This is a genomic window from Frankia sp. CpI1-P (assembly GCF_001421075.1).
GTDB lineage: Bacteria > Actinomycetota > Actinomycetes > Frankiales > Frankiaceae > Frankia > Frankia torreyi.
In genome coordinates, this window is sequence record NZ_LJJX01000025.1 from 1 (window position 1) to 57,671 (window position 57,671).

The 57,671-nt window shown below is 74.1% G+C and carries 41 protein-coding genes and 35 pseudogenes (1 of these 76 running past the window's edge); 46 read left to right on the top strand and 30 right to left on the bottom strand.

The annotated features are described in order from the left end of the window. The 4 genes and pseudogenes from FF86_RS17165 to FF86_RS66800 form a co-directional block, all read right to left on the bottom strand. On the bottom strand, positions 1–196 hold a 196-nt coding region (locus tag FF86_RS17165; RefSeq protein WP_199865752.1), incomplete at its 3' end, for a transposase. 15 nt (positions 197–211) lie between these two features. Continuing rightward, positions 212–1,139, bottom strand: a pseudogene (locus FF86_RS66795) (chorismate-binding protein); the annotation flags it as partial. Position 1,140: 1 nt separating this feature from the next. Then, positions 1,141–1,755, bottom strand: a pseudogene (locus FF86_RS50775) (chorismate-binding protein); the annotation flags it as partial. A gap of 1 nt (position 1,756) precedes the next feature. Next, a pseudogene (locus FF86_RS66800) lies at positions 1,757–1,976 on the bottom strand (chorismate-binding protein); the annotation flags it as partial. A 336-nt stretch (positions 1,977–2,312) separates the two neighbouring features. On the opposite strand from FF86_RS66800, the gene FF86_RS17175 reads away from it, so the two are divergent. The 5 genes and pseudogenes from FF86_RS17175 to FF86_RS66810 all read left to right on the top strand — a co-directional run. Next, positions 2,313–3,238: LLM class flavin-dependent oxidoreductase (locus tag FF86_RS17175; RefSeq protein WP_255355828.1), on the top strand; the 926-nt coding region annotated here is incomplete at its 3' end. Positions 3,239–3,851: 613 nt separating this feature from the next. Then, positions 3,852–4,580 (top strand): bifunctional 2-polyprenyl-6-hydroxyphenol methylase/3-demethylubiquinol 3-O-methyltransferase UbiG, encoded by a 729-nt coding sequence (locus FF86_RS17180; RefSeq protein ID WP_044885757.1) that lies wholly within the window; start codon positions 3,852–3,854, stop codon positions 4,578–4,580. 210 nt (positions 4,581–4,790) lie between these two features. Further along, a complete protein-coding gene (locus FF86_RS17185; protein WP_052681141.1) occupies positions 4,791–5,324 on the top strand; it encodes an Rrf2 family transcriptional regulator in 534 nt (177 codons plus the stop codon). A gap of 23 nt (positions 5,325–5,347) precedes the next feature. Next, a partial coding sequence (locus FF86_RS66805) for an MFS transporter (protein WP_396229927.1) occupies positions 5,348–5,661 on the top strand: 314 nt, incomplete at its 3' end. A gap of 1 nt (position 5,662) precedes the next feature. After that, positions 5,663–6,490, top strand: a pseudogene (locus FF86_RS66810) (MFS transporter); the annotation flags it as partial. Positions 6,491–6,539: 49 nt separating this feature from the next. Here FF86_RS66810 and FF86_RS17195 read toward each other — a convergent pair. Further along, a partial coding sequence (locus FF86_RS17195) for a RidA family protein (RefSeq protein ID WP_242418935.1) occupies positions 6,540–6,857 on the bottom strand: 318 nt, incomplete at its 5' end. Position 6,858: 1 nt separating this feature from the next. After that, a pseudogene (locus tag FF86_RS64175) lies at positions 6,859–6,917 on the bottom strand (RidA family protein); the annotation flags it as partial. Between the two features lie 845 nt (positions 6,918–7,762). Here FF86_RS64175 and FF86_RS50780 point away from each other — a divergent pair. The 3 genes and pseudogenes from FF86_RS50780 to FF86_RS50790 form a co-directional block, all read left to right on the top strand. Next, positions 7,763–9,080: beta-ketoacyl synthase N-terminal-like domain-containing protein (locus FF86_RS50780; RefSeq protein WP_396229920.1), on the top strand; the 1,318-nt coding region annotated here is incomplete at its 3' end. A 1-nt stretch (position 9,081) separates the two neighbouring features. Beyond that, positions 9,082–10,118, top strand: a pseudogene (locus FF86_RS50785) (ketoacyl-synthetase C-terminal extension domain-containing protein); the annotation flags it as partial. Between the two features lies 1 nt (position 10,119). Further along, positions 10,120–13,933, top strand: a pseudogene (locus FF86_RS50790) (type I polyketide synthase); the annotation flags it as partial. Positions 13,934–14,032: 99 nt separating this feature from the next. Here FF86_RS50790 and FF86_RS62645 read toward each other — a convergent pair. The 4 genes and pseudogenes from FF86_RS62645 to FF86_RS50805 all read right to left on the bottom strand — a co-directional run. Next, positions 14,033–14,140, bottom strand: a 108-nt coding sequence (locus tag FF86_RS62645; RefSeq protein ID WP_255355830.1) for a hypothetical protein, incomplete at its 5' end; no start/stop codon positions are given. Position 14,141: 1 nt separating this feature from the next. Continuing rightward, positions 14,142–14,431: pseudogene (locus FF86_RS50795) on the bottom strand (glycerophosphodiester phosphodiesterase); the annotation flags it as partial. 1 nt (position 14,432) lies between these two features. Continuing rightward, positions 14,433–14,608, bottom strand: a pseudogene (locus FF86_RS50800) (glycerophosphodiester phosphodiesterase); the annotation flags it as partial. A 19-nt stretch (positions 14,609–14,627) separates the two neighbouring features. Continuing rightward, positions 14,628–15,208 (bottom strand): annotated as a pseudogene (locus FF86_RS50805) (glycerophosphodiester phosphodiesterase family protein); the annotation flags it as partial. Between the two features lie 394 nt (positions 15,209–15,602). Here FF86_RS50805 and FF86_RS50810 point away from each other — a divergent pair. The 8 genes and pseudogenes from FF86_RS50810 to FF86_RS17240 all read left to right on the top strand — a co-directional run. Beyond that, a pseudogene (locus FF86_RS50810) lies at positions 15,603–16,165 on the top strand (acyl-CoA desaturase); the annotation flags it as partial. A gap of 1 nt (position 16,166) precedes the next feature. Then, positions 16,167–16,553: pseudogene (locus FF86_RS50815) on the top strand (fatty acid desaturase); the annotation flags it as partial. A 39-nt stretch (positions 16,554–16,592) separates the two neighbouring features. Further along, positions 16,593–16,946, top strand: coding sequence for an acyl carrier protein (locus FF86_RS17215; protein ID WP_242418938.1), 354 nt, complete (start codon positions 16,593–16,595; stop codon positions 16,944–16,946). Beyond that, positions 16,943–17,869 carry a cyclopropane-fatty-acyl-phospholipid synthase family protein gene (locus tag FF86_RS17220; RefSeq protein ID WP_055407056.1) on the top strand — a complete coding sequence of 309 codons (927 nt, stop codon included), beginning with the start codon at positions 16,943–16,945 and terminating at the stop codon, positions 17,867–17,869. Before FF86_RS17215 ends, FF86_RS17220 begins: the two co-directional genes overlap by 4 nt. Before the next feature lie 80 nt (positions 17,870–17,949). After that, positions 17,950–19,296 (top strand): cytochrome P450, encoded by a 1,347-nt coding sequence (locus tag FF86_RS17225; protein WP_044885823.1) that lies wholly within the window; start codon positions 17,950–17,952, stop codon positions 19,294–19,296. Continuing rightward, positions 19,293–21,200, top strand: coding sequence for a fatty acyl-AMP ligase (locus FF86_RS17230; protein ID WP_082121940.1), 1,908 nt, complete (start codon positions 19,293–19,295; stop codon positions 21,198–21,200). The genes FF86_RS17225 and FF86_RS17230 overlap by 4 nt, the downstream gene beginning before the upstream one ends. 69 nt (positions 21,201–21,269) lie before the next feature. Beyond that, positions 21,270–21,794 carry a PaaI family thioesterase gene (locus tag FF86_RS17235; protein WP_082121941.1) on the top strand — a complete coding sequence of 175 codons (525 nt, stop codon included), beginning with the start codon at positions 21,270–21,272 and terminating at the stop codon, positions 21,792–21,794. 52 nt (positions 21,795–21,846) lie between these two features. Beyond that, positions 21,847–22,143, top strand: a complete 297-nt coding sequence (locus tag FF86_RS17240) for a nuclear transport factor 2 family protein (protein ID WP_242418939.1) — start codon at positions 21,847–21,849, stop codon at positions 22,141–22,143. 72 nt (positions 22,144–22,215) lie between these two features. On the opposite strand, the gene FF86_RS17245 is transcribed toward FF86_RS17240, so the two are convergent. The 5 genes and pseudogenes from FF86_RS17245 to FF86_RS50830 all read right to left on the bottom strand — a co-directional run. Further along, a complete protein-coding gene (locus FF86_RS17245) occupies positions 22,216–24,033 on the bottom strand; it encodes an FAD-dependent monooxygenase (RefSeq protein ID WP_052681143.1) in 1,818 nt (605 codons plus the stop codon). Between the two features lie 67 nt (positions 24,034–24,100). Then, positions 24,101–24,985 (bottom strand): PaaI family thioesterase, encoded by an 885-nt coding sequence (locus tag FF86_RS17250; RefSeq protein WP_055867519.1) that lies wholly within the window; start codon positions 24,983–24,985, stop codon positions 24,101–24,103. Further along, positions 24,982–25,092, bottom strand: a pseudogene (locus FF86_RS50820) (beta-ketoacyl-ACP reductase); the annotation flags it as partial. The gene FF86_RS17250 and the pseudogene FF86_RS50820, both read right to left, overlap by 4 nt. A gap of 1 nt (position 25,093) precedes the next feature. Continuing rightward, positions 25,094–25,264 (bottom strand): annotated as a pseudogene (locus tag FF86_RS50825) (SDR family oxidoreductase); the annotation flags it as partial. 2 nt (positions 25,265–25,266) lie between these two features. Then, positions 25,267–25,743 (bottom strand): annotated as a pseudogene (locus FF86_RS50830) (SDR family NAD(P)-dependent oxidoreductase); the annotation flags it as partial. A gap of 205 nt (positions 25,744–25,948) precedes the next feature. Here FF86_RS50830 and FF86_RS17260 point away from each other — a divergent pair. Beyond that, on the top strand, positions 25,949–26,740 hold the full coding sequence (locus tag FF86_RS17260; protein WP_044885766.1) for a FadR/GntR family transcriptional regulator: 792 nt from the start codon (positions 25,949–25,951) through the stop codon (positions 26,738–26,740). Positions 26,741–26,826: 86 nt separating this feature from the next. On the opposite strand, the gene FF86_RS17265 is transcribed toward FF86_RS17260, so the two are convergent. Then, positions 26,827–28,020, bottom strand: a complete 1,194-nt coding sequence (locus tag FF86_RS17265; protein WP_044885767.1) for an acyl-CoA dehydrogenase family protein — start codon at positions 28,018–28,020, stop codon at positions 26,827–26,829. 160 nt (positions 28,021–28,180) lie between these two features. Here FF86_RS17265 and FF86_RS17270 point away from each other — a divergent pair. Both FF86_RS17270 and FF86_RS62650 read left to right on the top strand, forming a co-directional pair. After that, on the top strand, positions 28,181–29,314 hold a 1,134-nt coding region (locus FF86_RS17270; protein ID WP_242418940.1), incomplete at its 3' end, for an acyl-CoA dehydrogenase family protein. 1 nt (position 29,315) lies between these two features. Continuing rightward, positions 29,316–29,407 (top strand): annotated as a pseudogene (locus FF86_RS62650) (acyl-CoA dehydrogenase); the annotation flags it as partial. Here FF86_RS62650 and FF86_RS17275 read toward each other — a convergent pair. Continuing rightward, positions 29,384–30,151 (bottom strand): FCD domain-containing protein, encoded by a 768-nt coding sequence (locus tag FF86_RS17275; RefSeq protein ID WP_055407087.1) that lies wholly within the window; start codon positions 30,149–30,151, stop codon positions 29,384–29,386. The pseudogene FF86_RS62650 and the gene FF86_RS17275 sit on opposite strands and share 24 nt — an antisense overlap. Positions 30,152–30,659: 508 nt before the next feature. Here FF86_RS17275 and FF86_RS50835 point away from each other — a divergent pair. The 7 genes and pseudogenes from FF86_RS50835 to FF86_RS17295 all read left to right on the top strand — a co-directional run. Further along, on the top strand, positions 30,660–31,449 hold a 790-nt coding region (locus FF86_RS50835), incomplete at its 3' end, for an ABC transporter substrate-binding protein (RefSeq protein ID WP_242418941.1). Between the two features lies 1 nt (position 31,450). After that, positions 31,451–31,692: pseudogene (locus tag FF86_RS50840) on the top strand (ABC transporter substrate-binding protein); the annotation flags it as partial. A gap of 1 nt (position 31,693) precedes the next feature. Further along, positions 31,694–31,858 (top strand): annotated as a pseudogene (locus tag FF86_RS50845) (branched-chain amino acid ABC transporter substrate-binding protein); the annotation flags it as partial. A 121-nt stretch (positions 31,859–31,979) separates the two neighbouring features. Further along, positions 31,980–32,520 (top strand): CoA transferase (locus FF86_RS50850; protein WP_242418942.1); only part of this gene is annotated, 541 nt, incomplete at its 3' end. Position 32,521: 1 nt separating this feature from the next. Continuing rightward, a pseudogene (locus FF86_RS50855) lies at positions 32,522–33,077 on the top strand (CoA transferase); the annotation flags it as partial. 138 nt (positions 33,078–33,215) lie between these two features. Next, entirely contained in the window at positions 33,216–33,407 is a 192-nt protein-coding gene (locus FF86_RS17290; protein ID WP_044885772.1) for a hypothetical protein, read from the top strand. A 140-nt stretch (positions 33,408–33,547) separates the two neighbouring features. Beyond that, positions 33,548–35,386, top strand: a complete 1,839-nt coding sequence (locus tag FF86_RS17295) for a phosphoenolpyruvate carboxykinase (GTP) (protein ID WP_044885827.1) — start codon at positions 33,548–33,550, stop codon at positions 35,384–35,386. Between the two features lie 60 nt (positions 35,387–35,446). Here the strand turns inward: FF86_RS17295 and FF86_RS62655 are convergent. The 7 genes and pseudogenes from FF86_RS62655 to FF86_RS66815 form a co-directional block, all read right to left on the bottom strand. Beyond that, a partial coding sequence (locus FF86_RS62655) for a hypothetical protein (RefSeq protein ID WP_255355831.1) occupies positions 35,447–35,543 on the bottom strand: 97 nt, incomplete at its 5' end. Between the two features lies 1 nt (position 35,544). Beyond that, positions 35,545–35,604: pseudogene (locus FF86_RS50860) on the bottom strand (hypothetical protein); the annotation flags it as partial. Between the two features lie 21 nt (positions 35,605–35,625). Further along, positions 35,626–36,168 (bottom strand): annotated as a pseudogene (locus FF86_RS50870) (phosphoketolase); the annotation flags it as partial. A 1-nt stretch (position 36,169) separates the two neighbouring features. Then, positions 36,170–36,956: pseudogene (locus tag FF86_RS50875) on the bottom strand (phosphoketolase); the annotation flags it as partial. Between the two features lies 1 nt (position 36,957). Next, a pseudogene (locus tag FF86_RS50880) lies at positions 36,958–37,034 on the bottom strand (hypothetical protein); the annotation flags it as partial. Between the two features lies 1 nt (position 37,035). Continuing rightward, positions 37,036–37,693: pseudogene (locus FF86_RS50885) on the bottom strand (phosphoketolase); the annotation flags it as partial. 1 nt (position 37,694) lies between these two features. Continuing rightward, positions 37,695–37,882: pseudogene (locus FF86_RS66815) on the bottom strand (hypothetical protein); the annotation flags it as partial. Positions 37,883–38,178: 296 nt separating this feature from the next. Here FF86_RS66815 and FF86_RS17305 point away from each other — a divergent pair. Then, a complete protein-coding gene (locus FF86_RS17305) occupies positions 38,179–39,462 on the top strand; it encodes an AAA family ATPase (RefSeq protein WP_052681144.1) in 1,284 nt (427 codons plus the stop codon). Between the two features lie 14 nt (positions 39,463–39,476). Here FF86_RS17305 and FF86_RS17310 read toward each other — a convergent pair whose 3' ends face one another. Further along, entirely contained in the window at positions 39,477–40,370 is an 894-nt protein-coding gene (locus tag FF86_RS17310) for a universal stress protein (RefSeq protein WP_044885774.1), read from the bottom strand. A 197-nt stretch (positions 40,371–40,567) separates the two neighbouring features. Here FF86_RS17310 and FF86_RS66820 point away from each other — a divergent pair. The 9 genes and pseudogenes from FF86_RS66820 to FF86_RS66830 all read left to right on the top strand — a co-directional run. Beyond that, positions 40,568–40,791, top strand: a pseudogene (locus FF86_RS66820) (hypothetical protein); the annotation flags it as partial. A 1-nt stretch (position 40,792) separates the two neighbouring features. Continuing rightward, positions 40,793–41,899, top strand: a pseudogene (locus FF86_RS66825) (4Fe-4S dicluster domain-containing protein); the annotation flags it as partial. Then, positions 41,886–42,240 (top strand): cyclic nucleotide-binding domain-containing protein (locus FF86_RS17320; RefSeq protein WP_242418943.1); only part of this gene is annotated, 355 nt, incomplete at its 3' end. The pseudogene FF86_RS66825 and the gene FF86_RS17320, both read left to right, overlap by 14 nt. 84 nt (positions 42,241–42,324) lie before the next feature. Next, a complete protein-coding gene (locus FF86_RS17325) occupies positions 42,325–43,251 on the top strand; it encodes an FAD/NAD(P)-binding protein (RefSeq protein WP_199865403.1) in 927 nt (308 codons plus the stop codon). Next, positions 43,251–43,569 (top strand): annotated as a pseudogene (locus FF86_RS50900) (oxidoreductase); the annotation flags it as partial. The gene FF86_RS17325 and the pseudogene FF86_RS50900, both read left to right, overlap by 1 nt. Before the next feature lies 1 nt (position 43,570). After that, positions 43,571–44,153 (top strand): annotated as a pseudogene (locus FF86_RS50905) (oxidoreductase); the annotation flags it as partial. After that, on the top strand, positions 44,140–45,376 hold a 1,237-nt coding region (locus FF86_RS17335), incomplete at its 3' end, for a Ni/Fe hydrogenase subunit alpha (RefSeq protein ID WP_242418944.1). The pseudogene FF86_RS50905 and the gene FF86_RS17335, both read left to right, overlap by 14 nt. A 1-nt stretch (position 45,377) precedes the next feature. Next, a pseudogene (locus FF86_RS50910) lies at positions 45,378–45,486 on the top strand (hypothetical protein); the annotation flags it as partial. Between the two features lie 43 nt (positions 45,487–45,529). Then, positions 45,530–45,977: pseudogene (locus FF86_RS66830) on the top strand (hydrogenase maturation protease); the annotation flags it as partial. Here FF86_RS66830 and FF86_RS17345 read toward each other — a convergent pair. Together FF86_RS17345 and FF86_RS50915 are read right to left on the bottom strand one after the other, a co-directional pair. Then, a partial coding sequence (locus FF86_RS17345; RefSeq protein ID WP_242418945.1) for a universal stress protein occupies positions 45,935–46,637 on the bottom strand: 703 nt, incomplete at its 5' end. The pseudogene FF86_RS66830 and the gene FF86_RS17345 sit on opposite strands and share 43 nt — an antisense overlap. Before the next feature lies 1 nt (position 46,638). Beyond that, positions 46,639–46,798 (bottom strand): annotated as a pseudogene (locus tag FF86_RS50915) (universal stress protein); the annotation flags it as partial. A 1,010-nt stretch (positions 46,799–47,808) separates the two neighbouring features. On the opposite strand from FF86_RS50915, the gene FF86_RS50920 reads away from it, so the two are divergent. From FF86_RS50920 to FF86_RS50945, 9 genes and pseudogenes are all read left to right on the top strand, one after another. After that, the gene (locus FF86_RS50920) at positions 47,809–48,633 is read left to right on the top strand and encodes an AAA family ATPase (RefSeq protein ID WP_242418960.1); all 825 of its coding nucleotides are present in this window, start codon (positions 47,809–47,811) and stop codon (positions 48,631–48,633) included. Positions 48,634–48,760: 127 nt separating this feature from the next. Further along, positions 48,761–49,340, top strand: a 580-nt coding sequence (locus FF86_RS50925; RefSeq protein WP_242418961.1) for a GAF domain-containing protein, incomplete at its 3' end; no start/stop codon positions are given. Between the two features lie 92 nt (positions 49,341–49,432). Beyond that, positions 49,433–49,733: GAF domain-containing protein (locus FF86_RS50930; protein ID WP_313954350.1), on the top strand; the 301-nt coding region annotated here is incomplete at its 3' end. Between the two features lies 1 nt (position 49,734). Next, positions 49,735–50,479: pseudogene (locus tag FF86_RS50935) on the top strand (sensor histidine kinase); the annotation flags it as partial. A 284-nt stretch (positions 50,480–50,763) separates the two neighbouring features. Further along, positions 50,764–52,593, top strand: a 1,830-nt coding sequence (locus FF86_RS66835) for a heavy metal translocating P-type ATPase (RefSeq protein WP_396229928.1), incomplete at its 3' end; no start/stop codon positions are given. A 75-nt stretch (positions 52,594–52,668) separates the two neighbouring features. Further along, positions 52,669–52,942, top strand: a 274-nt coding sequence (locus FF86_RS66840) for a hemerythrin domain-containing protein (RefSeq protein WP_396229929.1), incomplete at its 3' end; no start/stop codon positions are given. Between the two features lies 1 nt (position 52,943). Then, positions 52,944–53,098, top strand: a pseudogene (locus FF86_RS66845) (hypothetical protein); the annotation flags it as partial. 82 nt (positions 53,099–53,180) lie between these two features. Next, positions 53,181–54,001 (top strand): PEP/pyruvate-binding domain-containing protein (locus tag FF86_RS50940; protein ID WP_304438150.1); only part of this gene is annotated, 821 nt, incomplete at its 3' end. A gap of 1 nt (position 54,002) precedes the next feature. Beyond that, a pseudogene (locus FF86_RS50945) lies at positions 54,003–55,484 on the top strand (putative PEP-binding protein); the annotation flags it as partial. Positions 55,485–55,511: 27 nt separating this feature from the next. On the opposite strand, the gene FF86_RS34840 reads toward FF86_RS50945, so the two are convergent. Continuing rightward, positions 55,512–56,465, bottom strand: coding sequence for a hypothetical protein (locus FF86_RS34840; protein ID WP_052681146.1), 954 nt, complete (start codon positions 56,463–56,465; stop codon positions 55,512–55,514). Between the two features lie 111 nt (positions 56,466–56,576). Further along, positions 56,577–56,912, bottom strand: coding sequence for an Hsp20/alpha crystallin family protein (locus FF86_RS66850; protein WP_055867549.1), 336 nt, complete (start codon positions 56,910–56,912; stop codon positions 56,577–56,579). 216 nt (positions 56,913–57,128) lie between these two features. Here FF86_RS66850 and FF86_RS17380 point away from each other — a divergent pair, with 216 nt between their 5' ends. Beyond that, positions 57,129–57,377 (top strand): hypothetical protein, encoded by a 249-nt coding sequence (locus tag FF86_RS17380; RefSeq protein ID WP_044885782.1) that lies wholly within the window; start codon positions 57,129–57,131, stop codon positions 57,375–57,377. Positions 57,378–57,412: 35 nt separating this feature from the next. Here the strand turns inward: FF86_RS17380 and FF86_RS17385 are convergent, their stop codons facing one another. Next, positions 57,413–57,671, bottom strand: partial view of a hypothetical protein gene (locus FF86_RS17385; protein ID WP_052681148.1) — the 3' portion only. The gene runs 140 nt beyond the window's last position; 259 of the gene's 399 nt are visible here — the last part of the coding sequence; its start codon lies beyond the right edge, outside the window; its stop codon occupies positions 57,413–57,415.

A 57,671-nucleotide genomic window follows, 5' to 3' on the forward strand; every position in this document is an offset into this window, starting at 1 on the left:
CCCCGAGGGCGTACTTCCAGTCGATCGCGCGGACCGCCATCGCCGCGGCCTGCCGATCAGTCAGGTTCTCGGCGAACTGCAACACCGTGACCAGCGACAACACCGCCGGCGGCAGACCCGGCGCCCCACGGCGCCCGAACGCCCCGGTGAACGGCTCATCAACGAACACCTCGGCGAGACGATCCCGCAGCCGCATCGCCAACGTCCCCCNCGGGAACGCCGCCCGCGCGACCGCCACGGTCCGCGCCGGGATCTCCGGCAGCCCCTTCGGCTGCAACGACATGTCCCCCACCTCCCCCGGCCCGGGAGGCGACCCGGACCGCAGAGGAGATCATGCCGCACCCACGACACCCAGCCGAATTAAGCAGCAGAGTCTGCTGCCCTGCCGCCTGCTGCCACGGCCGGAGGGTGACCGCGAGGCCGAGCTCGCGCAGCAGGTGGGCGAGCATGCCGGTGAAACTGTCCTCGGCGTCGACGATCAGGGCGCTGCGGCCGGTCAGCGCGGGCACCGCGGCCGCCTCCGGCTCGCGCCGCCGGAGCCAGAAGGGGGCGAGGTGCGTGTTGCGGGCGGCGAGCGCCCCCGCTATCCGCGGATCTGCCGCAAGCGGTACGTGCGGACGGCCCGGCGCGGGCAGGCCGAGGCCTCGCCGCGAGTCGGGAGCACGGTCGGCCCGGGGCTCGTCGTCGCGCTCGGCGGACTCGCCGCTGGTGGCGTCGCCCTCGGCGGTGGAGGTGCCGGTGGGGAGGGTGCCGGCGGTGGAGGTGCCGGTGGGGAGGGGGCTGGTGGGCAGGGGGCCGGCCGGCGGGTGCAGGCCGAGGGCGGCGAGTACGCCGGCGGCCTTGGTGTAGGTCTCGGCGACCTCGCCGGCGGCGGTGGAGTGGCGGACCAGCGTCGCTCCGACGGGCACCCGCAGCCGACCGTCGGGGGTGATCTCGGCGGTGCGGATGAGGATCGGGGCGTCGAGCGTCTGGCGGCCGGCCTCGTCGCGTCCGAGCAGGGCGCACACCCCGCCGTAGTAGCGCCGTCCCCGGCGTTCGTGGCGGGCGATGACCCGCAGGGCGTTGTCCAGCGGGCTGCCGGTGACGGTCGGGGCGAACATCGTCTCGCGCAGCACGTCGCGCACGTCGGCGTCACCGCGNCCGGCGAGCAGATACTCGGTGTGCACGAGGTGGGCCATCTGCTTGAGCTGCGGACCGATGACCTCGCCGCCGCGGTCGGCGACCCGGGCCATCATCTTCAGTTCCTCGTCGAGCACCATGTACAGCTCGTCGATCTCCTTGGGATCGGCGAGGAACCGCAGTAGCGCCGCGGGGTCCGGGCCGGTGGCGGGCAGTCGGTGGGTGCCGCTGATCGGGTTCATCATGATGAGCCCGTCGTCGACGCTGACATGCCGCTCCGGTGTGGCCCCGACCAGCGTCCGGGTCCCGGTGTGGACGAGGAACGTCCAGTAGGCGCCGCGCTCGCCGAGCAGCAGCCGGCGTAGCGCGGCGAGCCCGGCGACCAGCGGCGGGGTGTCGAGGCTGGCGGTGTAGACGCGGTGGATGACGAAGTTCGCGCCCTCGCCGCGGCCGATCTCCTCCCGCAGCACCGTGGAGACGGTCTCGGCGTACCGCTCGTCGCTGAGGTCGAAGTGCCCGCCGGTGGCGGTGACGGCACGGTCGGGCAACGCGGCGAGGGCCGTCTTGAGCGGGACTCGAACGTGTTCGTCGACGCGCAGGCATTCCAGCGGCATCGCGTCGTCGATGCAGGTCAGGNCGCGTTCGGTGAGCTGGCGGTAGGGCACGAGGGCGAGCGTGCGCGGCCCGGCGGGACCTGCGGTGGGCAGGGGGAGGTCGGCGAGCCGGTCGACGACGTCGAGTTCGCCGCGCAGCACGTCGAGATGATCGGCGCCCTCGCGGCGCAGCAGCGCGAACGGGCCGGGTTCGCCGCCGGCGGTGGCGGTGGCGGTGTCGAGCAGGGAACGGAGCAGATCCATGATTTTTTCCTCGTGGGGTCGGGCGGGCCGCCGGGGTCGACGGCCGTCCCTCGCCGTGCCGAGGTGACGATGGCGGCCGCCGGGGTGGGCGGCCGCGTGCGTGTGGATTACGCGCGCTGGGTGTGGACCGCCGATGTGGCGGCCCACCAGAGACTCCGGCGCGCAGGCATGCGGTCACTCTAGCGCACGGCCGGTCGCGGTGAGCGTGCGTCCGTGGTCCCCGGTTGCCTCGCGGGCCCGCCGGCTTCGCGGCAGGCCGACGTCCGCCACTCGCCCGGGCAGCGTTCCCGCAGCGTGGATGTGGCGTTCGGGCGAAAACCAACCTGACCGATCGGTATGCTGACGGCCGTGAAGTTCGTCGTGCTTTCGCTGATCATCAATGCTCCGGACCCGCACACGGGCGTGACGATGAGTCAACACGACAAGCTCGCCAGCATCCTGGACCAGGCGGCCCTGGTCGAGCAGCTCGGCTACGACGCCTACCAGATCGGCGAGCGGCACGGCGCACCGTTCCTGTGCTCGTCGCCGGCGGTGCTGCTGACCGCGGTCGCCGCCCGCACCAGCCGGGTCCGCCTGCTCACCGGGGTCACCGTGCTGAGCATTCACGACCCCGTCCGGGTGGCCGAGGAGTACGCGCTGCTCGACCACATCAGCGGCGGCCGGCTCGACCTCGTCATCGCGAAGGGCAACCACGCGCCCCACTACGCGACCTTCGGGCTCGACCCGGCCGAGCAGTGGGACGTGCTCGCCGAGAAGTACGAGCTGCTGCGCCGGCTGTGGTCGGAGGAGAACGTGACCTGGTCCGGGCGCTACCGGGAGCCGCTGGTCGACCTGACGACGCAGCCGCGCCCCTACCAGCCGACGATCCGGGTCTGGCACGGCAGCGCGACGAGCCGGCATTCGACGGAGCTGGCCGCGAAGCACGGCGACCCGCTGTACTCGGCCAACGGGTTCTTCAAGGTGGCCCAGTACAAGGACCTCATCGACCACTACCGCCAGCGCTGGGCCGAGCATGGTCACCCGGGCGAGCCCCTGGTCGGCAGCGGCTTCCCGGCCCTGCTCATCCGCAAGACCTCGCAGGAGGCCCTCGAGGCGTACCGGCCGTTCTGGAACGCCCAGCGCGCCACCCCCGCCGCCAAGCACAACAACTCGCCGTTCTGGGAGCTGGAGGAGTTCATCGAGCAGGGCTCGGCCCTCGTCGGCAGCCCGCAGCAGGTCCTCGACAAGATCCACCGGTTCACCGAGCTGTACGGTCAGCAGCTNACCGGCATCGGCGTCGACTCCCTGCCGCTCGCCTGGCAGCGCGAACAGCTCGAATGGTTCGCCGCCGACATCGCCCCCGAGCTGCGCCGCGCCTACCCCGACACGCTGTGGGAGGCCTCGCCGGCCATCGACCCCGCCGCCCCGGCCGCGTCGCCGGCCTGACACCGCCCCCACCTTCGCAGCACCGCTCGGAGCGATCGCGGGACCGAAGCCGGAAGCGGGGCCGGGCGGACGTCGGGGAGTGGCGCGGTTCCGCGGAATCCGCATGACCGTGATCATCGGAATGGGGCGCGGCCGTGTGCGTCCGCCATGGTCGCAAGGGGTCCGTGTCGGTCACTCCGCGGCCCCGGCGACTATTTCCGGTCAACGCCCCGTCCTACGCATGTGCATCGCCGCCGGACCGCTGCAGGATCGCCTTCTGTCGGGATCGGGGGAATCGGGATCGGGGGAAGACAACGAGCCCGCGCTCATCTGGCCGCTTCTCCCGGGGACAGCCGCTCGTATTCGTGCCATCCCGCTGGCGTAGGCGGAGCCGAATATCGGTTTGAGTGGATAGGGGCAAGTAGTCGAATGCCCTCCNCCGGGGTGCTTGACGGTGGGTATGGTCCCTGGATGCCAGATCCGATCTTTGCCCACCCTCTCCTTGCGCGTGTCTACGACTCCTTCGATGGAGACCGCGACGACCTGGCCGCCTACCTCGCGACCGCCGCCGAGTTGACCGCGAGTCTTGTGCTCGATGTCGGGTGCGGCACCGGTTCCCTGGCGGTCCTGCTCGCGGGAAGCGGCTGTACGGTCGTGGGCGTCGACCCGGCCGAGGAGTCGCTCAGGATCGCGAGGTCGAAGGACCGGGCGGGCAGGGTCCGCTGGATCCAGGGCGATGCCGCGGCACTGCCGGCGCTCGACGCGGACCTGGCGACGATGACCGGGAACGTGGCCCAGGTCTTTCTTACCGACGACGACTGGAGCCGGGCCCTGCAGGGCATCCACACCGCCCTTCGCCCCCACGGCCATCTCGTCTTCGAGACCAGGCGCCCCGAACGTCACGTCTGGGAGGAATGGGTGGTGGACGTCGATCCGGTCACGCTTGACATTGCGGACATCGGCCTGGTGGAACGACGTCTGGAGGTCACCGACGTCAGCCTTCCGTTCGTCTCCTTCCGATACACCTACCGCTTCCTGACCGACGGCGTGGTCGTCACCTCGGACTCGACCCTGCGGTTCCGCAGCCGGGGCGAGGTCGAGTCGAGCCTGGTCGCCCACGGCTACCGAGTCCTCGACGTGCGGGAGGCACCGGACCGCCCGGGGCGTGAGTTCGTGTTCGTCGCCGAACGCGCGGCCTGAAACGGCCAGTGTCCGTCACCGCATACCGGCGGACCGACAGACCCGACGTCCGGCGGTGCGCAGGGCGGGGTGAGGTGGCTCAGGTCGGCCGGCTGCCGTCCCGGGCGCGGCATCAGGTTGTGTGGTCGACCACCNCCTCGTGCATCCCCGCGTCGGGGCTACGCCGGAGGTCGGCGCCATGCAGTATTCCGGTTATGTACTATCCGGGATATGCGGATTACCCAGGGAGTCGAGTGGGCGCTGCACTGCTGTCACGCGCTCGCGGAGGCTCCTGGCGGCGTGGCGCTGACGGTGCAGCAGCTCGCCGAGTTGCACGCCGGTAACCCGGCCTACCTGGCCAAGCATCTGCAGGCGCTGTCGAGGGCCGGGATCGTTCTGTCGGTGCTTGGCCCGCGTGGGGGATACCGGCTTGGTCGCCCACCCGACCAGATCCGGCTGCTCGACGTGGTGGAGGCGATCGAGGGCCAGGGGCCCGTGTTTCTGTGCACGGAGATCCGCCAGCGCGGGCCTGCGGCGCTGGCGCCGGCGAGCTATCGGATGCCCTGCGCGATCGCGGCGGCGGTGGGCGCGGCCGAACAGGCGTGGCGGCGCGAGCTCGCCTCGACCACCGTGGCGGACATCGTCGCGGAGTCCCGCCGCCGGGCACCGGAGGCGATCGCCGCCACGGCCCGCTGGCTGGAACAGTCCGCGCAGAACAGGGGCCGAAGGTCGTCCGGAGGTGATGCCGGAGCGACCGGACCGTGAACGCGCGCACCTCGCCGGGGTGGGTGGCGCTGCTGACCGGATGGCTGGCGCTGTTCGTCATCGGCACCGACCTGTTCGTCGTCTCGCCCCTGCTGCCGGTGTGGCGGGCCCGGTTCGACGTCTCGCTGCGCACCGCCGGCCTGAGCGTGACCGTGTTCGCCGTCGCCTACGTGCTGGCGGCGCCCGCCTGGGGGCGCCGGGCCGCGTCGGCGTCGCCGCAGAACGTTCTTACCCTCGCGCTCGTCGGCTTCTGCGCGTTCAACCTGCTGACGGCGTTCGCCCCGGACTTCGGGGTGCTGCTGGCGGCCCGGGGCGGCGCGGGCCTGTTCGTCTCCGGNGCCACGGCGACGGTGTTCACCCTCGTCGGCCTGAGCGCGCCCGGCGACCGGCGGGCGTCCTGGCTCGGGATCGCCACCTCTGGGCTGCTGTCCGCACTGTGGGCTGGCGCCCCGTTGGGCAGTCTCCTCGCCCGGCACACGAGCTGGCGGGCCGTCTTCGTCGGGCTGTCCGTGCTGGCGCTGGGCATCATGGCGGCCAGTCGGCGCGTGTGGCCGGCGGGCGGCGCGGCCGGCGCGGGCGGATCGTCGTCGATGAGCCCGCTTGACCGCTGCCGGGCGGTCGCCCCCACCGCCTGCTGGGGCGCGGCCGTCTACGGCCTCTACACCTACCTGGCCGCCGGCCTGGACGATCGGTCCCGCTGGTCCACCGCGTGGGTGAACGCCCTGCTGGTGGCCTACGGGCTCAGCGCGGTCGCGGCGACCTTCCTCGGCGGGCGGATCGCCGACCGGCGCGGCGCCCACCACACCACGTGGGTGGCGTTGGGCCTGCTCGGCGCCGCCGAGGTCGTCTTCGCCGTGAGCCTGCGCGGCGCGGTGCCGCTCGGCTGCCTGGCCATCGCGCTGGTCGCGCTGGCCGCCTACACCGCCTTTCCCGCCAAGCAGGCTGAGCTCATCGCCCGCCATCCGGACGACCAGGCGCGGCTGATGGCCTGGAACCAGAGCGCCATGTACCTGGGGATCACCGTCGGTTCGCTGGCCGGCGGGCGGATCGCCGACGGCCACTTCACCGAGCTGCCACTGGCCTGCGCGGCCATCGCCCTCGTCGGCGCCGCCGTGCAGCTCTCGGCGCCGTCCCGCCCGGCGCCACCACCCAGGCCGCCCGCCTGAAGGCTCACCCGCCTGCGGCGCGTCGGCGGCCGGCGGAGTCGCGCAGTGGTCAGCCGAGGGCCGCGGTGGCCTCGATCTCGACCAGGGCCTCCGGGCGGCCGAGGCCGGCGACCCGCACGACCGTGACAGCCGTGGGATGGGCGCCCCACACCGCGCCGGTCGCCGCGTACGCCTCGGCGGGGTCGACGTCCGCGGCGAGGTAGACGTTCAACCGGGCGACGTGCTCGGGCCCCGCGCCGGCGGCGGCGAGCAGCGTGAGGACGTTGCGCAGCGCCTGGGCGGTCTGCTCGGCGATCCCGCCGGTGATGACGCCGTCGCGATCGGTCCCGTTCTGGCCGCCGATGTAGAGGGTCCGGCCGGCCTCGGCNACCGTCGCCTGCGAGTAGGCGGGCGAGGAGTGCAGCTCGGGCGGGTTGAGGTGGGTGATGNTGCCCATGGTCTCGCTCCTTGGTCGGGGACGCCTTGTCCTGTGGGGACGCCTTGTCCTGTGGGGACGTCGTGTCCTGTGAGGACGTCGGGTCGTGCGGGGACGTCGTGGTTGTCACGGGCGGGGGAGCCGATTCCGGCCGCGCGGTGTGGAGCACGTTACGGGGGGAGGGGGCCGGATCGGGCCGGCAGAGGTGCCCTCGTCGAGGGCTCCTTCGGGCAGGCCTCTCCGGACCGGGCTGCCCGGCTGGACACAACGGCGGCCCCGGTGGGAAGCCCGGCGCTGCCGGCCGGTGGGTCCAGCGGCCCCTGCGGCCAGGTCGGNGGCCTGGGTGCGGGGGCGGTGCTGGGCGTCCCCCGCGACAGGCGGTCGGGCGTGAGCGTGCAGACATCCCGCGCCCGGCCACCTGCCGCCACCTGCGCGGATGGCGGGCCGGCTCAGACCGGCATGGCCCGATCGCGCCAGGGTCATTTGTCGTAGTTCGACAGCATCAGGCACGATTCCACCATGCGTTCAAGGTGATCAACTCGCGGGCACCGGCACCTGAGTCGTCCGACCGGAACAACGCGTCGTCGCCTTTCGAACGGAGGCGAACGGCAGCCCGGTCCGGCCTCCCGCCGGTCGCCCGTGTCGGCGTCCGCGTGGCCGCGCGGACGCACCGGATTGGCCCGGGTCCACCGGGACGCAGTCTCCATCTCTGTGCTGCACACCGGCGGCTGGCGCGTCGCCTCTGCGCGGGCACGGACCTTGTCCGTGCCCGTCGCGCCTGCGCGCCGGTTGTCCGCTGGCCACGTGCGGGCGCAGGCAACCGTCGCCGACAGATCGTTGCCCTGTTCCTGAGCAAGGTGGGAGTTCGCATGCGCGATTTGCGCCAGACCCTCGGACGATCCCCGCGCGCGGCGGGCGAGTCGTACGAGGCGTGGCGGGCCCGGCTGGCCGGCCGGTCGGCGGACGCCCAGCACGAGCTGCTGGGAGACCTGATCGCGGCCCAGATCGCCGCGGTGGCCGGCCCGGGCGCTGGCGTTGTGGACCGGGGGGCGCCGTGGCGCGCCCTCGGGGTCTACCGCCACATCGCCGAGCGGCTGCGGGCGGCGCTCGCCGAGCAGACGGGGCTGCGCCTGTCCGCCACCCTGTTCTTCGACCGGCCGACGCCGCAGGCCCTCGCCGACCACCTGCGCCGCGAACTGCTCGGGATCGGCGACGAGATCACCGCCGTGAGCCCGACGGCAGGACCGACGGCGGGACCGGCGGCGGGTGGGGCTGCGGCGGGCGGCGGGGACCGGCCGGCGGACGACCCGATCGTCATCGTCGGCATGGGCTGCCGGCTGGCCGGCGGCGTCGACTCGCCGGAGGCGCTGTGGGAGCTGGTGCACGCCGGGCGTGACGTCGTCGCCGGCCTGCCCGACGACCGAGGCTGGGACCTGGCCGGGCTCTACGACCCGGACCCCGACCATCCCGGCACCGCCTACACCCGCCACGGCGGGTTCCTGACCGGCATCGACCAGTTCGACCCGGCGTTCTTCGGGATCGGCCCGCGGGAGGCCGCCGCCCTCGACCCGCAGCAGCGGTTGATGCTGGAGGTCTCCTGGGAGGCGCTGGAGCGGGCCGGCATCGACCCCCGGTCCCTGCGCGGCAGCCGCACCGGCGTGTTCACCGGGGTCTCGCTGCAGGACTACGGGCCCGCCTGGCACACCGCGCCGCAGGACGCGCAGGGGCAACTCCTCACCGGCAACGCCTCCGGGGTGATCGCCGGACGGGTCGCCTACACCTTCGGCCTGGAGGGGCCGGCGCTGTGCGTGGACACCCAGTGCTCCGCCTCGCTGGTCGCGACCCATCTCGCCAGCCAGTCGCTGCGCGCGGGGGAGTGCGACCTGGCGCTCGTCGGCGGGGTGACGGTCATGTCGACGCCGGGGATCCTGGTGGAGTTCAGCCGCAAGCGCGGGCTGGCGCCGGACGGGCGGTGCAAGGCGTTCTCCGCCGACGCCGACGGCACCGGCTGGGCGGACGGCGCGGGCGTGCTGCTGCTGGAACGGCTCTCCGACGCCCGCCGCCGCGGCCACCGGGTGCACGCGGTGCTGCGCGCTACCGCGATCAACTCCGACGGCGCCAGCAACGGGATGACGGCCCCCAACGGCCTGTCCCAGCAGCGGCTCATCCGCCAGGNGCTGGCCAACGCCGGCCTGCGGACCGCCGACGTCGACGCGGTCGAGGCGCACGGCACCGGCACCACGCTCGGCGATCCGATCGAGGCCCAGGCCGTCCTCGCGACCTACGGCCAGGACCGGCCGGCCGGTCGGCCGCTGTACCTGGGCTCGCTGAAGTCCAACATCGGTCACGCCCAGGCCGCGGCCGGGGTCTGCGGCGTCATCAAGATGGTCCAGGCGCTGCGGCACGAGGTGCTGCCGCGCACCCTGCACGTGCGCGAACCGTCGCCGCACGTCGACTGGTCGGCCGGCGACGTCGAGCTGCTCACCGACAACGTCGCCTGGCGGCGCCGCGAGGGCCGCCCGCGCCGGGCCGGCGTGTCGGCGTTCGGGGTGAGCGGCACCAACGCCCACATCATCATCGAGGAGGCCCCGGCCGAGCCGCGCCCACCCGCGCCGCGCAGCGGCACCGCCGACCACCCCGGCACCATCCTGCCGCCTGCCGCTGCCCCGTCGCCTGTCGCGCCGACGGCGCAGGACGGGGCACAGGCCGGCGCGCCGGTGCCGATCGTGTTGTCCGGCCGGACGCCGGCGGCGCTGCGCGCCCAGGCCGAGCAGCTCGCCGCGTACCTGGAACGCCACCCGGATCTCGATCCGGTCGACGTCGCCCACACCCTCGCCGGCCGGACCCGCTTCGAGCACCGGGCCGTGGCGCTGGCCGGCCGGCGCCGGGGCGGCGACGGCATCCGGCGCCTCGCGGGCACCCTGTCCGCGTTCGCCGCGGGCCGACCGGCGGCCGGGGTCGTCCTCGGCGCGGTCGCTTCGGCCGCGCCGAGCCGCACCGCGCTGCTGTTCACCGGGCAGGGCAGCCAGCGTAACGGGATGGGCCGGGACCTCTACGACGCCTTCCCCGCCTTCGCCGACGGCCTCGACGAGATCTGCGAACGATTCGCCGACCATCTCGCCCGGCCGCTGCAGGAGGTGATGTTCGCGGCCCCCGGCACGTCCGAGGCGGCCCTGCTGCACCGCACCGAGTACACCCAGCCGGCGCTGTTCGNCTTCGGCGCGGCGCTCTATCGGCTGATCACCTCCTGGGGGGTGACCCCGGCGCTGCTCGCCGGCCATTCCATCGGCGAGCTGACCGCCGCGCACGTCGCCGGCGTGTGGTCGCTGGACGACGCGGTGGCGCTGGTCGCCGCCCGCGGCCGGCTCATGCAGTCCTGCCCTCCCGGCGGCGCGATGATCGCGATCCGGGCGGGCGCCGACGAGGTCGCCGCGTCGCTGACCGGGTACGAGGGGCGGGTGGAGATCGCCGCCGTCAACGGTCCCGAGGCGACGGTGATCGCCGGGGACGCCGCCGTCGCCGAGTGGATCGCCGCGGCCTGGGCGGCCCGCGGCCATGCGACGAGGCGGCTCACCGTCAGCCACGCCTTCCACTCCCCGCACATGGCGGGCATGCTCGCCGAGTTCCGGGCCGTCGCCGAGCAGGTCACCCACCACCGGCCGGCGATCCCGATCGTGTCCACCCTCACCGGCGAGCCGGCCGGCGCGGAGCTGTGCACCCCCGACTACTGGGCCCGACACGCGCGCGGCGCGGTGCGCTTCCTCGACGCCGCCCGCCGCCTGCACGCCGAGGGCGCCACCGCGTTCTGCGAGCTCGGCCCCGACGCGGTGCTCACCGCGTTGCTGCCCGGCTGCCTGCCGGCGGACGCCGCGGCGCCGATCGCGGTCGCGTCGACCCGCGCCGGACGCCCGGAGGCCGCCACCCTGCTCACCGCCCTCGCCGGCCTCGACACCCGTGGTGTCGACGTGGACTGGCGGGCCGTCATCGGCCGCGCCGGCACCGTCGTCGACCTGCCCACCTACCCGTTCCAGCGCCGGCGCTACTGGCTCGCGGGCACCGCTGCCGTCATCCCCGCCCCCCGCCAGGCCGACGCCGCCCCGGCCAGCTCGCCGCTCGCCGCCGCCCAGTCCGTCCCCGCCCAGTCCGTCCCCGCCCAGTCCGGCGCCGCCGTGTCGGCGGGTGGGGCGCAGGCCGGGGCGGCGGACGAGGCCAGCGATCCCGGCACCTGGCGTTACCGCACCGGCTGGCAGCCGCTGGCCGACGCGGACGTCACCGCGGCGATCGCCGCGCAGGCCAGCGCCATCGCGCCGTTGGACGGCCGCTGGCCCGTGCTTGTCCCGCCGACCGGGGTGGACGAGGATCTGCTCGCCCGCGTCACCTGGATGATCGAGCGTCTCGGCGGCACGCCGCTGGTGGTGCCGCTCGCCCGCGCCGACCGGGGCGCGATCGCCGCACGGCTGGTCGAGGCGGGGTTCGGCGGCGCACAGCCGCCTGCCGCCAGCGCGCCGGTCGGCGACGGGGTCGGCGGCATCGTCTCCCTGCTTGCCCTCGACGGCACCCCCCACCAGGACCATCCGCACCTGACCACCGGGCTCGCCCTCACCGTCACCGTCGTCCAGGCGCTGGGCGATCTGCGGGTGGGCGCGCCGCTGTGGGCCGTCACCCGCGGGGCGGTCACGACGGGCGTGGAGGATCCGGTCACTCAGCCGGAGCAGGCGATGATCTGGGGTCTCGGCCGCTCGCTGGCGCTGGAGACGCCGCGGGTCTGGGGTGGCCTCATCGACCTGCCCACCAGCCTCGACGACCAGACGCTGCTGTGGTTCGGCACCGCACTGACCGCCCCCGGCGGCGAGGATCAGTTTGCCCCCCGCCCGCAGGGCCTGCGGGTGCCCCGTCTGCTGCGCCTCCCCGAGGGCCCCCCCGAGGGCATCGCCGAGACGAATCCCGCGTCGGCGCGGACCGAGGCGCGGGCGGGTGCCTGGCGACCCGACGGAACCGTACTGATCACCGGCGGCACCGGCGCCCTCGGCGCGCAGACCGCCCGCCGCCTGGCCCGCGACGGCGCCCGCCGCGTCGTGCTGGCCAGCCGGCGCGGACCTGACAGCCCCGGCGCCCGGGCGCTGCTCGACGAGCTTGCCGCGCTGGGCACCCATGCCACGATCGACGCCTGCGACGTCGCCGACTCCGACCGGCTCGCCGCGCTGCTGCGCCAGCTGGCCGACGCAGGCGAACCGGTCACCGCCGTCGTGCACGCCGCCGGCACCGCCGGCCCGACGATGCCGCTGGTACGGCTGACACTGGCCGAGTTCGCGGACGTCGTCGCCGGGAAGGTCGCCGGCGCCGGCGCGCTCGACCGTCTGCTCGACGGCCCGGACGGGGCGAAGGTGGCGGCGTTCGTGCTGTTCTCGTCGATCTCGGGGGTCTGGGGCAGCGGCAACCAGGCCGCCTACAGCGCCGGCAACGCCTACCTCGACGCCCTCGCCGCCCGCCGCCGCGCCGAGGGCCGGCCGGCCACCGCGGTGGCCTTCGGCCCGTGGGCCGACGCCGGCCTCGGCGCCGAACCGGCGCTGCGCGACTACCTGACCCGCCGTGGCCTGCGTCCGCTGCCTGCCGAACCGGCCGTCACCGCGCTCACCCGGGCCGTCGCCGCGGGCGAGACGGCGATGACCGTCGTCGACGTCGCCTGGGAGACGTTCCTGCCGTCCATCACCGCGGCCCGGCCCAGCCGTTTCTTCGAGGAACTGCCCGTCGCGGCCCCGCCCGCGGGACCACCCGGGGAGCCGGCACTGTCGGCGCGGGTCGGCCAGGCTGTTCCGACCGTCCTCGGCCTGCGGCCACCGCGGCGCGCCCGGGCGCTGGCCGAACTGGTCCAGGCCGAGGCCGCGGCCATCCTCGGCTACGACACTCCCGAGGAGCTCGACCCGACCCGCCGCTTCCTCGAACTCGGCTTCGACTCACTCGCCTCCGTCGAACTCAGCCGCCGACTGGCCGCGGCGTCCGGCCTGACTCTGGCCACCCAGGTCGTGTTCGAGCATCCGACGGTCACCGAGCTCGCCGCCCACCTCGACACCCTCGCCGCCCAGGTGACCGCCGCCCCCCACCCGGCCGACGCCGCCTCGGGCGCCACCCCGGGCGCCACCGCAGCAGCGTCGGGCACGGCCACGACGGGTGGCGCGGCCGAGGTCGGGGTTCGCGGGCTGTACCGGCAGGCCTGCGCGCAGGGCAAGTTCGCCGCCGGCGTCGGCGTGCTGCGCGCCGCCGCCCGGCTGCGCCCGGTGTTCGACACGGCCGCCGCCTTCGGCCCGCCCGCGCGGCCGGTGCGCCTGGCCACCGGCCCGGCACCCGTCGCGCTGGTGTGCCTGCCGTCGATGGTGGCCCCGTCCGGGCCGCACAACTTCGCCCGGATCGCCCTGCACCTGCACGGCCTGCGCGACGTCTTCGCGTTGCCGCACCCGGGGTTCGGCGACGGCGAGCTGCTGCCGGCGAACGCCGAGCTCGTCGTCGAGATGCACGCCGACACCGTCGCGCGTGCCTTCCCCATCACGCCCGTCGTCCTCGCCGGGTACTCCTCCGGCGGCTGGTTGGCGCACGCGATCGCCTCCGCTCTGGAGGAGCGGGGGGTGCGCCCCGCGGCGGTGGCACTGCTCGACACGTGGCTGCCCACCGACCGCATCCCGGAGGAGGACATCCACGAGGAGCTGCGCGGCATCGCCGTCAACGACCAGGCGTTCGCGCTGATGACCGAGGCGCAGATCACCGCGCAGGGTGCCTACCTCGACCTGTTCGAGAACTGGCGGCCGCGCGGCGTCGCCGCCCCGGTCATGCTCCTGCGCGCGGCCGAGCGGATGCCCCGGCGCACCGTCGCCGAGGACGTCACCGGGCACGGCCAGGCGTGGACGACCGACTGGTCGATGGACCACGACTCCTTCGACGTGGCCGGCGACCACCAGTCGATGATGAACGAGCACGCCGCGTCGACCGCCCGGGACCTGCACCGCTGGCTGGAGCGGCTGGAAGGGGTGAGATAGCCGGGCGGCGGCCCCGCACCACGCGGCGGCGGCTGGTCCGCCGTGCGGTGCGGCGCGGGGACGGCCCTGTCCCCGCGCCGCACCGCTGAGCGGCGGCTCTCAGGTCGCCGAGCGCGGGCTCGGCTGGGTGGCGGCGATCGACTGGCCGGCGGCGACCGCCCGGGCGAGGACGCCGATGTCGGCCTGATCGGTGAACAGCCCGTCGATNCCGGCCTTGAGGTAGGCGACCTGCTCGTCGATGGCCCGGCCGAAGTCGTTCGCCGAGGTGCCGCGGCGGTAGTCCGCCGGCAGGAACGTGTTCTCCGCGCGGAAGGTGTAGGGGTGCAGGACGAGCCCGGCGGCATGCGCGTCGGCGACCAGCGAGGTCGGCCGCCCCAGCGTCCCGTCGGCGGCCTTGGGGATGACCTGAAGCTTGTCGGGGCCGATGGCGTTGGCGTAAGCGGCGATGGCGCGCAGGCCGGCCGGCGTCACGAGGTCGGCGTAGGTCCGCTTGTCCCCNGCGGCGACGAGGTCGAACGGCGCCCCCTCGGCCGACAGCAGCTGCACCACCGAGGTGCGCAGCCCCAGCTTGCGCAGCTGGGCGAGGTTCGTCGTCTCGAAGGACTGGACGAACACCGCCGCGTCGCGCCGGTTCAGGCCATAGCGGTTCAGCGTGTCGACGAGGCGCTGCTCCAGNGGCAGCCCGGCCTTGGCNAAGTAGGTCGGGTGCTTGGTCTCCGGGTAGACGCCGATCTCGCGGCCGAGTTCCTTCGACAACCGGGCCCGCAGGTCGAGGACCTCGGTGAACGTGGGGACCTCGAACAGTCCGTCGTAGAGGGTGTTCTCCTGGCGCACCTCGGGCAGCCGCTCCTTGGCGCGTAGCGTCTTCAGCTCGGCCAGGGTGAAGTCCTCGGTGAACCAGCCGGTGGTCGCGACGCCGTCGAGCGACGCCGTCTTCTTCCGGCCGGCGAACTCGGGGTGGTCGGCGACGTTCGTCGTCCCGCCGATCTCCGGTTCGTGCCGGCAGACGAGGACGCCGTCCTTCGTGGGCACCAGGTCGGGCTCCACGAAGTCCGCACCCAACCGTGCGGCCAGCTCGTAGGAGGCCAGGGTGTGCTCGGGGCGGTAGCCGGAGGCGCCGCGGTGACCGATGACCAGCGTCGAGCGGCGGCGCTCGCCGCCGGCGGTGGGCGCAGCGGCGGCCAGCGCGGGCCCGGCCGCCGCCACCGAGGCGGCGAGCGGGGCGGCGGCGAGTGGTGTGGCGACGATCCCCGCAAGCACGCGGCGGCGGTCCACGGATCCTCCAGCGTGCCCGGGTGGCGACCCTCGCCCCTGGCGGCGCTCACCCAGCGAAGCGAGGACAGATTTCGGCACGGAGGATCGGGCCTTGCCCGCGGGGGTCGCCCAGCCGTCGAGTCGGTGAACATCCCCGCGGGACGCCGACGGGAAAGGCGGGTCCGGCGATTGGATAAACCAATGGCGACGGTGGGCCCGGCGCCGTCGTGGTTAGCGTTGGGCCCGTCCTGGAGCAAATGCTCCGGTGTGGATGCGTCGAACAGCGACGTGACCGGGAGGGAGACCGCGCATGGCGAGCGTCGATCCTGCTGCCTGCCCCGCCGGTGCTGCCCGTCCCGCCGGTGCCGACGGTGCCGTCGGGGNCGTCGGTGCCGTCGGGGGCCGGGTCGCCGTGGTGTCGGAGCCGCGCCGCAAGACGGTCAGCAATCCCTTTCTGCACCGCCTCCAGCGCCGTCACTTTCTGTTGTTCGACGTGCTCCCGATCGCCGGCACCGGGGCCGCCGTCGCCTTTCTGTGGGTGCATCCGCTCGGCGTCACCGAAATCGCGTTGCTGTTCGTGCTCTGGCTGGTGACCGGCCTGGGCATCAGCGTCGGATATCACCGGTTGTTCACCCATCGCACCTTCAAGGCCGCGCCGTCGGCGGCGGCGGTCCTTGCGATCTGCGGCTCCATGGCAGGGCAGGGCGGCGTCGTGTCCTGGGTCGCGCTGCACCGCCGGCACCACGAGTGCAGCGATCGCGAGGGCGATCCGCATTCACCGAACCTCGCCGGCGCCGGGCTGCCGGGGCGGCTGCGCGGCCTGGTGCACTCGCACTTTCTGTGGATGCGCCGGCACGAATACCCCAACGTCGCGCACTATGCCCCGGACCTGATCCGCAACCGGTCGCTGATGCGCGTCGCCCGCCGTTATCACCTGTGGGTCGTGCTGGGGCTGCTGCTGCCCGCCCTCGTCGGCGGNCTGGCCTACCGGAGCTGGGAGGGCGCGGTCAGCGGCCTGCTCTGGGGCGGCCTCGTGCGCATGTTCGTACTGGAACACACCATCTGGGCGATCAACTCGTTTCTGCACATGTTCGGTACCCGGCCGTACGAGTCCCGGGAGAACAGCCGCAACGGCGGGATCTTCGCCCTGCTGACCTTCGGGGAATCCTGGCACAACAACCATCACGCCTTTCCCGACTCGCCGTCGTTCGGGCTCACCTGGTACCGGTTCGACCCCGGTTACTGGCTGATCCGGATCATGGCGGCCTTCGGGCTCGCCCGGGACCTCCGGCTGCCGTCCGGGCAGCGCAGGGCGGCCCAGCGGACCGGGCGCCGCGAGGCTGTCGGGCTCGACCCCGCTGCCTGACCCGGATTCCCCAGACCTGACGCACGGAGGAGAAGACAGGTGCCGGACAGCCGGGAGAACCTCACCACTCGGGATGACGCCGCCACTCGGGATGACGCCGCCACTCCGGATGACGCCGCCGCTCCGGATGACGCTGCCGCTCGGGCGAGCATCGCGCAGTGGTGCCGGGACCATGTCGCGGACATCCTGGAGCAGCCGGTGTCCGAGATCGACCTCGACGCGGATTTCGACCGGCTCGGCGTCGATTCGGCCGTCGCGGTCTCGCTGCTGATCGCGGTCGAGGACCACTACGGCGTCGACGTCGCCCCCGAGGCGCTGTTCGAGAACCCGACGCTCAACGCGCTCGCGGCCTACCTGTACGACCAGGGCGCGCCGGACCTGGCCCAGCGGTGACGGCGCCCGTCGACGCCGACCGGACGGCGGGGGCGGCGGCGGCCGTCCGCTATCACTACGACGTCGGCGACGAGTTCTACCGCCTCTGGCTGGACAGCTCGCTGACCTACTCCTGTGCGATGTGGGAACCGGTCCCCGGGGAGACTCTCGGCGTCGGCGGGGACGCCCTGGCGGCCGCCCAGGAACGCAAGCTGCGCTTCCACCTCGACGCGGTGGGGGCCGACCGGGCCCGGGCGGTGCTCGACGTCGGCTGTGGCTGGGGGTCGGTGCTGGCCCGGCTGGCGGTGCGCCACGGGGTGCCGCGGTCGGTCGGCCTCACGCTCAGCGAACGCCAGGCGGCCCACATCCGCGCGCAGGCCCATCCCGGCGTCGAGGTACGCCTCGAGAACTGGCTGGACTACACCCCGGAAGGCCGCTTCGACGGCATCATCTCGATCGGCGCGTTCGAGCACTTCGCCACGCCGGCGGATCCGCCGGCCGAGAAGATCCGCCTCTACCGCGAGTTCTTCACCCGCTGCCACCGCTGGCTGACACCGGACGGCGTGCTGTCCCTGCAGACGATCGCCTACGCGAACATGCGCCGCGAACAGGCCAACGGGTTCATCCAACGGGAGATCTTCCCCGACGCCGACCTGCCCACCCTCGCCGAGATCACCGCCGCCGCCGAGGGGATCTTCGAGGTCCGGGCGCTGCACAACGGCCGGTTCGACTACGCCCGCACCTGCGAGGAGTGGGCCCGCCGGCTGCGGGCCCGCCGCGACGAGGCGGTGGCGCTCGTCGGGCCGGAGGTCGTCGCCCGCTACGAGCGTTACCTGCGGCTGTCCGCGGTCGGCTTCCGGATGCGCAGGATCTGCCTGCTGCGCCTGGTGCTCGTCCCCTACCGCGCCACCGGCGTCGACGGCCCCGGCGGTCCGGCCCGATGACGCACCGCTCGGCCTCGTCGGCTGGGATGGCCTCGTCGGCTGGGATGTCCTCGTCGGCCGGGATGTCCTCGTCGGCCGGGATGGCCTCGTCGGCTGGGACGGCGGTGTCGGCTGGGACGGCGGTGTCGGCGGCGCCGCGGTTCAACCCGTTCAGCGCCGCGTTCCGCGCCGACCCCTACCCGGTCTACCGGGAGCTGCGCCGGACGTCGCCGGTCCTGCGGACGATGGGCATGTGGGTGCTGACCCGCCACGCCGACGTGCGCGCCGTGCTGCACGACCGCACCTTCAGCGCCGGCCTGATCCCGCGGCTGGTCAGCCGCGCCGCCGGCGGCGACACCCCCGACTCCGGTTCTGCCGACAGCACGGACAGGTCCGACAGCACGGACAGGTCCGGCAACGCGGCGCGGATGGTCCGGCTGGCGCACACGTCGCTCGTCTTCACCGACAACCCCCAGCATGCCCGGCTGCGCGCCCTGGTCAACCGGGTGTTCACCGCCGCCGAGGTCTCCCGGCTGCGGCCCCGGATCGCCGCGATCGCCCGGGGGCTGGTCGACCGGTCGCTGTCCGCGGGCGGCGGCCTGGACGCGGTCACCGACCTCGCCGCGCCGCTGCCCGTCGCCGTCCTGAGCGACTGGATGGCGCTGCCGGGCGACGTGCGGGCCGAGGTCGGCCGGTGGACGCACGACATCCGGTTCCTGCTTGAGCCCGGCCTGATGGCGCCCGCCGAGGTCGCCCGCGTCGGCGAGGTCGTCGCGACCTTCGCCGGCGCCCTGGCCGGCGTCATCGCCGCCCGCCGCGCTCAGCCTGGCGACGACCTGGTCAGCCGGCTTCTCGCCGCGCGCACCGGTGGCGGGGACCGGCTCAGTGATGAGGAACTCGGCTTCCTGTGCATCATGTGCTTCGTCGCGGGCGTCGAGACGACGACGGCGCTCATCGGCAACGGGCTGCTCGCGTTGCTGCACCATCCCGACACCGCGGCGCTGCTGCACCGGCGGCCGGAGCTGGTCGGCGCCGCCGTCGAGGAGGCGCTGCGCTACGACAGCCCACTGCAACTGACCAAACGTCTCGCCACCCGCGACGTCGACCTCGGCGGTACCCCGATCCGCGCCGGTGAGCAGGTGCTGCTCTGCCTCGGCGCGGCCAACCGGGACCCGGCGGTGTTCGACCGGCCGGACAGCTTCGACATCACCCGGCCGGAGCGGGCCCATCTCGCCTTCGGCCACGGGATGCACGGCTGCCTCGGCGGTCTGCTCGCCAGGGCGCAGGCCGAGGTCGTCCTCGGCTGCCTCACCGGCCGCGCCGAACGCCTCGCGCCCGCGGTGGACCTGCGCGATGACCCCGGTGGGCGGGGCCTTTCCCGACAGGAGCACAGCCTCATCGTCCGCGGCCTGACCAGCCTGCCCGTCGTGCTGGCGGGGGCCTGGTGACGGGCGGGCCCGCGGCGGGGACGCGAACCGGGCACGACGTGGCCGGCGCGGCGCCGCCGGACGCGGTGTCGCCGGACGTGCTGCTGCCGGGCGTGCTGCGCCGACGCGCCGTCGGCGATCCGCACGCGCGGGCGTTCGTCCTGCTCGACGAGCATGGCGACGAGCAGGCGACGTTGACCTACCGGGAGCTGTACACCCGGGCGCTGGCCACCGCCGACCGGCTGGGCCGCCGCTGCGGGCCGGGGGAGCGGGCCCTGCTGGTCTTCCCGCAGGGCCTGGAGTTCATCGTCGCCTACTTCGGCTGCCTGTACGCCCACGTCATCGCGGTGCCGGTCAACCCGCCCCGGCGCGGCGCGGTCCAGAACGCCACCCGCGCGATCGTGCGGGACTGTGCGCCGACTGCCGTCCTGTCGACCGGCTCTATGATCGACATGGTCCGGGCGCCGCTGGAGGCGGTCGGCGGGCCGCTGGCCTGGATCGCGGTGGACGAGATCGACCCCGAGCCGTCCCCGGAGTCGGCCGGCGCCACCCCGCCGGCAGTCGCTGCGCCGGCCGACGGGTTGGCGGCCGACGGGATGGCGGTGTGGTCCGGCGAACCGGACGCGGTCGCGTTCCTCCAGTACACCTCCGGGTCCACGGCCGACCCCAAGGGAGTGATGGTCACCCATCGCAACCTGGCCGCGAACCAGGAGATGATCCGGCACGCCTTCGGCCATGACCGGCACTCGACGTTCGTCGGCTGGGCGCCGCTGTTCCACGACCAGGGCCTCATCGGCAACGTGCTGCAACCGCTGTACCTTGGCGCGACCGGTGTCCTGCTGGACCCGGGGGCGTTCATCCGCCGCCCGCTGCTGTGGCTCGCGACGATCTCCCGCTATCGCGCCCACACCAGCGGCGGCCCGAACTTCGCCTTCGACGTCTGTGCGGCCGCGGCGGCCCGCGGCGGCGTGTCCGACCTGGACCTGAGCTGCTGGCGGGTCGCGTTCAACGGCGCCGAACCAATCCGCGCCGACACGCTGCGCCGCTTCGCCGACGCCTTCGCCCCGGCCGGCTTCGACCCGCGGGCGCTCTACCCCTGCTATGGCCTGGCCGAGGCGACGTTGCTGGTCACCGGAAGCCGCAAGGGCCGCGGCCCCCGCACCCTCGACGCCGACATCGACGGCCTCGGCGAGGGCCGCTACGCCCCAGCCCCGCCTGACCGCGGCCGTACCCTCGTCGGCTCCGGCCTCGTCCCCTCGGCCGCCCAGGACACGGGCGCCGCCGCGCTCGGGCCGTGGGCCGCCGCCGAGGTGCGGATCGTCGATCCGGAGACCGGGCGCGGCGCTCCGCCCGACCGGATCGGGGAGATCTGGGTGGCCGGCGACCACGTGGCGGCCGGCTACTGGCAGCGCCCGCAGGCCACCGCCGCCACCTTCCAGGCCCGCTGCGCCGACGCGCCCGGCCGGTCCTATCTGCGCACCGGCGACCTCGGCCTGATCGTCGACGGGGAGCTGTACGTCGTGGGCCGACGCAAGGACATGCTCGTCCTCCGCGGCCGCAACCACTACCCGCAGGACCTCGAACAGACCGCGGTGGCGGCGCATCCCGCGCTGCGGCCCGGCGGGTGCGCCGCCTTCGCGGTACCCGGCGCCGGCGGGGAACGCCCCGTCATCATCCAGGAAGTGCGCGGCGAACCTGGTCCGGCCGCCGACCCCGCGGATGTCGCCGCGTCGATCCGCGCCGCAGTGGTGCGCGAACACGACCTCACGCTGGCGGATCTGGTGCTGGTCCGCCCCGGAGCGCTACCGAAGACCAGCAGTGGCAAGATCATGCGAGCCGCCGCCCGCCGGCGTTACCTGGCGGGCGACTTCGCACCGTGGGCGGCGTCGACGCTCGCCGCGCCGCCCTCGTCCCCGGCCGGCTGAGACGGCCCGATGGCGGTGCACCCGACCAACCCCGACTACGTCCGGTTCGTGACCGAGACGGTTCTCANCATGCCCGCCGCGGCCCGGCTGGGCTTCCGGGTCGGGCGGGTGGCCCCCGGTGAGGCTGAGCTCCTCCAACCCTGGCTCCACGAGCTCACCCAGCACGACGGCCACCTCCAGGCCGGCGTCCTCGCGTCGCTGGCGGACCTCGCCGCCGGCTGCGCCGCGGGCACCCTGCTGCCGGTCGGCTGGGTCAACATGACCGTCGACATCACCCTGAAGATCCTCGCCCCGGCGAGCGGCGCAGCGTTCCTCGCCCGCGGCAGGGCGGTCAACGCGGGCCTGACGACGACCATTGCCGCCGCCGACGTCTGGTGCGTTCCGACCACAGACGGCGCAACGGACCTCCCCACGGCTCACGGCGGTGCGGGTCTCGGGATCGGCGCCGGCGCGGCGGCGAGCCGGTCCAGGGCCGACGATTCGTTCGGCCCCCGCGAACCCGCACAGACGATGTGCGCCACCGGGCTGATCACCCTGCGCAACATCCGCCGCCCTCCGTCCCGTTCGCCGCGCCCCCACCCAGCTGACGATTGAGTCTCCGCCTTTCCGTGATGCCTGGTCGGCGGGTAGGGATCGGGTGGCGGGGGTGCCCGCGCGCCTGGAGGGGCCGGAGGAGATCCGCGCCTACTTCGCCGCGGCGGCCAAGGCTCCGATCCGGTGGGAGAAGTTCGACGACATGGTGGTCCACGAGACCGCCGACCCGGAGGTCGTCATCGTCGAGTACAACGCCCGCGGAAAGATCACAACAACCGGTGCGGCATACCAGCAGTCCATCATCGCCGTGTTTCAAGTCCACGATGGAAAGATCGTCTTGTATCGCGACTACCTGAATCCGCTTGCCCTTGCCGAGGCGCGCATGGAGCTGTCCACCCCGGCTGAATAGTGGCGTGCTGGGGGCACGACCCCATCGCGGCGCGACGGGTTCCGCGTCGCCGGCCGGCTTCGCCTCGGGTGGTCATGAGGTCCTGCCCGCGGCCGTCGTCGAGGCCGGCGCGGCGGCCCCCGCGGGCGCCGGGGCGATGCCGTGCGCGCGCAGGTAGCGTTCCAGCCGGCCGACGTGGTCGGCGGTCGACCGGTAGGCGAGGTAGCCGTCGGGACGGACGAGGACGGCCTCGCCGATCGCGGCGCCGTAGCGTGCCCGCGCCCGGCCGGCCGGGTCGAGGACGGCGCCATCGCCGCCGGAATGCGCGCGGCCGGAATGCGCGCGGCCGGAAGGATCGTCGCCGGTGTTCCGGCCGGCGGGGGAGGTCGCGACGACCCGAGCGATGACGAGGTCGCCGAAGCGGGCATGGATCAGGGCGGCGTCGTCGTGCAGCCGTCGGGCCGCGTCGTCGTCGCCACCGGCGAACAGCAGCAGCGAGAACCAGGGGGTCCGGGTCGCCTGGCGCAGCGTCGGGCCGTCCGGGGCGGCGAGCGCGATGTCCGGGGCGAGCGCAGCATCCGGGGCGAGCGCGACGTCGGGAGCGAGCGCGCCCGGGTCCGGCACCCCGCGGCGGCGACCGGTGCGGCTCGGTTCGCGTTCGGTGAGGGGGCCGTCGGGGTAGCCGAGCCCGAGCTGGCTGAGCGCGGCCGCCGCCCGGCGGCCCAGCGGCGGGCTCGCGGCGACGAGTCGCAGGGCGAGGCCACGCGCCTGCCGGGCGACCGGATGCTGCGCGGTGATCACGCGGGTCGCCCGGGCCGTGCCGGCCAGCAGCCGGTCGGCGACCGGCTCCCGCTCGGCGGCGTAGGTGTCGAGCAGCGCCGCGTCGGCCCGCCCGGTGGCGACCAGCGCGAGCCGCCAGGCCAGGGCATAGGCGTCCTGCAGGCCGGTGTTCATGCCCTGCCCACCGACGGGACTGTGCGAGTGCGCCGCGTCGCCGGCGAGCAGCACCCGCCCGCGCCGGAACGTCTCCGCCCGGCGCTGGTGGACGCGGAACGTGGTGGTCCAGATCGCCTCGGTCAGCCGCGGTGGATCAGGCAGCCGCTCGTCGAGCAGCCGTTGCAGCTCCGCCAGATCGAGATCGGCGCGGTCGTCGGAGTGGGAGCCGGCGGTATCGGGGAGATCGGCGATGAAGCGCCAGTGCCGGGGGCCGGGCATCGGGAAGGCGGCGACGACCCCGGCGGGGGAGAAGGTCACCTGGCCGTGCGCGCGCTCGCGCGCCCAGTCGGTCACGACGTCGCCGAGGGCGAAGGTCTCGGGCAGGTCGTAGCCATGTGTGGCGATGCCGGCGGTGTGCCGGACCTGGCTGTGCGCGCCGTCGCAGCCGACCAGCCAGTCGGCGAGGACGGTCCGCGTCGAGCCGTCCGCGTGCCGCAGCACCGCCACGACATGCTCGTCCTCCTGCCGGACCGCCACACACTCGGCGCCCGTCTCGATCCGCACCCCCAGCCGCGCGGCGTGCGAGCGCAACAGGTCCTCGATCTGCGGCTGCGGCAGCGACAGGGTGAACGGGAAGGGGCTCGGCACCCGATCGATGGGCAGCCGCACGACGGTCCCCGCGCGCCGGCCCGCCTCCCTGCTGCCGCCCGCGTCGTGTCGGCCGCTGACGTCGTGCACCTCGACCTGGCGCAGCGGACGGCCGCGGCGCACCGCCTCGGCGGCCAGGCCGAGGTCGTCGAGCAGCATCAGCGTGCGGCTGCTGACGGCGAGGGCGCGGCTGCCGGGGGGTCGGAGCGTCGCCCGTTCCACGATCCGGGTGCGCACCCCGCGCCGGGCCAGCTCGGCGGCGACCAGCAGACCGGTCGGGCCGGCGCCGACGACCAGGACGCCGGGCCGGTCCGCGGAACTCGGCATGCGTGCACCGTAGTGACGTCACGCGGAGTGGGCAACTGCTGACCGATGCGGTCGCGGCAGCGGCGTTTCAGTGCTCGCGGATCACCGTCGCCACCGTGTATGGACGGCCGGCCGGGCCGCCCGCGCTGACCTCGTACACCGCCAGGGAACGGCCGCGGTGGACCGCGCGGGTCGTGAAGGTGACGGGATGGTTGCCGTCGCCGGGGCGCAGGAAGCTGATCCGGATCGACGTGGTGTGGGGTGGCCCGTCCGGGTCCGCCAGCGCCACCGCCAGATCGGAGCCGCACAGCAGCACGCCGCCGTGCACCGTGTTGTGCGGGTTCTGCATCCCGGGACCGCTCGGTAGGACGAGCGCCGGCCAGCCCGCCTCGGGCCCCGCCGCCCCGGCCGCCGGTGACGCCCCGGCCGCCGGTGACGCCTGCTCGGGGATCGCTCCGGCCGACGCCGACGCCGACGCCAGATCGAGGGTCTCGAACAGGGACCCGTGGTCCGCGGGTGGCAGGGGCGGGCGCATGCCGCCCGGCGGCAGGATGTCCGCCGGGACGTAGCGGCAGCGGCCGGTGGCCACGGCCACCACCCGGCCCTCACCGTCGTACACGGTGGCGGCCGCGAGCCCACCGACGGCGTCGCGGCCCAGCAGCGTGGCGTGCGCGGTCAGCTCCGGGCCGGCCCACGGCGGGGGGACGACGACCTCCAGCGAGAGCTGGGAGGTCACCGAATGCCGGTCGCCGAGGCGGGCCCGCAGGATCGCCGAGCCGATGGCGTCGTCGACCACGACGCCGAGCGAGCCGACCGTCGGGACGCCGCCCGGCCCGGCCAGCCACGGCCCGATCCGCATCCGTACCCGGGTGCCGTCGTCGCCGTGCACGGGGGGCAGCACCCGGAACCGGGTCTCGGCGTACTCCCTGGCCTCGACCTCGGGCGGCTCGGCCCGCCCCGTCGTCGTGGTCAAGCCTTCGGCCCGCCGGCGACGTAGATGATCTGACCGGAGACGAAGCCGGCGCCCTCACTGACGAAGAACGACACGGTGTGCGCGATGTCGTCGACCTCGCCGACCCGNCCGACCGGGATCACCCCGGAGGACGCGGCGACGTACTCCTCCCAGGTCTTGCCCATGCGGGCGGCGGTGGCCCGGGTCATGTCGCTGGCGATGAAGCCCGGCGCGATGCAGTTCGCGGTGACGCCGAACTTGCCGAGTTCGATCGCCGCCGTCTTCGTGAAGCCCTGCAGGNNGGCCTTGGCGGTGGAGTAGTTGAGCTGGCCGCGGTTGCCCAGCGCCGACGTGCTCGACAGGTTGACGATGCGGCCCCAGCCGGCGTCGACCATGTGCTTCTGGACCGCGCGGGTCATCAGGAACGCGCCGCGCAGGTGCACGCCGATCACCGAGTCCCAGTCGGCCTCGCTCATCTTGAACAGCAGGTTGTCCCGGGTGATGCCGGCGTTGTTGATCAGTACGGTCGGCGCGCCGAGCCCCTCGGTGACGGCCGCGACGGCCGCGGTGACCTGCTCGGGGTCGGCGACGTCCGCGCCGACCGCCAGGGCGCGACCGCCGGCCGCGGTGATCGCCTCGACGGTGCCCTTGGCGGCGGCCTCCTCCAGGTCGAGCACGGCGACCGCCAGGCCGTCGCGGGACAGCCGCTGGGCGATCGCGGCGCCGATGCCGCGGGCCGCTCCGGTGACGATCGCGACGCGGGTGGGGGTTTCGGACACGGGCGTACTCCTAGTGGTTGAGGCCGACGGCCGAGCTAGAGGGACATTTGCGCTGACCTTCCGGCCAGTCAAGCGAATGGTCACCCTGGGCGGCCGGCGTGCCGAGGCGATCTGCGGCGCGCGCCGGATGGAGTATGAAGGAAACCGTTGTAGGGCGGGCCGGTACAGCCGGCGACGCGAATGTCGTCGTGAGGAAGCTGCGGACATGTCTGTTGCCGAGCCCGTCGGGGCGGCCCACGAGGAGCGCCCGGGGGCGGACCGACGGGTGCGCCTGCCGAAGTCGGCCGAGCTCGTCGCCGGTCACCTGCGCCGGCAGATCGTCCGCGGCGAGCTCGCCGCCGGCGAGGCGCTGCCGTCCGAAAGCGCGCTCATGGCCCAGTTCCACGTCTCGCGCCCGACGCTGCGCGAGGCCTTCCGGGTGCTGGAGAGCGAATCGCTGATCATGGTGCGGATGGGGCCCGGCGGCGGGGTGCGGGTGCGCCCGCCGAACGTCGACGTCGCCGCCCGCTACGCCGGCCTGATCCTGCAGCACCAGGGCACCGCGCTCGCCGACGTGCTGGCGGTCCGCGAGGTCGCCGAGCCGCAGGCCGTCGCCCACCTCGCCCGCGCCGGCGGGCCGAAGGAGATCGCCCGGCTGCGGGCGGCCCTGGCCGAGCCGGTCGACCCCGCCGCGTCGCCGCTGGAGACGCTGCGCCACTTCGAGCGGTTCCATCCGCTGCTGATCGAGCTGACCGGCAACCAGACGCTGCGGGTCCTCATGGGCATGATCGAGCACATCGTCGAGCTCGCGGACCGCTCGCGGGTGCAGTCGGACGCCGGCTCGCCCGACCTGGACACGGCGATCGCGCGCAGCCGGGCCGCGCACGCCCGGGTCGTGGACCTCATCGAGGCCCGCGACGCCGAACGCGCCGAGCGGCTGTGGCGCCGCCACCTCGTCGCCGGCCGGGACTACCTGGAGCGCGGCGACGGCACGACCGTCCTGGACATGTTCGGCTGACCAGCCCGCCCCGCGCCGGCCGCCCGTCACCTGCCGGCCGCTCGTCACCCGGTGGCTGCCCGCAGTGCTCCGCCCGCCGGCCGGGCTCACCTCTCGGTGGACCCGGCGAGGACGTCGGGCGACGCGGCCCCGGCCGGCTCCGCGGGGGCCGGGGCGTCGGGGGCCTGCGCGGTGATGCCGGCGAGCGCGGCGATGCGGTCGAGCTGGTGCTGCGGGTCGCGCAGCAGCAGCCGGTCGGTCGTCGCCCGCTTGAGGTACAGGTGGGCGGAGTGCTCCCAGGTGAAGCCGATGCCGCCGTGCACCTGGACGTTCTCACCGGCGGCGAGCAGGGCCGCCTCCGAGCAGGTCAGGCCGGCGATGCTGGCCACCTCGGGCAGCTCGGCGGGGGACTCGTCGGCCGTCCACGCCGCGTACATCACCGCCGACGTGGCCGCCTCCACCTCCAGCAGCACGGTCGCCAGCTTGTGCTTGATCGCCTGGAAGGAGCCGATCGGCCGGCCGAACTGCTCGCGCTGCTTGGCGTAGTCCACCGCCGACGCCAGGGCCGCCTCGGCGACGCCGAGCTGCTCGGCGGCGAGCAGGGTGACCGCCGCGTCCAGGGTGCGGGCCAGGCCCGGCGCGCCGGCGCCGTCGGCGCCGAGCAGGACACCGGGCGTGCCGGTGAGGGTGACCCGGGTCACCCGCCGGGTCGGGTCGACGACGGGCAGCGCCTCGACCGCCAGACCCGCCGCGCCGGCGTCGACGAGGAACAGCGACGTCCCGGCGGCGGTGGTGGCGGTGACGACGAACAGCCCGGCGCTCTGCCCGTCGAGCACCCAGTCCTTGACGCCGGTCAGCGCCCAGCCGTCCCCGGCGCGCTCGGCCGTGGTCGTGGGGGTGGCGTCCCAGGCCCGGCCGGGTTCGCGGGCGGCGAGGGTGCCGGTGGTCGTGCCGGCGGCCAGGCCCGGCAGGTGGGCGGCGGCGGCATCGGCGTCGCCGGCGTGTAGCAGCGCCTGGGTGGCGAAGCTGGTCGACAGCAGCGGCGCGCACAGCAGGCTGCGGCCGGCCTCGCTCAGCGCGATGCCGAGCTCCACCAGGCCGAACCCGGCCCCGCCGTACTCCTCCGGCACGGCGAGAGCCGGCAGCTCCAGCTCGTCGCACAGCCGCTGCCAGGTCACCGGGTCCCACCCGGTCGGCGTGGCCATGTCGCGCCGCACCGCATCGGCGTCGGCGACCTCGGCGAAGTAGCGCCGGATGCCGCGGCGCAGCTCGTCGTGTTCGGGACTGTACCGGAACTGCACGGAACCTCCAGCGGGTGACCGGGCCCGGCGACCGGAGTGTGTCGGCGAGTCGGCGGACGTCGACGGGACCCTGTGCTTGAGACAGGACACTGTGCTCGAGACACAAGGATAGGGATATTGTTTATCTGATTCTAGCCGTCGCGGGTGTGGGGAGGTCCGGGTGGACACGCGGTATCCGGCGGAGGTGGAGCAGTTCCGTGCCGAGGTGCGGGCGGTGCTGGCGGAGGAGCTGCCCCCGGGCTGGCCGGGGACGGGCGCCCTGGGCGACGCGGCGGCGGTGCGCGAGTTCGTGACCGGATGGCGCCGGACGCTGCACCGCCGCGGGCTGCTGGGGGTGGCCTGGCCGGTGGAGCACGGCGGCCGGGGGCTGACCACCCTGCACCAGGTGGTGCTGGTGGAGGAGCTGACCCGGGCCGGGGTGCCGTTCGGGGTGCAGCCGCAGGACTCGACCGGGTTCAAGATGCTGGGCAACACCCTGCTGCGCTACGGCACCGAGGCACAGAAGGCGGCGATCCTGCCCGGCCTGCTGTCCGGCGAGCAGATCTGGTGCCAGGGGTTCTCCGAGCCGAACGCCGGCTCCGACCTCGCCGCGGCGGGGACGCGGGCGCGCCTGGTCGACGGCGAGTGGCACATCGACGGGCAGAAGATCTGGACGTCGGGTGCGCACCGTAGCACGGGGATCTTCGTGCTGGCCCGCACGGAGCCCGAGGCGGCCAAGCACCGGGGGCTGTCGTTCCTGCTGGTGCCGTTGGACCAGCCGGGGGTGGAGGTCCGCCCGATCCGGCACATGACCGGCGGGGAGGACTTCTGTGAGGTGTTCTTCACCGACGCCCGCTGCCCCGCGGACGCCATCGTCGGCAAGCCCGGCGACGGGTGGAAGGTCGCCTCGACCCTGCTGACCTACGAGCGCGGCGAGGAGGCGGCGACCAACCCGATCCTGTTCGCCGCGGAGCTCGACCGGCTGGTGGAGCTGGCGCGCCGGCGCGGGGTCGCGGACGATCCCGTGGTGCGCCGGCGGCTGGCGTACTTCCGGGCCCGGGTGGAGGTCATGCGCTTCCTCGGCTACCGGATCCTCAGCGACGTGCTGGCCGGCGGCGAGCTGGGGGCGGCGTCGTCGGTGTCGAAGCTCTACTGGAGCGAGTACCACCGCGAGGTCACCCAGCTCGCGCTGGACATCGAGGGGCTCGACGGCCTGGTGCTCGTCGGCAAGGGGCCGTCGCGGCCGCTGCGGACCGACGACCCGGGCGCCGACCCGGAGTCGACGGCGAGCTGGTGGGAGGTCTCGCTCAACGCCNGGGCGGGCACGGTGTACGCGGGCACCTCGGAGGTGCAGCGCAACATCCTCGCCGAGCGCGTCCTCGGCCTACCCCGCGAGCCAGCCGCCTGAGTCCGTCGGCGCCCCGGGCTCGCCGGGGCGCCCGAGCAGGTCCAGCGTGGCCTCGTCGCGCCCGCCCTGGCCGAGGTAGCGGGCGCCCGCGGCCAGGTGGCGCCGCCAGAGGTCCTGCGCGCCGGCGGCGTCCCCGGCCTCGACGAGGTCCACGAGCATGGCGTGCACCCGCACGGTGCCGCGCTCGGCCCGCTCCAGCTCCGGGGTGCCGAGGTCGGCCTCGACGCGCGTCCAGGTGGTCCGGTTGATGATCTCGCCGAGCAGGGTGATCAGCAGGGCGAGCGTCTCGTTGCCGGCGAGGTGGACCACGAGGGTGTGGAACTCGTTGTGCAGCCGCACCCCCTGCACCCGCTCGGTGGCCGCGTCGTGCTCGGCCAGCAGGGCGCGCAGCGCCCGCAGGTCGGCCTTGGTGCGCCGGCGGGCCAGCGCGGCGGCGGTCGGCGGTTCGAGCAGCAGCCGGGCGTCCCAGACGTCGGCGATCGTGGTGGCGCGGTGCTCCAGGACGAGCCCCGCGTAGCGGGCCGCGACCGCCGGGTTCGGCGACTGGACGCGGGCCCCGCCGCCCGCGCCCCGGCGGACCGTGATGAGCGACTCCGCCTCCAGGATGCGCAGCGCCTCCCGCAGGGTGGGGCGCGAGACCCCGTACTGCCCCATGAGCACGGCCTCGGGTGGCAGCGCCTGACCCTCGGCGAGGGTGTTGCGGATGATGGCCTGCCGCAGGTCCGAGGCGACCAGCTCGGCCATCTTCGGCACGCGCATCCGCCGGCCGATGGCGTCGCGTGGCCGTTGCGGACCGCCTGCAGCCACGCTGTCTCCTTCGGTCGGGCGGGGGAGGGATCGGGCGGAGCGAGGACCGATGTCGAGCATTCTAAGATGTAAATAATTTAGCGCTCAAGGGCGTCGGGTCGGGGGCGATCACGTCGGATCGCGGGGGCCGCGACGGGACGGGCCCGCCGGCAGGCGACGTGTCTTGACGAGGCTCGACGCGTCCCGCCGAGGCTCGACGCGCCTCGGCGCGGCGGTGCGATCACCTGAACGACAGGTGTGGCGTATGCGGACAACTTTGGGTAGCGTCCCCATCGGCTGGTCAGCGTGCCCCGCCGCGGCGGGAGCCGGGCGGATGGTCGGGCCGGCAGCTACGACGAACCGCGAGTACGGGGGTGCGCGCGTCCGGCGATTTCCGGAGTGATCCTTCGCGTCCGCGGGTTCGTGTTCCGCACGCCGTTCGCGTTCGCTCGGGAGTCCCGCCGGTATGCCTCGCACACGTTCGTCTCTGGTCCTGGCCGTCGCGCTGCTCGCGCTGACCGTCCTCACGGGCGGCTGCTCGTCGGGCACGCAACCCGCGGCCGCCAGCTGCGACACCCCCGGGATCACCGCCGACCAGGTCCGCCTCGGCCTGCTCTACCCGGACTCGGGCCCCACCGCGTCGTCGCTGGCGGCCGTGCGGGCCGGGATCGACGCCCGCCTGGGGCTGGCGAACGAGGCCGGCGGCATCCACGGTAGGAAGATCGTCTACGACTGGCGGGACGACCAGGGCACGACGGAGGCGAACACGATCGGCGCCCGCGACCTGATCGAGGGCAAGGGGGACTTCGGCATCCTCGAGTACTCCCTGGCCGCCGACGGCAGCGCCGGCTACCTCGCCGAACGGGACGTGCCGGTGGCGGGCCTGGCCGCCAGCGACAGCTGGTCGACCAGGCGGAACATGTTCTCCTTCTCCTACACCACCGGTGCGGCCAGCGACACCTACGGCACCTTCGTGAAGTCCCGCGGCGGCACCCGGGCGGCCCTGCTCACCACCGCCCTGTCCACCGGGGTCAGCGACGCCGGCGCCCGCCTGTCCGCGAGCCTGCGCGCGGTCGGCATCCCCGTCGTCGACCAGATCGGCTACACCGCGAACGCCGACAGCCCGGCCGCGATCGCCCGGCGGCTCGCCGCCACCGGAGCCGACACGCTGCTCACCGTCGTCGGCACCCCCGACCTGCCGGCGGTGCTGCGCGAGCTGCCCGCCACCGGGTGGAACCCGAAGGTGATCCTCTCGGNCAGCGGCTACGACAGCCAGCTCCTCGCCGAGGCGGGCGGCGCCATGACCGGCGTCATCGTGCCGGTGTTCTACCGGCCCTTCGAGGCCGGCGGGGCGCCCATCGCCGGCTACCTCGATGCGATGACGCGCTACGCCCCCCAGATCGCCAACCCCCGCCAGGACCTCGCGATGATCGCCTACATCGACACCGACCTGTTCCTGCGCGGGTTGCAGCAGGCCGGCGCCTGCCCGACCCGGCGGGNCTTCATCGACGCCCTGCGCTCGGTGCGCAGCTACGACGCCGGGGGCCTGATCTCGCCCCTCGACCTGAGCACCAACCTGGGCCGGCCCACCACCTGCCTCGCGTTCGTCCAGGCCAACGCCGCCGGCTCCTTCGACGTCCTCGACGAGCGGCTGTGCGGGCGGGANCTGCCCGCGTCCGGCGGCGCCGGCTGAGCGATCGCCGCGCCGGCCCCGGCCACATCTGCCGCCCACGTGCGCTAAACACAGGGGAGAGCTGCTTTCTTGGCGCCAAGAACCGGAGGTCGGATGGATCGGGGTGCGGGACCGCTGGCCGGACTGCGCGTGCTGGAACTCGCCGGCCTCGGCCAGGTGGCGATGGCCGCGATGGCGCTCGCCGATCTCGGTGCGGACGTGGTCCGCCTGGACCGTCCGGGCGGCGGCCCCTACCCCGCCACGGCGGGCGACCCGGTGCTGCGCGGGCGCCGGCATGTCACGGTCGACCTGCGCTCGCCGCAGGGCCGGGACACGGCCCTGGACCTCGCCGCGGCGGCCGACGTGGTGCTGGAGGCGATGCGCCCCGGCGTCGCCGAGCGGCTCGGGATCGGCCCGCAGGACTGCCTCGCCCGCAACCCCCGGCTGGTCTACGGGCGCATCACCGGCTGGGGCCAGCAGGGGCCGCTGGCCCAGCAGGCCGGCCACGACATCAACTACATCGCGCTGACCGGTGTCCTGGGTGCGCTGGGGCGCGCCGGGGAACGGCCGCTGCCGCCGCTGAACCTGCTCGGCTTCGCCGGCGGCGCGATGCAGGGCGTCGTCGGGGTCCTCGCGGCGCTCCACGAGGTGGAGCNCTCCGGCCGGGGCCAGGTCGTCGACGCCGCCATCGTCGACGGGGTCAGCCTGCTCGCCCAGATGGTCTGGTCGTTTCGCGGCCAGGGACGGTGGAACGATGCCCGCGAGAGCAACCTGTTCGACGGGCACGCCCCCTTCTTCGACACCTACACCTGCGCCGACGGCCGGTTCGTCGCTGTCGCGGCGATGGAACCGGCCTTCTACGCGAACCTGCTGCGCGGCCTCGACCTGGCCGACGCCGACCTCCCGCCGCAGGACGACGAGCAGGGCTGGCCGGTGCTGCGCGCCCGCTTCACCGAGGCCTTCGCGCGCCGCGCCCGCGACGAGTGGGTGGCCGCCTTCGCCGACCTCGACGCCTGCCTGACGCCGGTGCTGACCTTCGACGAGGTGGCGGCGCACCCGCAGATCGCCGCCCGCGGTACGGTCGTCGAGGTGGACGGGATCACCCAGGCCGCGCCGACTCCGCGCTTCTCCGCCACCCCGGCGCCGCCCCCGCGCCCGCACACCGACCCCGAACCCGCCGAGGGGATCCTCGCTGCCTGGCGCGACCGCTGACGTCGCGCTGAGGTCGGCCGTCGCGTTGAGGTTGGCCGTCGCGCTGCGGTCGGCCCGACCCGCCGGCGGGCACCCGCGAGACATCTCGAGCGGCCCGGCGGGGCTATGTTGGGGATCTTCTAGCTGGAGGTGAGGGCGATGGGCAGTCCGACGCCGCGGATCCCCCGTCACGTCCCCGTCGATGCCGCCGCCCGGCACGGCACGCTGCGTATCGCCGACTATCAGCTCGGCGATCACCTCGTGTGGGCGGCCACCGACGATCTCGGTGTCGTCGCCCTGGCCGGGACGCGCGAGGAGCTCCAGCGGGCCCTGGCCGAGTTCCCGGAGTAGCGGCAGGCGGCACTGCTCGCCGGGCCGAAGGTCCCCGCGGGCTCTTCTCGAGGTCCCTGTGTCCGTGCTGCCCGCAGCGATGTACTGCTCCGGACGCGATCGAGTTCTGGACTTGATCAGGATGGCTGGGAGTGCCCGTGATGAGTGTTGTGGATGGCCGGCCGGCGCATCATGAGGGGCTGGCATCGTGGGTGCGGGACGTGGCCGCGCTCACCGAACCCGACGAGATCGTCTGGTGCGACGGTTCCGAGGAGGAATGGGAGCGGCTCACCGGCCAGCTTGTCGCGGCGGGCACCTTCGTCCGGCTGAATCCGGCCCTGCGCCCGAACAGCTTCCTGGCCCGCTCACACCCCTCGGACGTCGCCCGGGTCGAGGACCGCACGTTCATCTGTTCGGTGTCGCCCGGGGATGCGGGGCCCACGAACAACTGGGCGGATCCGGACGAGATGAGGTCCACGTTGCGGGGCCTGTTCACGGGAGCGATGCGGGGACGGACGATGTATGTCGTCCCGTTCTCGATGGGCCCGCTCGGTTCGCCGATCTCCCAGCTCGGGGTCCAGATCACCGACTCGCCCTACGTCGTCGTGTCCATGCGGATCATGACGAGGATGGGGAAGGCGGCGCTGGACCTGCTCGGGGCGGACGGCATGTTCGTGCGGGCCCTGCACAGCGTCGGTGCCCCCCTGGCGCCCGGTCAGACGGACGTTGCCTGGCCCTGCAACCCCACGAAGTACATCACGCACTTCCCGGAGACCCGGGAGATCATCTCCTATGGTTCGGGCTACGGCGGGAACGCGTTGCTGGGCAAGAAGTGCTTCGCGTTGCGGATCGCCTCGGTGATGGGTCGTGACGAGGGCTGGCTCGCCGAACACATGCTGATCCTGAGGCTGACGAATCCGGCCGGGCAGGTGCGTCACGTCGCGGCGGCCTTCCCGTCGGCGTGCGGGAAGACCAACCTGGCCATGCTGGTCCCCACGATCCCCGGCTGGCGGGTCGAGACGGTCGGCGACGACATCGCGTGGATGCGGTTCGACCGGTCGGGGGAACTGCGTGCGATCAACCCGGAGAACGGCTTCTTCGGGGTGGCTCCGGGAACCGGACCGTCGACGAATCCGAACGCTGTCGCGGCCCTGCACGCCAACTGCATCTTCACGAACGTGGCCCTGACCGACGACGGCGACGTCTGGTGGGAGGGTCTCACCGACGCCCCGCCCGAGCACGCCGTCGACTGGCGGGGTGACGACTGGACGCCGGCGTCCGGGACGCTGTCGTCGCACCCGAACGCGCGGTTCACCGCGCCGGCATCGCAGTGCCCGTCGATCGCCGACGGGTGGGAGGACCCGGCCGGGGTGCCCGTCGACGCCATTCTGTTCGGCGGGCGCCGCGCCGGCGTCGTCCCCCTGGTCGTCGAGGCCCGGGACTGGGCGCATGGGGTCTTCCTCGGCGCCACGGTGTCCTCGGAGACGACCGCCGCCGCGGTCGGGACGGTCGGCCGGCTGCGCCGCGACCCGTTCGCCATGCTGCCGTTCTGCGGCTACGACATGGCCGACTACTGGGCCCACTGGCTCGCCATGGGCCGGGTCCCGCACGCGCGACTGCCGAAGATCTTCTACGTGAACTGGTTCCGGCGCGCCGCCGACGGCCGCTGGCTGTGGCCCGGGTTCGGGGAGAACAGCCGGGTGCTTGCCTGGGTGTTCGAACGAGCGGCGGGGACGGCGGAGGCGGTGGACTCCCCGATCGGGCTCCTGCCCGCCCCCGGTGCGCTCGATCTGACCGGCCTCGACCTGCCCGCGCGAGACGTCGCCGAGCTGTTCGCCGTCGACGTCGAGGAGTGGCGGGCCGAGGCGGACTCCATCGAGGAGCACTTCGCCGGCTTCGACCGCCTGCCCGCGGCGATGAGCGAGCAGCTCGACGGGCTGCGCCGGCGCCTCCAGCGATCCGCCGTCCACGCCGCCCCGGCCGCCAGGACGCCCGAGTAGGTCCCGCCTGCCCGGGCGATCCTCGGCGTGGCACGCCGGTCGAACCTGGACCGTCGCCCTCTAGACGGACGGTTCGGGGGCCGGCTGGGAGTCGTCCCAGGTCCAGTTACGGATCTCGGGCAGGTCCTCCAGATGGTCGCGAATGTAGTCGTGGTGGNGGCTGAGCTGAGTTTCGCAATGGGTGACGAGCCGGTCGGTGCCGGGATGGGTGGTGCGGGNGAACTCGATGGCGAGGCGANCGAGGTGGTAACGACTGACCTCGTTGCGGACGAGCATGTCGAACGGGGTGGTCGTCGTGCCCTGCTCGATGAAGCCGCGGACGTGGAAGCGCTGGGGGTTGCGCCGGCCGTGCAGGAGCTGGTGAACGCCCCGGCTGTAGCCGTGGAACCCGACGACGACGTCGGTCTCGTCGGTGAACAGGGCCCGGAACATCGGGTTGGAGAAGCCGTGCGGATGCAGGTCGCTGCGCAGCAGGGCCATCAGGTCGATCACGTTGACGACCCGGATGGAGAGGCTGGGCACGAACTGGCGTAGCAGCTGGGCGGCGGCGAGGATCTCCATGGTGGGCACGTCGCCGATGCCGACGAGAACGATGTCGGGATCGCGGCCGAGCTGGGATTCGGTGCCGGCCCAGTCCCAGACGGAGCCACCGCGGGCGGCGTGCTCGTCGGCCTCGGCGGCGGTGAGGTACTGCAGATGCGGCTGCTTGTCGGCGACGAGCAGGTTGACGTGGTCGCGGCTGCGCAGGCAGTGGTCGGCGACGGACAGCAGGCTGTTGGCGTNCGGCGGCAGCCAGATCCGGATGACTCCGGGGGACAGCGGCACGACGGTGTCGATGAGGCCGGGTCCCTGGTGGGAGAAGCCGTTGTGGTCGTTGCGCCAGCAGGTGCTGGTCAGCAGCACGTTGAGGCTGGGGACGGGCTCCCGCCAGCCGAGCTTGGCCCCTTCCTGCAGCCATTTCGTGTGCTGGACGAGCATCGAGGCGGACACCATGGCGAACGCCTCGTAGGTGGCGAACAGGCCGTGGCGGCCGGTGAGGGTGTAGGCCTCCAGCCAGCCCTGGCACAGATGCTCGGAGAGCACCTCCATGACCCGGCCCGAGGGGGAGACCCGGTCGTCGTGCGGGTCGATGGGGGCGACCATGCAGCGGTCGGTCACCTCCAGGATGGCGCCGAGCCGGTTGCTGGTGAGCTCGTCGGGGCTGAACACCCGGAAGGTGGTCGGGTTGTCGCGGTAGACGTCGCGCAGCAGCTCGCCGAGCGGCCGGGTCGTCTCGTAGGAGACGCGACCGCGGTGGCGCGGGTCGATGTCCAGGGTGTAAGCGCGCCGGTCGGGCAGGCGCAGCGGTTCGGTGCGCCGGCCGCCGTTGGCGTAGCTCGTGGCCCCCAGCCGTTTGTCCCCGACCGGGGCGAGCGCGGCCAGCTCGGCGGCGAGCCGGCCGTCGGCGTCGAACAGCCGCTCGGGTTGGTAGGACCGCAGCCACGCGTCGAGCTGGGCCAGGTGCTCCGGGTTGTCGCGGACCCCGGCAAGGGGCACCTGGTGGGCGCGGAAGGTGCCCTCCACCTGCACGNCGTCGACCTCATGCGGGCCGGTCCAGCCCTTCGGGGTGCGCAGCACGATCACCGGCCAGGTCGGGGTGTCGGTGACCNTGCCGCCGGGGCGGCGGGCGGCGTGCTGGATGCGCCGGATCGCCTGGTGGGCCGTGGCGAGGGCGGCGGCGAAGTCCCGGTGGACCTGGCGGACGTCGGAGCCTTCGACCCACAGGACCTCGTAACCGTGGCCGGCGAGGTAGGCGGTCACCTGGTCGCGGCTGCGGCGGCCGAGAACGGTGGGGTTCGCGATCTTGTACTGGTTGAGGTTCAGGATGGGCAGGACCGCGCCGTCCCGGGCCGGGTTGAGGAAGGTGATGCCCTTCCAACTGCCCTCCAGCGGGCCGGTCTCGGCCTCCCCGTCGCCGACGACGGCGGCGACCAGCAGATCGGGGTGGTCGAACGCGGCCCCGAAGGCGTGCACCAGGGCGTAGCCGAGCTCGCCGCCCTCGTGGATCGACCCCGGCGTCGGCACGCTGACGTGGCTGGGGATCCCGCCCGGGGTGGAGAACTGCTCGACCAGCCTGGTCAGCCCCGCCGTGTCCGCGGACACCCGCGGGTAGATCTCGGAGTAGGTGCCTTCCAGGTAGGTGTTCGCGACCAGCGCCGGGCCGCCGTGCCCCGGGCCCGCCACGTACAGCACGTCCTGGCCGGTCAGGCTGACCAGCCGGTTGAGATGCGCGTACACCAGGTTCAGCGCCGGCGATGTCCCCCAGTGNCCGAGCAGCCGCGGCTTGATGTGTTCGCGGCGCAGCGGCTCCCGCAGCAGGGGGTTGGCCCGCAGGTAGATCTGGGCGGCCGTCAGGTAGTTGGCGGCGTTCCAGTAGGCGATCAGTCGGTCCAGCGACGGTTCGTCCAGCTCCGGAGTCGGACGGTCGAGTCCGTCGACGTCCACCGTGGCAGTCATGGTGCCAAGACTCCCACCCGTCCCGCCCACCACATACAGGTGTCCGATTCCGGGAAGGTCCCCGAACCGGGAAGGTCTGCCGTCGGGGGTCCGAAGGGCCCGAGGCCAGGTGCCTTCCGGCATTCGTCGCCGAGATGCTCCATGGACAGGATGACATTGCCCACATCGGTGGGGGACACGGGCCGGCTCGGGAACCCACCGGTCCCCGATCGCCTTCGGGCCGGCCGGGGATCCTTCGGGACGCCGGGATCCTTCGGGACGCCGGGATCCTTCGGGACAAGGACAGGAGACGATCGATGTCGGGTCAGGACCAGGTACTGCTGACCTCAGCCCGGGACGCGACCCCGGCCACCGCGGACCGGCTGCCCCCGCCGGACCGGCTGCCCGACGAACGACGGCTGTCCTCGCTGGTGGCCTCCGGGGCCCGGGTGCAGCCGCAGCTGCGGGCGATCGCCCGCCGGCTGGCGGTGTTCCACGAGCAGGGCGAGACCTCGCCGGAGATCGCCCGGGCGGGCGGCCTCGCCGCGCTGCGGGCGCTGTGGCTCGAAGGCCTGGTGGGCGTCGAGCCGTTCCGTGACCTGCTGGACGGCGAGGTCGTAGACGAGATCGGCCGACTCGCCCTGCGCTACCTCGACGGCCGGGCGGCCCTGTTCACCGAGCGGCAGCGGGCGGGTCGCATCCGCGACGGGCACGGCGACCTGCTCGCCGACGACGTCTTCTGCCTCGACGACGGTCTCCGCATCCTCGACGGCCTGGAGTTCGACCGGCGGTTGCGGGTCGGCGACGTCCTCGGCGACGTCGCCTTCTTCGCGATGGACCTCGAACGGCTCGGCCAGCCGGGGGCGGCACGGTACTTCCTGGACGCCTACCGGGAGTTCTCCGGCGAGACCCACCCAGCCTCCCTGGAACATCTCTACCTCGCCTACCGGGCCTTCGTCCGGGCCAAGGTCGCCGGCATCCGGGACCACCAGGGGGAGCCGGGCGCGGCCGACGCGGCCCGCGAGCTGGCCGCGCTGGCCCTGCGCCACCTGCGCCGCGGCCGGATCCGGCTGGTCCTGGTCGGCGGCCTTCCCGGGACCGGCAAGTCGACCCTGTCCCAGGGGCTGGCCGACGGGGCGGACGGCTGGGTGCGGATCGGATCCGACGCGGTGCGCAAGGGGCTGGCGGGTCTGGCTGCCGAGCAGTCCGCCGCCGACGCGTTCGGTGCGGGGCTGTACGGTCCGCAGCCGACGGAGGCGACGTACTCGGAGCTGGTGCGACGCGCCCGGACGGCCCTGGAACGGGGGGAGAGCGTGGTGCTCGACGCCTCCTGGACCTCCGGCGCGCACCGGCGGCTCGCCGCCCAGCTCGCCACCGAGACCGACGCCGACCTCGTCGAACTGTGCTGCGTGGCGCCGCCGGAGGTGGCGGCCGCGCGGATCGCGCGCCGCGCCGCCGTAGGCGGCGACGCCTCGGACGCCACGATCGCCGTCCACGCCGCGATGGCGGCCCGCAACGACCCGTGGCCGACGGCCCACGAGGTGCCCACGACCGGTCCGGCCGGTGACGCGCTTCGGGCCGCGTGTGCCCTCGTCGCCTGACCGACCCGGGCCCGTCAACCACCCTCTCCGCCGGCAGGCCGGCGGATGACGGCGACCGGGCAGGTCGCGTGCAGCAGGCACTGCGAACTGGTGGAACCGAGCAGCAGGTCGGCGAACCCACCGCGGCCCCGAGCGCCGACGACGAGGAGCTGGGCTCGCACCGCCGTGTTGATGAGGCCGTAGGCGGCGTTGCCCATCACCAGGTCGGTGTCGACCGTGAGGTCCGCCCGGCCGGCGAGGCCGGCGCTCGCGGACTCGTCCAGGACGGCCTGGGCGGCGGCGCGAAACACCCCGTCGCCCTCGTCGAGCCGGTCGGCGGCGGGTGGGGGCGGCTCCCACACGTGCACGATGCGCAGCGCGGCCCCGCGCAGTTCGGCCTCGACGGCGGCCCAGGCCAGGGCCTCGATCGAGGCACGCGAACCGTCGACCCCCACGACGACGGGGCGGTGGCCGGGTGCGGTCCCGCCGTGGACCACCACGACCGGCACCGTCGCGCCGTGCGCGCAGGCGAGGCTGACCGAGCCGGTGAGCATGCGCCTGGTCCGGTCCACCCCACGGGCGCCGAGGACGAGCATGGCGGCATGGTCGGACTCGGCCAACAACGTCTGGACCGGTGGCCCGAAGACCGTGCGTTCGACGATCCGGGCTGTGGGCTCGTCCTTGCGGACCCGCTCCACGACCTCGTGGAGCAGCCACGGGGCCGTCCAGCGCGGATGCTCCGGCGAGGTGGCCGCAGGCGGGACGCCCGGCTCGTGCGGGGGCCCGGCGGCCGCCCAGACCAGGACCGCGCGCACCTGGGCGTCGCGCCGGCGTGCCGCGTCCACCGCCCAGCGAAGTGCCCGCTCGGCGTCCGCGGAACCGTCGATCCCCACGACGATCTGCGCCCCGGGGACGTCCTCACCTCCCACGGCATCTCCTCTCCCGGCTGTCCGACCTGCTCCCGGCTGTTCGGCCTGCTCCCGGCTGTTCGACCTGCTCAGACTGACACCCGCAGGGAGTGACGGCGAGCGCACGGACGAACACGTGGGAGTGCCGCGGTCGAACGGGCGGCTTCCCGGGCGTGGACGGATCCGGCGCCCAGGTTCCTCGGCGGNCACCTCAGGGTATGGCCTCGACTACAGGACGTCATGACCGGCCGGCCGGCCAGCCGGACGGAGGGGACGGGGGTGCGGTGGCGCAGCCAGAGGTGGTCGAGGCCGTCGTCCGGCCGGCCGCGCTCGGCACCCTCGTCGAGGTGCTGCGGGCGCGCGGTTACCGGGTGGTCGGCCCGACGGTGCGGGACGGTGCGATCGTCTACGACGAGATCGCCGGCGCCGCGCAGCTTCCGGTNGGCTGGACCGACGTCCAACAGCCCGGCCGTTACCGGCTCGAACGTCGTGGCGACGCGGCGCTGTTCGGCTACGCCGTGGGGCCGCACTCGTGGAAGCAGCACCTGCTGCCGCCCCGGTTGCGCCTGCTGCGGATCCGCCGCGGCGGCGGCGAGGGGTCCGAGGCGGTGGAGGGGTCCGAGGCGGTGGAGGGGTCCGAGGCGGCGGAGGAGTTCGAGGCGGCGGAGGAGTTCGAGGCGGCGGAGGAACCGACCCCACGCACCAGGGTGGCGTTTCTCGGCGTTCGTTCCTGCGAGCTGCACGCGATCGCGATCCAGGATCGGATCCTGCTCGGCGGCGGCACCCGGGACCGGGACTACGCCGCCCGCCGCAGCGACGTGTTCATCGCCGCGGTGAACTGCCACGAACCGGGCGGGACCTGTTTCTGCGTGTCCATGAACACCGGCCCGGCGGTGCGGGAGGGCTACGATCTCGTGCTCAGCGAGATCCTCGACGCCGACCACCGGTTGCTCGTCGAGGCGGGCACCGCCCGCGGCGCCGAGGTGGTGGGCGAGCTGGCCGGGCGGGCGGCGGAGCCTGCGGACCGGACGGCGGCCAGGGCCGCGGTGGACCGCGCGGCCGACCGGATGGGGCGCACGGTCGAGGCGGCTGATCTGCGCGACCTGCTCGCGGACAACCTCGAACACCCGCGCTGGGACGAGGTGGCACAGCGCTGCCTGACCTGCGGTAACTGCACCATGGTGTGTCCGACCTGCTTCTGCACCTCGGTGGAGGACGTCAGCGACCTGCGCGGCGGCGAGGCGGAGCGCTGGCGCAGCTGGGAGTCCTGCTTCTCGCTGGACCACTCCTACCTCCACGGCGGCAGCATCCGCGCCGCGGGGCGGTCGCGCTATCGCCAGTGGCTGACCCACAAGTTCGGGACCTGGCATGACCAGTTCGGCACGTCCGGATGCGTCGGTTGCGGACGGTGCATCACCTGGTGCCCGGTCGGCATCGACGTGACCGAGGAACTGGCCGCGATCCGGGCGAACTCCCTGGCCGGCGACCCCGACCCCACCAGCGCCCAGCCGCGCCCGCCCGCGCGTGAGGCCCGCGATGACGCCAGTTGAGACCCCGCTCGCCGAGGCCGGCGTGTTCGCCGGGATACGGCCGGACCATCTCGCGCTGCTCGCCGGCTGCGCCCGCCACGCCGTCTTCCCGGCGGGTGCCCTGCTCCTGCGGGAGGGCGACCCGGCGGACACCCTCTACCTCGTCCGGCAGGGCACGGTCGCGATCGAGATGTTCGTCCCGGCCCGCGGATCGGTCCCCCTGGAAACCGTCGGAGCCGGCAGCGTCGTCGGCTGGTCGTGGATGTTCGCGCCCTACCGTGTCCACTTCGACGCCCGCGCCCGCTCGCTCGTCCGGGCCGACGCCCTCGACGGCGCCTGCCTGCGGGGCCGGTTCGCGCAGGNCCCGGCGCTGGGCTACGACGTGCTCTCCCACCTTGCGCAGGTGCTCATCGAGCGCCTGCAGGCGACCCGGATGCGGCTGCTCGATGTCTACGGAAACCCGGACCGGGGCTGACGGCGCCGTCGGGGCGATGACCCCGCGGCCGTTCCGCGTCACGAGCCACCGCCAGGAGACCCGGGACACGTGGACCCTCGAGCTCGAGCCGGTCCGCGGCGCCCCGCTCGTCGCCAGGCCCGGCCAGTTCACCATGGTGTACGCCTTCGGCGTCGGCGAGGTCCCCCTGTCCGTGTCCGGCGGCCCGGTGTCCGGCGGCCCGGTGTCCGGCGGCCCGGTGTCGGGCGGCCCGGTGTCGGGCGGCCCGGTGGGAGAGGGCGGGGACGGGCAGCTCATGCACACCGTGCGGGCGGTCGGCGCCGTGACGGAGGCGATCTGCGCGGCCCGCCCGGGCGACGTCCTCGGGGTGCGCGGCCCGTTCGGACAGGGCTGGCCGCTGCGGGCGGCCGCCGGCTCGGACGTGGTCGTCGTCGCCGGTGGGCTGGGCCTGGCGCCGCTGCGCCCGGTCGTCCGGCAGATCCTGCGCCGCCGCGCCGACTTCGGCGCCGTCGCCGTGCTCGCGGGCAGCCGGACCCCCGACGACATCCTCTTTCGCCGGGAGCTGGCCGGCTGGCAGGACCGGGCCGACCTGCAGACCCTGGTCAGCGTCGACGGCGGCCAGCCCGGGTGGCGCGGGCGGGTCGGGGTCGTCACCGCCCTGCTCCCCGAGGTGCACGTCGACCCCGCCCGGGCGGTCGCGTTCATCTGCGGGCCGGAGGTCATGATGCGGCTGACCGCGCGGGCGCTGGTCGACGTCGGCGTGCCGGCCGACCACGTCCACCTGTCCATGGAACGCAACATGCACTGCGGGCTCGGTCACTGCGGCCGCTGCCAGCTCGGCCCGCTGATCCTCTGCCAGGACGGACCGGTCCGCGGCTACGACCGCCTCGCCCCGCTGATGGCCGTGCGGGAGCTGTGATGCGGACATCGGCCTCGACATCACCATCGGCATCACCATCGACCGCGGCCGCCAGGCCCCGCCTCGCCGTGTGGAAGTTCGCCTCCTGCGACGGCTGCCAGCTCACCCTGCTCAACTGCGAGGACGAGCTGCTCCCGCTGGCCGCTGAGGTCGAGATCGCCTACTTCCTCGAGGCGTCCAGCGCCACGGTCGCCGGGCCCTACGACCTGTCGCTCGTCGAGGGCTCGGTGACCACCCAGGCGGACGCGCAACGGATCGGGGAGATCCGGGCCGCCTCCCGGCGACTGGTCACGATCGGTGCCTGTGCCACCGCCGGCGNCATCCAGGCGCTGCGCAACTTCGCCGATGTCGACGGGTACCTTGCGGCCGTCTACGCCACCCCCGCGTACGTCTCCACGCTGTCGACCTCCACCCCGATCTCCGCGCATGTCCGGGTGGACTTCGAGCTTCAGGGCTGCCCGATCGACTCCCGCCAGCTCCTCGAGGTGATCAGCGCGTTTCTTGCGGGTCGACGCCCCGCCATCTCCTCGGCCTCGGTCTGCACCGAATGCAAACGACGGGGAACGGTCTGTGTCATGGTCGCACACGGCACGCCCTGCCTCGGGCCGGTGACGCATGCGGGCTGCGGCGCGATCTGCCCGGCCTGGCACCGCGGCTGCTATGGCTGCTTCGGCCCGATGGAGAGCCCCAACACCCCTGCGCTCGTCCGCGAGCTGACGGTGCTCGGCATGGACGACCGCGAGACCGGCCGGGTGTTCCGGACGTTCAACGCCGCCGCGCCGGCGTTCCTCGCCGCGTCCCGCGACGCCGCCGAGGGCGGTGGGATCCATGCCGAGGACACCGACGCCGAGGACACCGACGCCGAGGACACCCAGGCCGAGGACACCCATGCCGAGCAGTAGGCGCATCACGGTCCCGCCGCTCACCCGGGTCGAAGGGGAAGGCCGGCTGCTGATCCGGGTCAGCGACGGCCGGGTCGACGAGACTCGGCTGAACATCTTCGAGCCGCCGCGCTTCTTCGAGGCACTGCTGCGCGGGCGGGCCTACACCGAGGCCGCCGACATCACCTCCCGCATCTGCGGCATCTGCCCGGTCGCCTACCAGCTGAGCGCGCTCGCCGCGATCGAGCAGATCTGCGGGGTCGGCGTCGACGGTCAGCTCGCCGCCCTGCGGCGGTTGCTGTACTGCGGGGAGTGGATCGAGAGTCACGCGCTGCACGTCTTCCTGCTGCACCTGCCGGACTTCCTCGGCTGCGACAGCGGCCTCGAGCTGGCCCGGGAGCATCCCGCGGTCGTGCGCCCGGGGCTGGAGCTGAAGAAGATCGGCAACACCCTGATGACGCTGATCGGCGGCCGCGCGGTGCATCCCGTGAACGCGCGGGTCGGCGGCTGGTACCGGGCCCCGACCCGCGGGGAACTCGACCGGCTCGTCGGTCCGTTGGAACGGGCCCGCGACATCGCCCGGGACACCGCCCGTTTCGTCGCCGGCCTGGACTTTCCCGACGACGAGGTCGGCGCGGTCTTCGTCGCGCTGCGGCAATCGGGACAGTACGCGATCGAACGAGGCCGGATCGCCTCCAGCGAGGGCCTCGACATCGCCGCCGCCGACTACGACAGCCACTTCGTCGAAGAACAGGTGCCCTGGTCCACCGCCCTGCACTCGACGCTCGCCCCGCTCCCCCCGCTCCCCCCGCACGCCCCGCTCGCCCCGCACGCGATGTCGGCCGCCGGCGGCTCCTACCTCGTCGGACCGCTGGCTCGCTTCGCGCTGAACGCCCGGTGGCTGGCGCCGGCGGCGCGGGAGACGGCGGCGGAGGTCGGCCTGCGCCCGCCGGAGCGCAATCCCTTCCGCAGCATCATCGTGCGCTGCGTCGAGATGGTTCACGCCGCCGACGAGGCGCTGCGGATCATCGGCGACTACACGGAACCCGCATTCCCCGCCGTGCCGGCCCGGCCGCGGGCGGGAATCGGACACGGCGTCACCGAGGCGCCTCGCGGGCTGCTCTACCACCGCTATTCCACGGACCGCGACGGCACGATCCTCGACGCGAAGATCGTGGCGCCGACCTCCCAGAACCAGCGTCCCCTCGAGGAGGATCTGCGGGATGTCGTCGAACGCTCGCTTGNCCTGCCCGAGGCCGACCTCGCTCGTCGCTGCGAGCGGGTCATCCGCAACCACGACCCCTGCATCTCGTGCGCGACCCATTTCCTGACCCTCGACATCGACCGCGGCTGACGGTCGTCGGGATCGGGAACCGGTGCCGGCACGACGACGCGGNGGGCCTGGTGGTCGTCCGCCGACTCCAGGGTCGGTTTCCGCTCGCGACGAGCACGGTCGAGGGTCTCGACGAGCCGGCCGGTCTGTTCGCCGCCTGGGACGGTGCCCACGGCGTCTGGATCATCGACGCCGCCCGTTGCGCCGCCGCACCGGGAACCGTGTTCCGTTTCCGGGCCGACGAGCGGCCACTGCCGGCGCAGCTGATCGGCCCGTCGACCCACACCCTCAGCGTCGCGGACGCCGTCGAGATCGGCCGGGCGCTCGGCGGGCTTCCCCGCTTCGTCGTCGTCCACGCGATCGTGGGCCGTGACTTCTCCCGCGGCGAGGGACTCGATCCCGACGTCGCGGCCGCCGCCCGCGGTGTCGCCGCCACCGTCCGGGCCGAGGTGGCGAGGTGGGCCGCTCGCTACGCAGCGGCGTGCACGACCGCAACCGGGCACGACGCGTGATGCAGGCACTGGTGGGCGACCGAACCGAGCAGCAGCTCGGCGAAGCCGCCGTGACCCCGGGAGCCGACGGCGAGCAGCTGCGCGTCCTCGGCCGCCGACAGCAGCGCATGGGCCGCGCCGTCGGTGACCAGCCTGTCGTCCACGACGAGGTTCCGGCGGTCGTCGATTCCCTCGGCGAGGCAGGTGTCGAGGACGGACCGGGCGGCCTTCTCGGCGGCGGTGTAGTCCACGCCGACGTAGACCGGGGGGTAGCCCAGCGGGACCGGCAGCCAGGCATGGACGACCCGCAGGACCGCCCCGCGCAGGCGCGCCTCGCGGGCCGCCCACCGCAGCGCCTCGAGCGACGCGGCCGACCCGTCGACGCCCGCGACGACCGGTCCCTGCGTGCTGTGCTGACGGACGCGGGTCACGACCACGGGCGTGGTCGCCCTGTGCACGCAGGCGGCGGAGACGGAGCCCATGAGGACCCCGCGCAGGCGGCTTGCTCCGTGGCGGCCGACCACCAGCAGCTCGGCGTTGGTCGCGGCCTCGAGCAGAGCCTCGGCCGCGCCGCGGGACTCCATGCGCTCCACTACCGGCACGGGACGCCGCGAGTCGAATGCGTTGCGTACGGAGGTCTCCAGGAGGTGGCGGGCCGTGGTCTCGGCCTCGGGCGACCCCNGCTCGTGCCGCATCCTGGCGATGGCCGCCGAGGAGTCGTCCGGCGACCAGGCCAGCAGGGCGGTGACCGTCACGTTTCGCAGGTGTGCTTCGCGCAGGGCCCAGCGAAGTGCCTCCTCGGCCTCCGGCGACCCGTCCACTCCGACCACAATGCCGCTCATCCTGCGCCTCCCGTCACGCCGTGTTCATGTCAGCGGACACAGCGTCGCCCGGTCGGCATCGTCGATCGAGTGCGGTTCGGCGGTGGGACCCGGGCCGCCCGGCCCTGCCGACCGGAACGAAAGGCCCCTGTCGTACCCCCATGCTCCCGGGACGATCGGCCCGGACCGGGCCGACGGTCAACGCCGCCCCCGGCTCTGCGCGCGGTGGAGACAGATCAACAGGACCTTGGCCCCGGGCGGGACGGACCTTCGGGCCCGTCGGCCGCGACCTGCGCATGCATCCGCCGCACCAGGTGCGCGGGCACTCTCGGGGCATGGCTGTGATGACCGAGGCGAGCCCGTTCCCGGCGGGGCGAGACGAGCCGGTGCCGGCCGGTGCGCCGGTGCCGGCCGGTGCGCCGCGACCGTTCGCGGGGTTCGTCGAGACGTCGGGATCGGTGCTGTACTTCTTCGGGGATCGGGTCTTCAAGGTCAGGAAGCCGGTGGATCTCGGTGGGGTGGACCTGCGGAGCCGGTCGGCCCGGCGGGCCGACTGCGAGGCGGAGGTGCGGCTCAACCGTCGCCTCGCGCCCGACGTCTACCTCGGCGTCGCCGACGTCGTCGGGCCGGGCGGGGAGCCCTNCGACCACATGGTCATGATGCGTCGCCTGCCCGCGGCGCGCCGGCTGTCGACGCTCGCCGAGAGCGGGGCCGCGGCCGTCGAGGAGATCCACTCCATCGCCGAGGTGCTCGCCGACTTCCACGCCCGGTGCGAGACCTCCCCCCGGATCGCCGCGGCCGGCGACCCGGATCGCCTGCGCGCGCGGTGGGACGACTGCGTCGCCGAGGTGCGCCGTGCCGGCGGCGTGGCGGTGGGCGCCGACCTGCTCGACCAGGTGGACCGGCTCGCGGGACGGTACCTCGAAGGCCGGGGCGAGCTGCTGCGGGAGCGCCGGGAGGCAGGGTGGATCCGCGACGGGCACGGCGACCTGAGCGCGGCGGACACCTTCTGCCTCGACGACGGTCCCCGGATGCTCGACTGCCTGGAGTCCGAGCCCGAGCTGCGGGCGGCCGACGTCCTGGCGGACGCCGCCGCCCTGGCGGTCGACCTGGAATGGCTCGGACGTCGCGATCTCGCACGTGCGCTGCTCGACCGGTACCGCGACAGGACGGGGGAGAACCATCCCCGGTCGCTCGAGGACTTCTACTGCGCGCTCGCGGCGCTGCGACGCTGCCAGCTGGCGTGCCGGCGGCTCGCCGCCGGTGAGACCGCGGCGGCGCGTGAGGCCAGGGTCTTCGCCGAGCTGGCCTGGGCCCGGCTTCGCCGGGGCCGGGTCCGGCTGGTGCTGGTCGGCGGCCAGCGGGGCACCGGGAAGTCCACGCTCGCCGACGGACTCGCCGCGGCCGAGCGGTGGACCGTGCTCCGTTTCGACGACGTCGCGGCGGCCTGGTCGCCCCCGCCCGGTCGTCCTGAGCCCGCCGCGGGACACCGAACACCGGTCGACGGCGTGGACGCCGTCCACCAGGAGCTGCTGCGCCGGGCCGCCGCCGCGGCGTTGCGTCGCGGCGAGTCCGTCGTGGTCGACGCGCCGTGGAACCGGCACGGCCAGCGCCTCGAGGCGGCCGAGGTGGCCCGCCGGGTCGCGGCCGACCTGGTGCAGCTGCGCTGCACGGCCCCGCCCGATCTCGCGGCCACCCGCGTCGACCCGCGCCGCGCGACCCCCGCCGGCCCTGCCGGCCCTGCCCGTCTCGCCGACAGCGTCTCCCGGGGTGAACCGTGGCCGGAGGCCAGGAGCATCGACACGGCGGCGACCGCCGCGGACGCCCTGCGCCACGCCCGCCGCGCCGTCGTCTGACCACCGGTGCGGGTGGTCTGCGCGTGAACATCCAGCCGCCGCCCGGAATGGGTCCCGTGCGGCCGATCGATTCCGGTACTGTTCGGGCGTGGGCACGGAAGCCGAGCTCGTCGCAAACGGGGCTGGGGTGGAAGCGAACGCGCTGTCACCGTCCCCGCAGGGGGAGGGCTTGACCTTCCCCGTCGTCGCGCGCCTCGAACTCGACGAGCTGCTCACCCAGCTGGTCGAGCGCGCCCAGGATGTGCTGGCCACCCAGGGCCGGTTGCGCGGGCTGCTCGCGGCGAGTCGCGCCATCGCCACGGACCTGCGGCTGCCGGTGCTGCTCCGGCAGGTCGTGGAGGCGGCGTGCGAGCTGCTCGGCGCCCGGTACGGGGCCCTGGGCGTCATCGCGCCGGACCGCACCCTGGAGGAGTTCATCCACGTCGGCATGGACCCGAAGGACGTCGAACGGATCGGTCACCTGCCCACCGGCCACGGTGTGCTCGGTCTCCTGATCGACGATCCCCGGCCGCGCCGCCTCGACGACATCTCCCGGGAGCCGAGCGCGTACGGCTTTCCGCCCGGGCATCCGCCGATGCGGACGTTCCTTGGCGTGCCCATCACCGTGCGTGGTGAGGTGTTTGGAAACCTCTATCTGACCGAGAAGCGCGGCGGCGCCGCCTTCACCGCGGAGGACGAGGAGCTCGCGCTGGCGTTGGCCGCCAGCGNCGGCGTCGCGATCGAGAACGCGCGGCTGTTCCACGAGGCCCAGCAGCGGCACCGGTGGATGAGCGCCTCGGCCGAGGTGACCCGGCAGATCATGGCCGAAGCCGACGGTGCGCTCGGGTCCGTCGTGCAACGGCTGTGCACCGTCGCCGACGCGCAGTTCGTCTCGGTCGCCCTGCGCGAGGAGGATCCCGGCAACGTCCGGGTCGCCGCCGTCGCCGGGGTGGATACCGCCGGGCGCATCGGGCAGCGGATACCGCTCGAGGGCACCCTGACCGGCCGGGTGATGGCCGAGCAGCAGCCGCTGCGGGTACAGGATGCCCGTCTCGACTCCCTTCCCGAGGAGCGGGGGGCCGAGACGGGTTCGTTGATCGTCCTGCCGCTGGTCGCCGGTGNCGACCACGTGTCCGGCGTGCTGCTCGTCGGCCGGAACCGGGCCGAGCGGCCTTTCAGCGACGCCGATCTCGCCAGCGCCGCAGGCTTCGCCGGCAATGTGGCGATCACCCTGGAGCTGGCTCGGGTCAAGGCCGACCGGGAACGGCTGGTGGTGCTGGCGGATCGCGGTCGCATCGCCCGTGACCTGCACGATCACGTCATCCAGCGGATGTTCGCCGTGGCGCTCGGCCTGCAGGATGTCGCCCAGTACGAACGCCCGGCGAATGCCGAGCGGCTCAACCAGTACGTCGACGACCTCGACGTGACCATCAAGGACATCCGACGGTCGATCTTCGAGCTGCGTAGCAGCGGCGAACCGAAGGAACAGCGCCGCCTGCACACCGAGATCGACCGGATCGCCGAGGACGTCCGCCCGGCCCTCGGCTTCACGCCGACCATCCGCTACTCCGGCCCGCTCGAGACCGTGGTCGGCGACGAGCTCGCCGCCCATGTGATCGCCGTCGCCCGGGAGGCGCTGACCAACGCCGCGCGCCACTCCCAGGCCCGGTCCGTCGAGCTCCGCCTCGGCGTGGCCGGCGACGCGGTGGTCGTCGACGTGATCGACGACGGCGTCGGCATCGGCTCCGCCGATCGGCGCAGTGGGTTGGCCAATCTCCGGTCCCGGGCCGAGCAGCTCGGCGGATCCTTCAGCCTCACCACGCCGGCCGGCGGGGGCACCCACCTGCACTGGGCTGCCCCGCTGTGACCGTGCCCTGACGGACTCCCAGCCCCCACAGCGCAGTGCGGCGCAGTGCAGTGCGCCGCAGTGCGGGGCAGGATGCAGGGCGGGGCAGGCTGCAGGGCAGGGCCGCACGGGACTCCGGGACGGATCCCGTGATGCGCCCGTCGTGCCGCCGTCGGCACCGAGGTACACGACGATGGGTGATGACCGTGGGCGGAGAATCTTCCCGGGAACCTGCCGCTGCGGCCGACNCGCAACCGGGCGTAGTCGGCGGTCGGGCCCGGTCGACCCCGCGGAGGCGGGCGGCCCTGCTGGTCGGTCTGGCCCTCGGCGGACTGGCGGTCGGCGCCGTCGGGTGGTTCGTGGACCAGACCCGCATCAGCGCGGTGGCCTGGGCCGTGACCGCGGGGATCGCGCTGGTCCCGGCGGTCGCCAGCGTCGTCGCCGGGCTGCGTGACCGCAAGGCCGGCGTCGACGTGATCGCCGTGCTGGCCCTGATCGGGACCGTCGCCGTCGGCGAGTACCTGGCCGGCGCGGTGGTCGCGGTCATGCTGGCGACCGGGCGGCTGCTGGAGGCCGCGGCGGGTGAGCGCGCCGAGCGGGCTCTGCGGCAGCTCCAGGCCGCCGCACCCCGCAGCGCCCGGCGTCGTGAGGGCGCCGGGCTGCACACGGTCGCGGTGGCGGAGATCGCCGTGGGTGACCTGCTGGTCGTCGGCGCGGGGGAGGTGGTCCCGGTCGACGGCCGCGTCGAGCGGGACACGGCCGTGATCGACGAGTCGACGCTCACCGGGGAGCCGGTGCCCGTGACGAAGCGCGCGGGCGACGCGGTCCGGTCCGGGACCTTCAACGCGGGCGGGCCGTTCGAGCTGCGCGCGACCACCACGGCCGAGGACAGCGCCTACGCCGGGATCGTCCGGCTCGTCGAGTCCGCCCGCGCGGACTCGGCGGGCTCGGTCCGGATGGCGGACCGCTACGCCCTCGCCTTCGTGCCGGCGGCGCTCCTGCTGGCCGCCCTCGCCTGGGCGCTGTCCGGGCAGGCGGAGCGCGCGGTGGCCGTTCTGGTCGTGGCCACCCCGTGCCCGCTGATCCTCGCCGTGCCCATCGCGATCGTCTCCGGGCTGTCCCGGGCGGCCCGCCGCGGGGTGATCGTCAAGGGTGGTGGTGCCCTCGAGGCACTGGGCCGGGCCGACACCGTGCTTTTCGACAAGACGGGCACCCTCACCGTGGGCCGCCCGACCGTCACGGACGTCGTCACGGACTCGGCGTCGGCCGCGGGGTCGGCCCCCGCCGAGCTGATCCGGCTCGCCGCCTCCCTGGACCAGGTGTCGCCGCACGTGCTGGCCGCGGCACTGGTCCGGGAGGCGCGGGAGCGAGACCTGCCGCTCACCATGCCGCAGGACGTCGTCGAGGAACCCGGCACCGGGATCCGCGGCCGGGTGGCAGGCCGGCTGGTCGCGGTCGGAACCGCCGCCTGGGCCGGGGCCGCTGTCGGGGCTGCTGTCGGGGCCGGACCAGGGGTCGCACCGGTGGCCGAGGCCGGCGGCCGGTGGGTTCGCACGGTCCGGCGGCGGTGCACGTTCGACGGATCGACCGCGGTGTTCGTCGGCGTCGACGGGCGGCTCGCGGGTGCCCTGCTGCTGGACGACCCGCCCCGCCCCGACGCGCCGCGGATGATCAACCGGCTCCGCGCCGCCGGGGTGGGCCGGATCGTCATGGTCACCGGTGACCGGGCCGAGGTCGCCGAGTCGGTCGGGGCCGGGCTCGGCGTCGACGAGGTGATCGCGGAGTGCACACCGGCCGACAAGCTCGCCGCGGTCCGGGCCGAGGGCCGCACCGCGAGCACCGTTATGGTCGGTGACGGTGTCAACGACGCACCGGCCCTCGCCGCGGCGACGGTCGGGGTGGCGCTGGCCGCGCGCGGAACCACGGCGTCGGCGGAGGCCGCGGACGTCGTCCTGACCGTCGACCGACTGGACCGGCTGGCCGAGGCGATGGCGATCGCCGCCCGCTCGGTGACCATCGCCCGGCAGAGCGTCCTGCTGGGGATGGGTCTGTCTTTGATCGCCATGGTCGTGGCGTCGTTCGGCGGCCTGGCCCCGGCGCCGGGGGCGCTGTTGCAGGAGGGCATCGACATCGCCNCCATCGGCAACGCGCTGCGGGCACTGCGGCCGGGCCGGGACCGGTCGGTGTCCCTGCACGGCGAGCAGGCGGCGATGTCCGAGCACTTCGCCGCCGAACACCACCGCCTGCGCCCCGGCCTGGACCTGCTCCGGAGCGCGGCGGCGGTGGCCGACGACGCCGAACCGGCCGAGATCCTGCGTCGCGCCGGCGCCGCCCACCGGTTCTGCGTCGAGGAGCTGCTGCCGCACGAGGACGCCGAGGACGCCGAGTTCTACCCGGTGCTGACGAGCGTGCTCGGGGGGAGCGAGTCGACCGCCATGATGAGCCGGGCGCACATGGAGATCCACCATCTCGTCCGCCGGCTCGNCCGGCTTCTCGACGAGCTCGATCCGGCCGACCTCGACCGGGACGACGTCCGTGACCTGCGCCAGCTGCTCTACGGGCTGTACGCGGTCCTGCGCCTGCACTTCGCGCAGGAGGAGGAGGACTACTTCTCGCTGGCGGACGCCCCACCGATCCCGCNGGCGGGCCAGGAGGTGCTGGCCTGACCTGCGCGTCCCGGAGGTCGCCAGGGTGGACCGGCACAGGAGGAGACGGGACGGCCATGGACACACGGACGCGATCGATCGTCTGGTTCGACGAGCTGGGCGCGGCGGACACCGGCGTCGCCGGAGGCAAGGGCGCGAACCTGGGGGAACTGACGGCGGCGGGATTTCCGGTGCCGCCCGGCTTCGTCATCCCGGCGGCGGCCTACCTGGCCGAGACGGAGCGGTCCGGGGCGCGGGCGGAGCTTGCCCGGGACCTCGCCGGCGCCGACGCGGCCGACGCCGGCGCGCTGGCCGCGCGCTCCCGACGCCTGCGCGACCTGGTCGGTGCCATCACCATCGGCCCCGAGCTGCGCGCGCACATCGTGGACGCTTACCACAAGCTCGGCGGCGGTTTCGTGGCCGTCCGCTCGTCGGCGACGAGCGAGGACACGGCGGGCACCTCCTTCGCGGGGATGAACGCGACGTTCACCAACATCCGGGGCGAGGACGCGCTCGTCGACGCGGTCCAGCGCTGCTGGGCCTCCCTGTTCGGCGAGCGGGTCCTGACCTACCGCGCCAGCCGGGGAGTCCGGGACGAACCCGCGATCGCGGTCGTCGTCCAGCGCATGATCAACGCAGACCGCTCCGCGGTGGCGTTCAGCGCCGACCCGGCGACCGGGGACACCGGCCGGATCGTGATCGAGGCGGCCTTCGGCCTCGGCGAGGTGATCGTCTCAGGACAGATCGTGCCGGACACGTACGTGGTGGACCGGGCGGGCCCGAGGATCGCCGAGGTGCGGACGGGCGTGCAGAGCCACCAGATCGTCCGCGGACCCGACGGTGCCGACCAGCGGATCGCCCTGCGGCCCGACGAGGGCGGTGCGCGGGTGCTGAGCGANGACGAGATCCGCACCCTCGCCCGCCTGGTCGACGGGGTGCAGGAGCACTACGGCGAGCCCCAGGACACCGAGTGGGCGATCGAGGACGGTCGCACCTACCTCGTCCAGGCCCGGCCGATCACCACGTTGCCCGCGGAGCGGACCGGACCCGCGGCGGACGGTGGTGCGCCGCCGCTGGTCGGCGGCCTCGGCGCCGCGCCGGGGACGGCCAGTGGGCTCGTCCGGGTGCTGGTCTCCCCTGCCGAGGGCGGCACGCTGCGCGACGGCGAGATCCTGGTCGCCCCGATGACCTCGCCGGACTGGGTCCCGACCATCCGGCGGGCCGCGGCGGTGGTCACCGACAGCGGCGGGGTGACCTGCCACGCGGCGATCGTCAGCCGGGAGCTGGGCGTCCCCTGCGTGGTGGGTGCCCGCACCGCGACCAGCGTGTTGCGCACCGGCCAGCCGGTGACGGTCGACGGCGGCCGCGGCACGGTGCGCGGCGGCCTCGCCCCGACCGAGCCACGCCGGCCGGTCACCGCGGGCAGCGGGCGGGAGCCCGGCGCGCCGGGCGCGGCCGACCCGCCGGTCACGGCGACCCGGCTGTACGTCAACCTGGCCGTCGCCGAGCGGGCCGAGCAGGTCGCGGCCCTGTCCGTCGACGGCGTCGGCCTGCTGCGCGCCGAATTCCTGCTGACCGAGGCGCTCGGCGGGGTGCACCCGAAGCGGCTGCTCGCCGACGGCGGCCGGGCCGAGTTCGTGGCCCGGATGAGCAGCAGCCTCAGCCGGATCACGCGGGCGTTCTCGCCGCGCCCGGTCGTCTACCGGGCCACCGACTTCCGGACGAACGAGTTCCGCGGGCTGCGGGGCGGCGAGGCGTTCGAGCCCGTCGAGGCGAACCCCATGATCGGTTACCGTGGCTGCTACCGCTACGTCCGCGAACCGGAGCTGTTCGCCCTGGAGCTGGAGGTACTCGCCGAGGTCCGCCAGAGCACCCCCAACCTGCACCTGATGATCCCGTTTGTGCGTACCCGCTGGGAGCTGGAAGCCTGCCTGGAGGCGGTCGACGCGAGCCCGCTCGGCGGCGACCGCGGGCTGCGCCGCTGGGTGATGGCCGAGGTGCCCTCGGTGGCCTTCTGGATCCCGACCTACGCCGCGATGGGCATAGACGGGGTCTCGATCGGCTCCAACGACCTCACCCAGCTCGTGCTGGGCGTCGACCGGGACTCGGAGACCTGCGCGGAGCTGTTCGACGAGTCCGACCCCGCCGTGCTCGACACGATCACGCGCATCATCGACGCGTGCACCGCGGCCGGGATCACCTCGTCCCTGTGCGGGCAGGCGCCGTCGAACCGTCCCGAGTTCGCCGAGCACCTCGTGCGCGCCGGCATCACCTCGATCTCGGTGAACCCGGACGCGGTGGATCCGGCGCGCCGGGCGCTCGCGGCGGCCGAACGCCAACTGCTGGTCGAGGCGGCGCGCCGGGACCTCGCGCGCCGCTGAGGATCCGGGCGCGCCTGGTGCGGCTGCTCAGGACGCCGGCACCGGCAGCAGGGCGGTCACCGTGAAGCGCTCGACCGCGACCAGGTGACCGCCGGTCCAGGCGACCACGGTCAACACCGGGTCCTGGGCGTCCCGGTACGTCACCCTGGTCGACCATCCCTGGTTCGTACCACCGGCCGGCAGGCAGCAGGACTCGCCGATCGGCCGGGCCGACGACGGTTGCCGCACCTGGACGTGGATGTTCTCGTCGACGCCGGTGATCCGCCCGCCGACGGTGACGGGGGAGGCGTACCGCGTGCCGTACCGCGGCGTCAGCAGCGAGAAGTCGGCGTCGCGGGTTCCGACCACTTCCCAGGGGGCGTCGGAGCCGGCGCCGAGGCGGACGAGATGCACGACCCCCGCCGTCGCGTCGCCGTATCCCTCGGGCCGGGCGAAACCGACGCCGACATGGGCGTCGGTCGTGCCGATCTGCCGCGTGGTGACCCGGTCGATGCCACTCAGGGCCAGGTAGCCACGGGCGAAGTCGAGCGCGGTCAGCCCCGCGTCCAGATGCCACGGCTGGTGGCCACCGCCGGCCGCCTGCCAGTCGCGCGCCTGTGCGGCGTCCCGGAACGGCCAGAGCAGCTGGTAGGCGAGCCATGGCTGGGCGGCCGGGGTCGACGTGGTGGCGGCGGAGCCGCGCGGGACGGGGCCGGCGCCGCGCTGTCCGGTCGGCGTCGCCCCGGGAGTGACAGTGCCGGTCGGGGCCGGCGGGGTGCTGGCCCGACCCGTCCCGGCGGGCGCACTGGTCGTGGGTGAGGCGGTCGGTGCCGTCGTCGACGCCGCGTCGTCGCCGGCGCGGCCGTCGAGGACGGCCCAGGACCCGGCGGCCACGGCCAGTACCGCCACCACGATCGCGACGATCAGCCAACGGTCCCGCCGCGGTCGGCGCCACCGTCCTGTGACGCCTCTGCGGGCGGTGTCCTCGTCTGGGGAGTCCACGGCAGTCACCTCATGCTTCTCGGGAGGCAGGGAGGCAGGGAGGCCGGGGGAGCGGGGGACCGGGCGGTGCGCCACGGCCGGGCCCGCGGCGTACCGCCCGGCTGGCGCGGGTCAGCCGCGCTGCACCTCGATCCTGCGGGTCGTGGCCGTGGCCTGCCGGTCGTCGACCGGCACCCTGATCTCGAGAATGCCGTCCTTGTAGGTCGCGGCGACCTGGTCGTCCTTCGCGCCCGCCGGCAGCGGCAGGCTCCGGGAGAACGATCCGTACCGGAATTCGGACCGGTAGCCGTGGTCCGTCTTCTCAGCCTTCTCGTCACGCCGCTCGGCCCGTACCGACAGGACACCTTCGGCGACGGTGATCTCAACGTCGCGGGCCGGGTCGATACCGGGCATCTCCGCCCGGACGACGTGCATTCCGGCCTCGTCCGTCTCCTCCACGCGAATCATGTCGTCACGCNGCCCGACAAGCCGCTGCGCCAGTACTCTGCTCTCCTCGGACCATGGCCAGNCGAGCCCGGAAAATGTTGCCGAACGCCGGTCGCGGTGGGCGATACCCGTCATGGAAACCATCCTCCTCGTGTCGGTCCCACTCCTCCATGATGTCGCCGCCGCCNCATCCCTTCAGGTGCCTTCAGGCATGGTCCGAGGTGACCAACCGCCCTGGTGGAGGTGGCTGTCGGCGGGCTTTGTCAGCGGATCGCCGGGAAGGCCGGCGCGGTTCCCGACCGGAGTGCGCCCATCGGGCTGGGAGCAGTTCTGACCTTTGCCGTCCATTCCGATTCCGAGAACATCGATGGGAACACGGTCGGCATCATCCTGATGCCCCTCGGAGTCGTCGCCGCCGCACTCTCCATCGAGCCATCCGGGCCGGGATCGGCGGCCTGGCCGCTACCGCTGGTCGCGTGGCACTGACCCGCGACCAGCACGTCCGGCGGGAACCGGGGAGCTCAGCTGACCCGGTGTGCGCGTAGGAGGAGGGCCCACCACGGCCGCCGCTGCTCGCGGGGCGGCCGTCGCCGGCGGCCGTGTAGCCGCACACCGCCCCCCTTCATGCTGACCCAGCCACCGGGGCCCATCCGGACGATCGCTCTGGGCCCCGGAGCGCGACGGGCGAACTGCCGCGAGACGGCCACCGCTGCGGCGACGATCTCCCCGACAACCACGATCCGGGTCAGGTCGAGCGGCTCGATGTGAGCCCAGGGCGCG

Coding starts and splice junctions, on each gene's coding strand:
- FF86_RS17275 (WP_055407087.1), bottom strand. CDS start 30,151: ATGGCCGAGCTGGTCGCCTCGGACCTGCGGCAGGCCATCATCCGCAAC.
- FF86_RS17185 (WP_052681141.1), top strand. CDS start 4,791: ATGCGGATTACCCAGGGAGTCGAGTGGGCGCTGCACTGCTGTCACGCG.
- FF86_RS17260 (WP_044885766.1), top strand. CDS start 25,949: ATGTCTGTTGCCGAGCCCGTCGGGGCGGCCCACGAGGAGCGCCCGGGG.
- FF86_RS17295 (WP_044885827.1), top strand. CDS start 33,548: ATGAGTGTTGTGGATGGCCGGCCGGCGCATCATGAGGGGCTGGCATCG.
- FF86_RS17225 (WP_044885823.1), top strand. CDS start 17,950: ATGGCCTCGTCGGCTGGGACGGCGGTGTCGGCTGGGACGGCGGTGTCG.
- FF86_RS17180 (WP_044885757.1), top strand. CDS start 3,852: ATGCCAGATCCGATCTTTGCCCACCCTCTCCTTGCGCGTGTCTACGAC.
- FF86_RS17245 (WP_052681143.1), bottom strand. CDS start 24,033: ATGCCGAGTTCCGCGGACCGGCCCGGCGTCCTGGTCGTCGGCGCCGGC.
- FF86_RS50920 (WP_242418960.1), top strand. CDS start 47,809: ATGCTCGACTGCCTGGAGTCCGAGCCCGAGCTGCGGGCGGCCGACGTC.
- FF86_RS17325 (WP_199865403.1), top strand. CDS start 42,325: ATGTCTACGGAAACCCGGACCGGGGCTGACGGCGCCGTCGGGGCGATG.
- FF86_RS17235 (WP_082121941.1), top strand. CDS start 21,270: ATGCCCGCCGCGGCCCGGCTGGGCTTCCGGGTCGGGCGGGTGGCCCCC.
- FF86_RS17305 (WP_052681144.1), top strand. CDS start 38,179: ATGTCGGGTCAGGACCAGGTACTGCTGACCTCAGCCCGGGACGCGACC.
- FF86_RS17290 (WP_044885772.1), top strand. CDS start 33,216: ATGGGCAGTCCGACGCCGCGGATCCCCCGTCACGTCCCCGTCGATGCC.
- FF86_RS66850 (WP_055867549.1), bottom strand. CDS start 56,912: ATGATTCGCGTGGAGGAGACGGACGAGGCCGGAATGCACGTCGTCCGG.